At 71.2% G+C, this 56,326-nt stretch carries 51 protein-coding genes and 2 pseudogenes (1 of these 53 cut by a window edge); 22 read left to right on the forward strand and 31 right to left on the reverse strand.

All coding sequences use genetic code 11. The annotated features are described in order from the left end of the window. Positions 1 to 304 precede the first annotated feature (304 nt). Complete coding sequence (locus tag ABZY12_RS12290) at positions 305 to 1,510, reverse strand: MFS transporter (protein ID WP_356889234.1); 1,206 nt, start codon at positions 1,508 to 1,510, stop codon at positions 305 to 307. 103 nt (positions 1,511 to 1,613) lie between these two features. Here ABZY12_RS12290 and ABZY12_RS12295 point away from each other — a divergent pair, with 103 nt between their 5' ends. After that, the gene (locus ABZY12_RS12295; protein WP_356889235.1) at positions 1,614 to 2,507 is read left to right on the forward strand and encodes a LysR family transcriptional regulator; all 894 of its coding nucleotides are present in this window, start codon (positions 1,614 to 1,616) and stop codon (positions 2,505 to 2,507) included. Between the two features lie 490 nt (positions 2,508 to 2,997). Here the strand turns inward: ABZY12_RS12295 and ABZY12_RS12300 are convergent, their stop codons facing one another. After that, on the reverse strand, positions 2,998 to 4,314 hold the full coding sequence (locus tag ABZY12_RS12300) for a phytase (RefSeq protein WP_356889236.1): 1,317 nt from the start codon (positions 4,312 to 4,314) through the stop codon (positions 2,998 to 3,000). Positions 4,315 to 4,995: 681 nt separating this feature from the next. Further along, entirely contained in the window at positions 4,996 to 7,206 is a 2,211-nt protein-coding gene (locus ABZY12_RS12305) for a protein kinase (protein WP_356889237.1), read from the reverse strand. Positions 7,207 to 7,667: 461 nt separating this feature from the next. On the opposite strand from ABZY12_RS12305, the gene ABZY12_RS12310 reads away from it, so the two are divergent. The 10 genes and pseudogenes from ABZY12_RS12310 (at position 7,668) to ABZY12_RS12355 (ending at position 15,646) form a co-directional block, all read left to right on the forward strand. Further along, on the forward strand, positions 7,668 to 7,946 hold the full coding sequence (locus tag ABZY12_RS12310; RefSeq protein WP_356889342.1) for a polyprenyl synthetase: 279 nt from the start codon (positions 7,668 to 7,670) through the stop codon (positions 7,944 to 7,946). After that, positions 7,936 to 8,991 carry a polyprenyl synthetase family protein gene (locus ABZY12_RS12315; protein ID WP_356889238.1) on the forward strand — a complete coding sequence of 352 codons (1,056 nt, stop codon included), beginning with the start codon at positions 7,936 to 7,938 and terminating at the stop codon, positions 8,989 to 8,991. Before ABZY12_RS12310 ends, ABZY12_RS12315 begins: the two co-directional genes overlap by 11 nt. 188 nt (positions 8,992 to 9,179) lie before the next feature. Then, entirely contained in the window at positions 9,180 to 10,340 is a 1,161-nt protein-coding gene (locus ABZY12_RS12320) for an oxygenase MpaB family protein (RefSeq protein WP_356889239.1), read from the forward strand. A gap of 273 nt (positions 10,341 to 10,613) precedes the next feature. Next, complete coding sequence (locus ABZY12_RS12325; protein WP_356889240.1) at positions 10,614 to 10,946, forward strand: GYD domain-containing protein; 333 nt, start codon at positions 10,614 to 10,616, stop codon at positions 10,944 to 10,946. A gap of 678 nt (positions 10,947 to 11,624) precedes the next feature. Beyond that, positions 11,625 to 12,071: an SRPBCC domain-containing protein gene (locus ABZY12_RS12330; RefSeq protein ID WP_356889241.1), complete on the forward strand. Its 447-nt coding sequence runs from the start codon at positions 11,625 to 11,627 to the stop codon at positions 12,069 to 12,071. Continuing rightward, positions 12,068 to 12,439, forward strand: a complete 372-nt coding sequence (locus ABZY12_RS12335) for a metalloregulator ArsR/SmtB family transcription factor (protein ID WP_356889242.1) — start codon at positions 12,068 to 12,070, stop codon at positions 12,437 to 12,439. Before ABZY12_RS12330 ends, ABZY12_RS12335 begins: the two co-directional genes overlap by 4 nt. Positions 12,440 to 12,451: 12 nt before the next feature. Further along, positions 12,452 to 12,934, forward strand: a complete 483-nt coding sequence (locus ABZY12_RS12340; protein ID WP_356889243.1) for a hypothetical protein — start codon at positions 12,452 to 12,454, stop codon at positions 12,932 to 12,934. Positions 12,935 to 12,983: 49 nt separating this feature from the next. Then, positions 12,984 to 13,073: pseudogene (locus tag ABZY12_RS12345) on the forward strand (diadenosine tetraphosphate hydrolase); the annotation flags it as partial. A 273-nt stretch (positions 13,074 to 13,346) separates the two neighbouring features. Beyond that, positions 13,347 to 14,861: a hypothetical protein gene (locus tag ABZY12_RS12350; RefSeq protein WP_356889244.1), complete on the forward strand. Its 1,515-nt coding sequence runs from the start codon at positions 13,347 to 13,349 to the stop codon at positions 14,859 to 14,861. 362 nt (positions 14,862 to 15,223) lie between these two features. Continuing rightward, entirely contained in the window at positions 15,224 to 15,646 is a 423-nt protein-coding gene (locus ABZY12_RS12355) for an acyl-CoA thioesterase (protein WP_356889245.1), read from the forward strand. 99 nt (positions 15,647 to 15,745) lie between these two features. Here the strand turns inward: ABZY12_RS12355 and ABZY12_RS12360 are convergent, their stop codons facing one another. From ABZY12_RS12360 to ABZY12_RS12385, 6 genes are all read right to left on the reverse strand, one after another. Continuing rightward, positions 15,746 to 16,426 (reverse strand): class F sortase, encoded by a 681-nt coding sequence (locus ABZY12_RS12360; protein ID WP_356889246.1) that lies wholly within the window; start codon positions 16,424 to 16,426, stop codon positions 15,746 to 15,748. Between the two features lie 4 nt (positions 16,427 to 16,430). Next, positions 16,431 to 17,105, reverse strand: a complete 675-nt coding sequence (locus ABZY12_RS12365) for a DUF4142 domain-containing protein (RefSeq protein ID WP_356889247.1) — start codon at positions 17,103 to 17,105, stop codon at positions 16,431 to 16,433. Between the two features lie 483 nt (positions 17,106 to 17,588). Then, positions 17,589 to 17,933, reverse strand: coding sequence for a hypothetical protein (locus tag ABZY12_RS12370; protein ID WP_356889248.1), 345 nt, complete (start codon positions 17,931 to 17,933; stop codon positions 17,589 to 17,591). A 275-nt stretch (positions 17,934 to 18,208) separates the two neighbouring features. Further along, positions 18,209 to 18,901, reverse strand: coding sequence for a DUF3618 domain-containing protein (locus ABZY12_RS12375; RefSeq protein WP_356889249.1), 693 nt, complete (start codon positions 18,899 to 18,901; stop codon positions 18,209 to 18,211). After that, entirely contained in the window at positions 18,877 to 19,416 is a 540-nt protein-coding gene (locus ABZY12_RS12380; RefSeq protein WP_356889250.1) for a phage holin family protein, read from the reverse strand. Before ABZY12_RS12380 ends, ABZY12_RS12375 begins: the two co-directional genes overlap by 25 nt. Positions 19,417 to 19,418: 2 nt before the next feature. Next, the gene (locus ABZY12_RS12385) at positions 19,419 to 20,192 is read right to left on the reverse strand and encodes a hypothetical protein (protein WP_356889251.1); all 774 of its coding nucleotides are present in this window, start codon (positions 20,190 to 20,192) and stop codon (positions 19,419 to 19,421) included. 352 nt (positions 20,193 to 20,544) lie between these two features. Here ABZY12_RS12385 and ABZY12_RS12390 point away from each other — a divergent pair, with 352 nt between their 5' ends. The 5 genes from ABZY12_RS12390 to thpR all read left to right on the forward strand — a co-directional run bounded on the left by ABZY12_RS12390 (position 20,545) and on the right by thpR (position 25,448). After that, complete coding sequence (locus ABZY12_RS12390; protein WP_356889252.1) at positions 20,545 to 20,853, forward strand: hypothetical protein; 309 nt, start codon at positions 20,545 to 20,547, stop codon at positions 20,851 to 20,853. A gap of 160 nt (positions 20,854 to 21,013) precedes the next feature. After that, complete coding sequence (locus ABZY12_RS12395; protein ID WP_356889253.1) at positions 21,014 to 22,465, forward strand: APC family permease; 1,452 nt, start codon at positions 21,014 to 21,016, stop codon at positions 22,463 to 22,465. A gap of 130 nt (positions 22,466 to 22,595) precedes the next feature. Continuing rightward, a complete protein-coding gene (gene ctaD / locus ABZY12_RS12400; RefSeq protein WP_356889254.1) occupies positions 22,596 to 24,335 on the forward strand; it encodes a cytochrome c oxidase subunit I in 1,740 nt (579 codons plus the stop codon). 65 nt (positions 24,336 to 24,400) lie between these two features. Beyond that, positions 24,401 to 24,685 (forward strand): hypothetical protein, encoded by a 285-nt coding sequence (locus tag ABZY12_RS12405; protein ID WP_356889255.1) that lies wholly within the window; start codon positions 24,401 to 24,403, stop codon positions 24,683 to 24,685. A 136-nt stretch (positions 24,686 to 24,821) separates the two neighbouring features. Then, positions 24,822 to 25,448, forward strand: a complete 627-nt coding sequence (thpR, locus tag ABZY12_RS12410; protein WP_356889256.1) for an RNA 2',3'-cyclic phosphodiesterase — start codon at positions 24,822 to 24,824, stop codon at positions 25,446 to 25,448. 284 nt (positions 25,449 to 25,732) lie between these two features. Here the strand turns inward: thpR and ABZY12_RS12415 are convergent, their stop codons facing one another. The 11 genes from ABZY12_RS12415 to ABZY12_RS12465 form a co-directional block, all read right to left on the reverse strand. Beyond that, positions 25,733 to 26,503, reverse strand: coding sequence for a hypothetical protein (locus ABZY12_RS12415; RefSeq protein ID WP_356889257.1), 771 nt, complete (start codon positions 26,501 to 26,503; stop codon positions 25,733 to 25,735). Next, entirely contained in the window at positions 26,503 to 27,129 is a 627-nt protein-coding gene (locus ABZY12_RS12420) for a hypothetical protein (protein WP_356889258.1), read from the reverse strand. The genes ABZY12_RS12415 and ABZY12_RS12420 overlap by 1 nt, the downstream gene beginning before the upstream one ends. Positions 27,130 to 27,189: 60 nt before the next feature. Continuing rightward, the gene (locus ABZY12_RS12425) at positions 27,190 to 27,471 is read right to left on the reverse strand and encodes a hypothetical protein (RefSeq protein WP_356889259.1); all 282 of its coding nucleotides are present in this window, start codon (positions 27,469 to 27,471) and stop codon (positions 27,190 to 27,192) included. A gap of 126 nt (positions 27,472 to 27,597) precedes the next feature. After that, positions 27,598 to 28,101 (reverse strand): hypothetical protein, encoded by a 504-nt coding sequence (locus ABZY12_RS12430; RefSeq protein ID WP_356889260.1) that lies wholly within the window; start codon positions 28,099 to 28,101, stop codon positions 27,598 to 27,600. 196 nt (positions 28,102 to 28,297) lie between these two features. Then, a complete protein-coding gene (locus ABZY12_RS12435) occupies positions 28,298 to 28,975 on the reverse strand; it encodes a DUF6215 domain-containing protein (RefSeq protein ID WP_356889261.1) in 678 nt (225 codons plus the stop codon). Between the two features lie 312 nt (positions 28,976 to 29,287). Beyond that, complete coding sequence (ligA, locus tag ABZY12_RS12440) at positions 29,288 to 31,381, reverse strand: NAD-dependent DNA ligase LigA (RefSeq protein WP_356889262.1); 2,094 nt, start codon at positions 31,379 to 31,381, stop codon at positions 29,288 to 29,290. 123 nt (positions 31,382 to 31,504) lie between these two features. Continuing rightward, a complete protein-coding gene (locus ABZY12_RS12445; RefSeq protein WP_356889263.1) occupies positions 31,505 to 32,038 on the reverse strand; it encodes a cytochrome b/b6 domain-containing protein in 534 nt (177 codons plus the stop codon). A 111-nt stretch (positions 32,039 to 32,149) separates the two neighbouring features. Then, positions 32,150 to 33,889, reverse strand: coding sequence for a SpoIIE family protein phosphatase (locus ABZY12_RS12450; protein ID WP_356889264.1), 1,740 nt, complete (start codon positions 33,887 to 33,889; stop codon positions 32,150 to 32,152). Between the two features lie 401 nt (positions 33,890 to 34,290). Continuing rightward, positions 34,291 to 34,509 carry a DUF2716 domain-containing protein gene (locus tag ABZY12_RS12455; protein ID WP_356889265.1) on the reverse strand — a complete coding sequence of 73 codons (219 nt, stop codon included), beginning with the start codon at positions 34,507 to 34,509 and terminating at the stop codon, positions 34,291 to 34,293. Positions 34,510 to 34,898: 389 nt separating this feature from the next. Beyond that, positions 34,899 to 36,152 (reverse strand): alginate lyase family protein, encoded by a 1,254-nt coding sequence (locus ABZY12_RS12460; protein WP_356889266.1) that lies wholly within the window; start codon positions 36,150 to 36,152, stop codon positions 34,899 to 34,901. 195 nt (positions 36,153 to 36,347) lie between these two features. Next, positions 36,348 to 38,981: a SpoIIE family protein phosphatase gene (locus ABZY12_RS12465; protein ID WP_356889267.1), complete on the reverse strand. Its 2,634-nt coding sequence runs from the start codon at positions 38,979 to 38,981 to the stop codon at positions 36,348 to 36,350. Between the two features lie 266 nt (positions 38,982 to 39,247). Here ABZY12_RS12465 and ABZY12_RS12470 point away from each other — a divergent pair, with 266 nt between their 5' ends. Then, complete coding sequence (locus tag ABZY12_RS12470; RefSeq protein WP_356889268.1) at positions 39,248 to 40,228, forward strand: TIGR03557 family F420-dependent LLM class oxidoreductase; 981 nt, start codon at positions 39,248 to 39,250, stop codon at positions 40,226 to 40,228. A 110-nt stretch (positions 40,229 to 40,338) separates the two neighbouring features. Beyond that, complete coding sequence (locus ABZY12_RS12475) at positions 40,339 to 40,491, forward strand: hypothetical protein (protein WP_356889269.1); 153 nt, start codon at positions 40,339 to 40,341, stop codon at positions 40,489 to 40,491. Positions 40,492 to 40,649: 158 nt separating this feature from the next. On the opposite strand, the gene ABZY12_RS12480 is transcribed toward ABZY12_RS12475, so the two are convergent. The 3 genes from ABZY12_RS12480 to ABZY12_RS12490 form a co-directional block, all read right to left on the reverse strand. Further along, positions 40,650 to 42,188: a hypothetical protein gene (locus ABZY12_RS12480; RefSeq protein WP_356889270.1), complete on the reverse strand. Its 1,539-nt coding sequence runs from the start codon at positions 42,186 to 42,188 to the stop codon at positions 40,650 to 40,652. Positions 42,189 to 42,293: 105 nt separating this feature from the next. Then, positions 42,294 to 43,460: an FAD-dependent monooxygenase gene (locus tag ABZY12_RS12485; RefSeq protein WP_356889271.1), complete on the reverse strand. Its 1,167-nt coding sequence runs from the start codon at positions 43,458 to 43,460 to the stop codon at positions 42,294 to 42,296. A 345-nt stretch (positions 43,461 to 43,805) separates the two neighbouring features. Continuing rightward, the gene (locus tag ABZY12_RS12490) at positions 43,806 to 44,573 is read right to left on the reverse strand and encodes a restriction endonuclease (RefSeq protein WP_356889272.1); all 768 of its coding nucleotides are present in this window, start codon (positions 44,571 to 44,573) and stop codon (positions 43,806 to 43,808) included. 347 nt (positions 44,574 to 44,920) lie between these two features. On the opposite strand from ABZY12_RS12490, the gene ABZY12_RS12495 reads away from it, so the two are divergent. Further along, on the forward strand, positions 44,921 to 46,702 hold the full coding sequence (locus ABZY12_RS12495; RefSeq protein ID WP_356889273.1) for an NlpC/P60 family protein: 1,782 nt from the start codon (positions 44,921 to 44,923) through the stop codon (positions 46,700 to 46,702). Between the two features lie 70 nt (positions 46,703 to 46,772). Here ABZY12_RS12495 and ABZY12_RS12500 read toward each other — a convergent pair whose 3' ends face one another. The 4 genes and pseudogenes from ABZY12_RS12500 to ABZY12_RS12515 all read right to left on the reverse strand — a co-directional run bounded on the left by ABZY12_RS12500 (position 46,773) and on the right by ABZY12_RS12515 (position 49,502). Then, the gene (locus tag ABZY12_RS12500) at positions 46,773 to 47,237 is read right to left on the reverse strand and encodes a hypothetical protein (RefSeq protein WP_356889345.1); all 465 of its coding nucleotides are present in this window, start codon (positions 47,235 to 47,237) and stop codon (positions 46,773 to 46,775) included. A 97-nt stretch (positions 47,238 to 47,334) separates the two neighbouring features. Continuing rightward, positions 47,335 to 47,727: pseudogene (locus ABZY12_RS12505) on the reverse strand (hypothetical protein); the annotation flags it as partial. Between the two features lie 160 nt (positions 47,728 to 47,887). Beyond that, positions 47,888 to 48,613, reverse strand: a complete 726-nt coding sequence (locus ABZY12_RS12510) for an SDR family NAD(P)-dependent oxidoreductase (RefSeq protein WP_356889274.1) — start codon at positions 48,611 to 48,613, stop codon at positions 47,888 to 47,890. A 271-nt stretch (positions 48,614 to 48,884) separates the two neighbouring features. Beyond that, positions 48,885 to 49,502: a LysE family translocator gene (locus ABZY12_RS12515; RefSeq protein WP_356889275.1), complete on the reverse strand. Its 618-nt coding sequence runs from the start codon at positions 49,500 to 49,502 to the stop codon at positions 48,885 to 48,887. Positions 49,503 to 49,612: 110 nt separating this feature from the next. On the opposite strand from ABZY12_RS12515, the gene ABZY12_RS12520 reads away from it, so the two are divergent. Then, positions 49,613 to 50,065 (forward strand): Lrp/AsnC family transcriptional regulator, encoded by a 453-nt coding sequence (locus tag ABZY12_RS12520; protein ID WP_356889276.1) that lies wholly within the window; start codon positions 49,613 to 49,615, stop codon positions 50,063 to 50,065. Between the two features lie 204 nt (positions 50,066 to 50,269). Here the strand turns inward: ABZY12_RS12520 and ABZY12_RS12525 are convergent, their stop codons facing one another. The 3 genes from ABZY12_RS12525 to ABZY12_RS12535 form a co-directional block, all read right to left on the reverse strand. Then, positions 50,270 to 50,842: a GNAT family N-acetyltransferase gene (locus ABZY12_RS12525; RefSeq protein WP_356889277.1), complete on the reverse strand. Its 573-nt coding sequence runs from the start codon at positions 50,840 to 50,842 to the stop codon at positions 50,270 to 50,272. A 1,226-nt stretch (positions 50,843 to 52,068) separates the two neighbouring features. Next, entirely contained in the window at positions 52,069 to 52,491 is a 423-nt protein-coding gene (locus tag ABZY12_RS12530; RefSeq protein WP_356889278.1) for an ATP-binding protein, read from the reverse strand. Between the two features lie 172 nt (positions 52,492 to 52,663). Continuing rightward, on the reverse strand, positions 52,664 to 53,782 hold the full coding sequence (locus ABZY12_RS12535; RefSeq protein ID WP_356889279.1) for an AI-2E family transporter: 1,119 nt from the start codon (positions 53,780 to 53,782) through the stop codon (positions 52,664 to 52,666). Positions 53,783 to 54,049: 267 nt separating this feature from the next. Here ABZY12_RS12535 and ABZY12_RS12540 point away from each other — a divergent pair, with 267 nt between their 5' ends. Further along, complete coding sequence (locus ABZY12_RS12540) at positions 54,050 to 54,742, forward strand: SUMF1/EgtB/PvdO family nonheme iron enzyme (RefSeq protein ID WP_356889280.1); 693 nt, start codon at positions 54,050 to 54,052, stop codon at positions 54,740 to 54,742. Positions 54,743 to 54,895: 153 nt separating this feature from the next. On the opposite strand, the gene ABZY12_RS12545 is transcribed toward ABZY12_RS12540, so the two are convergent. After that, on the reverse strand, positions 54,896 to 55,249 hold the full coding sequence (locus ABZY12_RS12545) for a PRC-barrel domain-containing protein (protein WP_356889281.1): 354 nt from the start codon (positions 55,247 to 55,249) through the stop codon (positions 54,896 to 54,898). 172 nt (positions 55,250 to 55,421) lie between these two features. On the opposite strand from ABZY12_RS12545, the gene ABZY12_RS12550 reads away from it, so the two are divergent. Beyond that, on the forward strand, positions 55,422 to 56,326 hold the 5' portion of the coding sequence (locus ABZY12_RS12550) for an MFS transporter (protein WP_356889282.1). Its footprint extends 613 nt past the window's final position; only the first 905 of its 1,518 coding nucleotides appear in the window; its start codon is at positions 55,422 to 55,424; the stop codon falls past the right edge of the window.

Below are 56,326 nucleotides of genomic sequence, written 5' to 3' on the forward strand. Positions count from 1 at the left end.
CACGGGAGCGGGGTCGGCACACCGGCTGGGTACGGCGGATCGGGCATCGACGATCCGGAGTGCGGGTGCGGGACGTGATGGATGGGATCGGCAGCCCGGCTCCGGGCCGGGCAAGCGAGAGTTGAGTGGCGCCAGCGGTATCCAGGTCGAACGCGCGCAGCGCCGTCGCGGCCGCGTCGGCGCGGCCGCGTCGGCGCGGTTCAGGGCTGTTCCGCCAGGGTGACCGTGGCGTCTGCACTCAGCAGCGCCACCTCGGTGGCGTAGGCGGCGTGGCCGGTGAAGGCAGTTCGGCGCAGCGGGACTGCTAGAGGCGTCCACTCTCCGGCGCGCGTCCCAGGGCTGTCACTGCCAGTGCACCGGCAGCGAGCGCGCCCCCCGTCCACATCACCGGCTCGAGCCCGGCGCCGTCCGCCACCAGGCCGCCGACCAGTGCTCCCAGGGCGATCGCTCCGTTGAAGACGCCGACGAACAGGGAGGACGCCGCCTCCCGGGCGCGCGGGGCCGCGGTGAGGAGCCAAGTCTGGGTGCTGACGGAGACACCACCGTACGACAGGCCCCACACGGCCAGCAGAGCCGCGGCCGTCATGACCGAACCGCCCAGCAGCGGCAGCAGTCCGATCGTCGCCGCCAGCACCAGGCTGATCGCCACGAGCGTACGGCGCGGTGACCGTCCAGCGCTGGATCCTGCGGCGAAGTTGCCGAGGACGCCGGCCACTCCGTACACGAGCAGCAGTGTGCCGATCGCCGCGGCGCTCGCTCCGGAGATCTCCTCCAGGGCGGGGCGCACATACGTGTAGGCGGCGAAGTGTCCGGTGACCAGCAGGGCCACCACGGCGAGGCCGGTGGCCACGCGGGGGTTGCCGGCCAGCCGCATCACACCGGCGACTCGGATGTCCTGTTCCGCGGGCAGCGCGGGCAGCAGCACCGCGAGGGCCACCAGGACCACCAGTGCCAATCCGGCGAGGGTCAGGAACGCCGTGCGCCAGTCGGCGAGTTCGCCGATGTACGTGCCCGCCGGGACACCGAGGACGGACGCCACCGCGATTCCGCTGAAGACGAGGGAGGTGGCAGGCGCCACGGACTTCCCCGGGACCAACCGCACGGCGAGTCCGGCCGCGATGGACCAGACGCCGCCCATGCCGACGCCGACAAGCACGCGGGCGGCGATCATCACGCCGAAGCCGGGCGCCCACGCCGCCAGCAGGTTGCCGAACGTCAGGACCGCCATCAGGACACACAGCACGAGCCGCCGGTCGAACCGCCCGAACGCCGGTGTCAGCAGCGGCGCGGAGACCGCGCCGACCAGGCCGGTGACGGTCAGCGTCAGCCCGGCCGTTCCCTCCGTCACGTTCAGCGCGTCACCGATGGGCGTGAGCAGGCCCACCGGCAGCATCTCGGATGTGACCACGGTGAATGTCGCACCGGCGACGGCAGCCACGGCGAGCCACCCCCGCGCCCCTGGGCGCCCCGTCTCCGCCACGACGCCCGCGATTTTCTCTGTCTGTGCCATGTGGCCAGCCAACCCGGCGGTGACCTGCGGGAACAACGGCCAATCCCTCATCCTTCCATGAGCGGGGCTACTCGATCGGTCGCTCCCTGGGGGAAGGAGACGCGTGAGCGGTCTGGAGATGCGCGAGCTGGAGGCGTTCCTCGTCCTCGCCGAGGAACTGCACTTCGGCCGGGCGGGCAAGCGGCTGTACGTCTCCCAAAGCCGGGTCAGCCAGTTGCTGCGGGCCCTGGAGGGGCGTATCGGCGCCCCCTTGTTCGAGCGCACCAGCCGCCGGGTGCGCCTCACCCCTCTGGGCGAGAGCCTTCTCGCCGACCTGCGTCCCGCGTACGAGGCGCTGCGCGCGACGGTCGACGACGCCCGCGCGGCGGCCCGCGGGATCGGCGGGGTGCTGCGCATCGGTTTCCAGGGTGCGGTCGACGACCATCTGGGGCAGGCCATCGCCCTGTTCGGCAGTCGGTACCCGGAGTGTGCGTGGGAACTCGTGGAGGTTCCGCTGTCGGATCCCTTCGGCCCGGTACACCGCCAGGAGGTGGACTGCGCAGTGGTCCTCCTTCCGGTGGAAGAGGATGACCTGGTCCTCGGCCCCGTCTTCTCCCAGCAGCCACAGACCCTCGCCGTCTCGGTCCGTCACCCCTTCGCGGCACGGGAGTCGGTGTCGGCGGAGGATCTGGCGGAGTGCGACCTGATCGGTGTCGGCGCCCCGGCCCCTGCCTATTGGCAACTGGCCCAGGCACCGTCCCGAACGCCGGGCGGCCGCAAGGTACCGGCCGGGCCCGTCGTGAACACGCTCCAGGAGGGCCTGAGCTTCGCGGCGGCGAACCGCGGGGCGATGCTCCTCTGCCGCTCGACCGCCGACTATCACAGCCGGCGCGGCTCCCTCGCGTTCATCCCGGTCGAGGGCCTCCCGGACTCCCTCCTGGGCCTGATCCGCCTCCGCGCTCACGCTTCGGCCCAGGCGCAGGCCTTCGCGCAGGCGCTTTCGGAGGCGGTGGGGTGAGATCCGGCCACCCGGGGCCACTGACGGTTCGACGGCCTGAACGACGCACGCGCATGAGCCGTACACCACCGGCCCCGCCCTCTGACCACAACCCATCGGCCCGGTTCCGCGTCCTTCTCTCAAAGTCATCTCCGGCCGGCCGGCCGGTGCGGAGCGACGCCGACCCTGGGGAACATCATCAGTACGTTCACCCCTGACCGACCCGCCCGGACCGGCCGCACGACCGGAATCGGCAGGGCACTGCTGGGCGGCGTGGCGGGTGTCCTGCTGACCGCCGCGGAGCGACCGAGAAGTACCCGGGGTTGATAGGCACTGGCGAGATTGCGGGCCGGGTGTGGGCGCCCGCGCGGTCGGCGGAGGGGTGGCCCGCGGCTACGGCGCGGTACTGGGTGGGGTGGCCCGGAAAGCCGGTGCCGAGAAGCCCGGTGCCGGAGCCATGGCGGCTCGCCGGCCGCAGGTGCCGTGGGCGGCGAGCCGCTGTGGGGTGGGGTCAGTCCGTGTCGCGGGGGTCGAAGGAGTCGGTGTCGATCGTCAGGGGCTCGGGGAACGCGGTGGCGACGGCGTCCCATCGGGTCAGCTTGAAGTTCGTGCCTTCCCGGCCCCCGTCCGCGGGAGTGGCCTCACCGTCGTGCGTGACCAGCAGCCCCTTGGGGAACGGCCTGCCCAAGGGGACGTTGACCACGGTGGCACCGTCGGAGTGCTGCACGCCGTCGGTGGCGGTGCTGTCGGTGATGGAGAAGGTGCCGACGTAGCGGTTGTCGCCCTCACGCTCGTACACGGCGAAGGTGTTGTCGCCCTGGCTGGAGGAGAGTACGTATCCGGTGCCGTCCTCGGCGTGGTAGACGGTGACGCCTTCCGCGTCGGCGGAGAGGTGCTCACCGCCGAATCCCGGGTCATTGTCCGTGTCGAGGACGCACTCCTCCTCCGTGGTGTCGTACGTCCACGGGGTGCCGTACTCGCGAACGCGGTCCATGAGTTCCGCCCCGTCGAACTCCTCGTCGTCGAGTTCGATGCGCCAGAGACCCACCGTCTCCTGCGCGGCGTAGAGAACGCGCTCCTCCTGGTCCACGGCCATGCCTTCGACCTGCGGGCGCTCGCCGGGGTCGGCGCACGGTGACCAGGTGGCGCCGTCGGGCAGGGTGAAGGTGTCGGGGAGGTCGAGGGTGTCCTCGGTCCGGTAGCCGATTCGCCCGCCGCGGTCCTCAAGACGCAGCAGGCGCAGTCGGGTCTCCTCGCGCTGCGACGCCACCACATAGGCGTTGTCGTCGTCGCTGAAGGCGGTCAGGCCGTAGGCCGTGCGCTGATCGTCCACCTCTGCCTCGTCGGCCGCGAAGACCGGCGCGACATCGGGCGCGGTGACGTCCCTGAGCGGCGGCCTGCCCGCCGCGACGGCGCCGGGATCGATGGCGAAGGCCCGGATCCGGTCGCGACCGCGGTCGCTGACGAGGGCCAGATCGGTCTTCCTGCCGGCCAGGTCGAACCCGTAGACGATGTCGACATTGTTGAAGCGGCCGGGCGCGGCCTCCTCGTGCGGGGCCCCGGGCGCCGGTATGTGCTGCAGGCGGCGGCCGTCGAGCCCGTAGACGTCGAGGCCCGCCTCTTTCAAGGTCCCGATGACGATGCTGCGACCGGAGTCGCGGGGGTCGACCCAGACGGCGGGGTCGTCGGCGTCGGCGTTGCCGCCCGCCTCGTCGTCGTAGACCGCGGGGGTCTCGGCGCGAGCGGTGATGGACAGCGGGGGATGAGGGGCGGTTCCGGTCGCCATGAGGAAGGCGGCGGCCAGCGCGCACAGAGCGGAAGCGCTCACGATACTCCTCGGTAGGGGGTGGGCGCGGAAACGCTATGGGTGACGGGCAAAGTCCGGCACACACGCTGATGAACAGCGAACGACCTCTCAGATCGCTTCGGCCGCACGGCGGACGCGCGGCCTAGACGCCTGATCGAGGACGATGGCGGCTGTCCGACGTTCCGGCAGTGCACGACCGGGAGGGCTCGGCGACTCGGGACTTCTCGGTGGGCCGGCGTGCTGCCTGCCGGACAAAGGCCGGCTGGTCGGACCGGCGGTACGCGTTCAACTTGCCGCGCGTGGCGACGCGATGAGCGGACCGACGCACGGGTCATGCTCAGGCTGGTCTGAGAATCTGCGAATCCGCGTCGCTTCCGCCTCCGACGTCTCCAGGCGAGCGGGCGCCGAACTGCTCACCGATCCGTACGAGCGACGCCGCGCCGTACTGGACGACGACCTGTTTCCGCGAGCACGAGCCGACGCCGGATCCTCGTCCTCGGCCGCTACGACGAAGACGGACGGATACGCCCCGTTCGGCCTGCTCCGTGCCTCCGGCTGACAGCTCGGCCAGGGCGGAATCCCCTGCCCCCGGCACGCCGGTCGTGTGCGAGGGACGGCGTTCCCGGGTGCGCCCCAACCCGAGGCCTCGACCGCGCCGGCCCCCTTCCCGGCAGCACCCTGCGGCCGCCACCGACGTATGAGTCAGCGCCAGCTCGGGTGGCCCTCGGCGGTGATGCCCGGGGTCAGTGAGCGGGGTTCGGTGCCGTCTCGGCGGACGGCCCAGATCCAGGGCTTCTCGTAGGGGCCGCGGACGAAGGCCAGCCAAGCGCCGTCCGGGGACCAGGTGGGGTCCATCTCATGGACTCCGGTCGCCACCACCGCGCGGTCGTTCTCACCGTCGGTGCCGACCACGTGGATGTCGCCCTGGGTGCCCTGGCCGTACCGGCCCGCCGTGTAGGCGAACGCGCGCCCGTCGGGCGACCACACCGGGTCCAACGCCGGGTGCGGCAGCCGGGTCACCTGCCGTGGGGCGGTTCCCGGCGCGTCCGGATCCACCAGGTGGATCTGCCAGTTGCCCTCCCCCGCCTCCTGGCAGACTGCGATGTGCCTGCCGTCCGGCGACCAGGCGGGGTCCTCCACCCGGCCCGAGCCGGTGGTCAGTTGCCGCGCGGTCCCGTCGGCCACATCCACCGTGAACAGCTGCTGAACACCGCTCTTCTTGCGGAGCACCGCGAGCCGGGTGCCGTCGGGAGACCACGACACCCGGCCGCCGGCGATGGACGCCAGCCGCCGTGGATTGGTGCCGTCGGCATTCGCCGTCCAGACGGCCGCGCCCTCGACGGTGACCCGCGTGAAAGCGATCGAGCGCCGGTCCGGGGACCACTGCGGGAGTACGGAGCAGGTGTCGTCGGCGATCAGGCGAACGGGCGCACCCCCTCCCGGGTTACGGAGAGCGATCACCCCGTGGCACTTGCCCGGCCAGCCCGGTGCGGTGTCCTGCCGGATCAGCAACGGCTCGTTGGGGAAGGGAGCCGGGGTGGAGGAGGCGGACGGACCGCCGGTGCCGCCGCCCTTGCCGCTCTGCCCGGACTCGCCGGACCACGGCTGCCATACCACCAAACCGGCCGCGGCCAACGCCACCACGGCACCCACCACGACCGGCACGACACGGCGCCCACCCGGCCGCCGTGGAGCAGAGTCGTCAACAGTCCGCACCGGCTCGATCCGCTCAGGCCCAGGTTGCTGGGGCCCAGACCGCTCGGACCCAGACCGCTCGGACCCAGACCACTCGGACTCAGGGTGCTGCGGCTCCGTCCGGTCAGACTCAGACCGCTCGGACCCAAGGCGCCCGGGCTCCGTCCGATCAGACTCAGACCGCTCGGACCCAGGGTGCTGCGGCTCCGTCCGATCAGACTCAGACCGCTGCGGCTCCGTCCGCTCAAGCTCAGACCGCTCAGGCTCGATCCGCTCGGGCTGGGGCTGCACGGGCTCCGTCTGCTCCGGCTCGGTCCGCTCCGCCGCGCTGTCCGTTCGCGGATCCACGGGCGCGGGATCCCGGCGGGGCAGCAGAGCCGTCGCCGCGTCCGGCAGCCAGGCGCCGTCGTCCCGGTGGCGGACCGTCAGGCGGCGGAGGCAGTCCGCCGGGGTGGGCCGTGTCGCCGGGTCCTTCGAGAGGCAGTCGGCGACCAGCCCCCGCAGGGGGTCGGGGACCGCGCTCAGGTCCGGGTCCTCGTGGACGACCTGGTACAGGCGGGCCGCGGACGGTCCGTCCCCGAACGGCGAGCCGCCCGCCGCCTGGGTCAGCACCACGCCCAGGGCGAAGACGTCCACCGCCGGCGTGACCGTGCCTCCCGTGAGCTGTTCGGGGGAGAGGAACCCCGGAGTCCCCACCTGGTAGCCGGTCCGCGTCAGCGTCGTCCCGTCCAGGGCGCGAGCGATGCCGAAGTCGATGACCCGGGGCCCGTCCTCCGCGACGATGATGTTCGCCGGCTTGAGGTCGCGGTGGATGACACCGGCCCGGTGGATCGCCTCCAGCGCCTCGGCGAGCCCGGCGGCCAGCACCGTGAGGGTGTCCGCCGGCAGCGAGCCGACACGCGCGAGGACGGCGGCCAGCGTCGGCCCCGGCACGAACGCCGTCACCAGCCAGGCCGGATCACCCTCCGGATCGGCGTCCACCACCGGAGCCGTGTGGAAGCCGCCCACCCGCCGCGCGGCCGCCACCTCGTCGGCGAACCGGCGCCGGAAGCCGGGTTCGGTGCTCAGCTCGGGTCGTACGACCTTCACGGCCACCGCCCGGCCGGACGGAGAGCGGCCGAGGTACACCACGCCCATGCCGCCCTGACCGAGCCGGTGCGTCAGCTGGTAGCGGCCGTCACCGACCGAGTCGGGATCCCCCGGTGCCAACGGCTTCATGCGTGCGTCCCCCCGTTTCCGTCCCCTGAGCAGGGGCAGGCCACTGCCTACCCGTCGAGGCGTACGCCAGTCAAGCAGGGGACTCCGGCATGTCCCTGAGGGCGATCGGCTCCCGGGTCGGCGCGGCCCCGGCAACCGCTCGTCAGTTTTGCGGGTGATGCCGCCGTGCTCCGCTTCCTCGGCCGGGCGGTCCAGCTGGCACGCCGGTCGGCAGGAGTCCCGCCAAGCGGCCGTCGAGGCCGTTCTGACCCCTGCCTTCGACCTCATGACCAGCAGGTTCGTGCCATCGGAGCGAGCCGTACGAAGCGTGGGTGCGGGAGGCGGCAGCTGCGATCCGTACGGTCGAGCGGAGTGATCACTCGATCGTGAGTTGCTCCGCTTTCGCGCCCCGTGTGACGCGATGCTCGGAAGGACGGCGTGTGACCGACGCCGTCTGGACATGCGGTGAATGGGGAGAGGGCATGACGCAGGAAGCGGAACGGTGCGGGGGGATGGACGGCCAGGCGGTGCTGCTGGTGGCCGGGCTGGCCGACCTGGCGGTGAGTACGCTCGGTTCGGCCCTGGGGACGGTGCGGGGGCTGCTGCGCCGCTCGGACACCGCGGAGTTGGCAGCGGAGGCCGAGCACGACCTCATCGCGCGCGGACGCCTGGTGCTGGACCGATACGCGACCGTACCCCCGGCTCACCTGGAGGTTCTGGCCCGGCACTCTCTGGCTCGACGGACCGTCGATGGCGACTGACCGTTGGGAGCCGACCGCGTTCAAGTGCCGCGTCGACGAGGTACTGCACCGGTTCGTCGCCCAGGAGGCAGACCGGTTCGCGGCGATCGATCCACTCCTGGGCCCGGTGGCCGAGCAGCTGGAGGTGGCGGTCGCGGACGGCAAGCGGCTGCGGGCGGCATTCTGTTACTGGGGTTGGTGTGCGGTGGGACAGCCGGACAGCGACGCGCTGGTGCGGGCGGCGGCCTCCATGGAGCTGGTGCACGCCGCCGCGGTGGCGCACGACGACCTCATCGACGACAGCCCGCTGCGGCACGGGCGGCCCACCGCACACGTCGCCCTGCGCGGTGCCGTACGCGGTCGACCGCATGCCGCCGGCGCTGCGAGGTCGCTGGCGATGCTGGTGGGAGATCTGCTGATGGCGCTGGCCGGGCAGCTGTTCGCGACCAGCGGTCTGCCCGCCGCGTACCTCGCCCGGGCGCGCCCGTTGTGGTGGGTGATGGCCCGCGAGCTGGTGGCGGGCGAGTGCCTGGAGATCCTGCGTACCGGAGCCGGTCCCGACACGACCGCGTCGCTGAAGGTGATTCGCTACAAGACCGCCAAGTACACCGTCGAGCAGCCCCTGCTGATCGGCGGCGCCCTGGCAGGGGCCGGGGCCCGGCTGCGCGAGGGTTACTCCGCGTACGGGCTGTCGCTGGGCGAAGCGTTCCAGCTGCGGGACGATCTGCTCGGCCTGTTCGGAAACCCCGAGCACACCGGCAAGGCCAGCGCCGATGACGTGCGCGGGCACCGGCCCACGGCGCTGCTGGCGGAGACCTGGCGCCTCGCCGGCCACGACGAACGGAAGCTGCTGCGTGCCCTCCTCGGCCGACCTGACCCGGGCGGTGAGGATCTGGAAACGGTCCGCGAGGTGATGCGCGGGCTCGGAGCGCCCGACCGCATCGAGGGCATGATCAGCGCACGGGTCGAGGCAGCGCTCGATGCCCTCTCCGAGCTGGACGTACCGACGCACGCCGCCGCTGCCCTGACCGCGCTGGCGCATTCGGCGGCGGTCCGCCTGTCCTGACCCTCGCATCGGGGCTGCGCGAACCGATGCCTCCCCCCAACCCGTGCCTCACCCTCCGCCGGCCTCCCCCCAACGAGTGCCTCACCCTCCGCCGACCTCCCCCCAACCCGTGCCTCATCCTCCGCCGGCCTCCCGCCGGTCGTGGACGGTCCCCATGAAAGACCCCATGAAAGACAAGGAGCGCTGCCATGACGTACCCCGAGGCATCGATGGACGCCCTGCGGGCGGCCGGTGACGAACTCGCCGACGCCACTGTCGCCGCCCTCTTCGAACGCGGGGAGGTGGGTACGTTCAACACCCTCATGCGCTACGTCTCCACCGCCGGCGCTCCCCTGCCGGACGGGCTGCCCGACGTCGCCCGGGAATACCTCGAGGCCACCCGTGTCCCGCCGGCCTGGGTGGACTGGGGGGAGATGGAGAAGGCCCGGCTGTTCTTCATCGACAACAACGTGCACATCTCCACCGCGCTGTCCTTCGCCTCCATGCCCGCCTGTTACGTCGTCCCGCGCGTGGCGAAGCTGCTGTCGACCACCCATGGGCTGAAGTACCCCTCCAAACGGATGGCGGAGACCGGGCAGTTCACCGTCTACCTCATGCAGCCCGACGCCTTCGAGGCCGGCAGCCGCTTCATCCCCGCCGCCCAGAAGGTGCGCCTCCTGCACGCCTCCATCCGCCACCACCTCACACGCGAGAACCGGTGGGACACCGACGCGTTCGGAACGCCGATCTGTCAGGAGGACATGATCGGGGGGCAGATGTTCTTCTCCCTGCTGGTGCTGGACAGCCTGCACCGTCTCGGCATCCACATGTCCACGGAAGGAGCGGAGGCCTACTACTACGCCTGGCGCGTCGTGGGCGCCATGCTCGGCGTCGACCAGGACGCCGTTCCCAAGACCCTCGACGAGGCCCGCCGGTTCCTCGACCTGTACATGATCCGGTACATGGGGCCCTCCGAGGAAGGCACACACCTGACCCGGCAGCTCATCGACCTCTACGAGGAGGTGGTGCCCGGCACCTTCTTCGACCCGATCGTCTCCGCCCTCATCCGCTACCTCATCGGCGACACCTGCGCCGACTGGCTCCACGTGCCCCGCACACCGTGGGACACCCTCATCAAGGCCGCACCCCACCTCCTCGGCGTCCTGGAGACCATCGAGGACCGCTCCCCGCTCAGCGCCTGGGCCCTGGACCGCCTCGGCCACCTCACCGCCATCTTCGAGTTGTCCTCCCTCACGCGCGGACGCGTGATGCACTACGCCATTCCCGAACAGCTGAAGAAGGACTACGGCGTTTCCAGCACCGTGCCCCGCACCCACCGCTGGACCCCACCCCGCCCCACGGTCTCGTGAACCCACGCGCTCAGGATTCGAAGCGCCCGCTCACCGTTCAGTGACACACGTCCGGGGCGTGCCGGGTGAGGGCGGTGAGGGGTACGAGTTCCCGATCTCCGGCCCCGGTGCGGTTCCCGTCCCCTTCCCCTTTGCGTCGCGCGGGCTGTCCGGCCACCGCTGACCGTGGGCCGTGCCGGGCGTCGTCACCGGCTGTTCGGGGGACCCCTGGCCGCCTCCGGCGCTCCTTTCACCCAGCGCGGGCATCCCTTGATGAAACGAAGGAGAGACACGATGCCGCTCTATCTGTCGAGGTTCAGCTACACACCAGAAACGTGGGCGAGGCTGATCGTCCACCCCGAGGACCGCACGAAGGCCGCTGAGTCGTACATCAAGTCCGTCGGTGGGAAGCTCCACGGCTTCTGGTACGCCTTCGGCACGCACGACGGCTATAGCCTGTGGGAGGCTCCGGACAACGTCTCCATGGCCGCGGTCGCGCTGGCGATCAGTGGAGGCGGCGCGCTCAGTTCGTTCGAGACGACCGTTCTGCTGACCGTCGATGAAACGCTGGACGCTCTGCGCAGAGCCGAGAGAGTCCAGTACCGACCCCCTGGCGTGGAGCGGTGAGCACTGCTCCACTCCCCTCGGTCCGCCACCGTGCCCGGCCCATGCCGCGGATGACGCAGCTCGCATCAGGCTGGTAGGGAGGCGCATCCCGCACGACCGTGCTGGACATCCGGTCGGTGCGGGCGCATGCCGGTCGTGGCCGGCCTGTGGGCTGACGCGTAGTGCGCTGATCTTGCGCAACGGTACGAGATGGCGCCGGCTGTCCCTGTGCCGCGGCGTCGAGCACGGGCGGATGCGCCGAGCGCACATGGTCACCCGCCCGGTCCGTGCCGAACCGACGTACGACAGTCGTCACCGGAGGCGTCCAACAAGCAGGAGGCGTGGGCGCATAGGCGCGACGTGCGCATACGCGCCGAGTCCGATCGGGCGCGCCGAGTAGATGCCTCCAGGGCGGCAATTGCGTCGAGGAGCCGCATCGGCCGGCTCTCCTCTCGCGCGGCCCGGCCGTTGACACGCCCGTCGCAATCACGCGTAAAGGCAGCCCCTCGGCACGGCAGAGCGCCGCCGGCTCGGATTCAGGAAGCCCGCGAGGAGCGCGCCACCCCCTCGATGCGAGCACGGCCCAGACCGCCCTCGACTGAAGAGTCACCCGACGAGACGCAACCGTTGGGTTGCACCTATGAGGGCGATGTGCAACCGTGGAGTTGCAGGCCGACGAAGAAGGAGAAGGAGCCCCTCATGAGCACTGACCGCATCGAACGCGAAACCCTGATCGCGGCACCCCTGGAGCGGGTCTGGTCGCTGGTGGCCCAGCCCGGGTTCTGGGTCGCCGACAAAGCGAGCCTGCCCGGCACCGTGGCCAAGGAGGGGGAGTCCATGGTGGCGAAGAACGCCGAGCACGGCGACTTCCCGGTACGCGTGGAGAAGGTCGAGCCGCCGACCTACCTGGCATACCGCTGGACCAGCGCGTTCCCCGGAGAGGAACTGCGCGAGAACAACAGCACCCTCGTGGAGTTCACGTTGACCCAGGAAGGCGACAAGACGCGGCTCCGCGTCGTCGAGAGCGGGTTCGCGGCGCTGGCGGGGTCGGAGGATCTGCGCAGTCAGAACCTGAAGGACCACAGCCAGGGCTGGCCCCTGGAGCTCGACGCGCTCAAGGCACGCGCGGAACAGCCCTCCACGTGACGGAAGAAGAACGTCCCGCCGCCGCCGAGGTCGTCGACAGCGTCCTCGGTGCGCTGGCCGACCCGACACGACGTCAACTCCTCGATCTGCTTGCCGCGCAGGGCGAGGCCACCGCCACGACACTCGCCGAACGACTTCCCGTCTCACGGCAGGCGGTGGTCAAGCACCTCGCCGTCCTTGACGCCGCGGGGCTGGTCTCCGGCGGCCGCGTCGGACGGGAGGTGCGGTACGCGGTGCGGCCGGCGGCGCTGGACGCGACGGCGCGGTGGATGGCCTCGCTCGCGGCCGACTGGGACCGACGGTTGGCGCACATCAAACGCGTCGCCGAGGCAGCGGAGCGGGATTCCGATTCGGCACGCTCCGACTGAAGGAAGCACCTCATGGACACGACAGCACTTCGTAGCGCCTATGACACGTTGCTCGATGCGGCGGCCGTCCCCGACCTCGGCGACGCCGACGACGGCGGATGGAGCGCCGACCAGGTCCTGGCTCATCTCCTCGGCGTCGACGCCTCGATCGCAGCGGTCGCTCTGGGCGTCGTCGCCGGTTCGCGGCCCGTCTTCGACAACCGGATCTCCCTCGACACCTGGAATCTCGACCGGATCATCGCCGAACACTCAGGTCGGACAGCCCTGATCGACCATGTCCGGGACCAGGCCGCGGTCCTGTGCGACATCGCCGACCAGCTCAACGAGAAGGCCGCCTCGGTTCTGGTGCCCACGCTCCTCATGTCCAACGACGCGCTCGTGCTGGATCAGCCGATTCCGCTGGCAAGCCTCATCGACGGCCTGGCCGAAGACCACGTTCCCGTGCATACGCGGCAGCTCCTCGATCTTCGCGTCGCCGTCTCGGGAGACGCATGAGAGGTAGGTTCTGGCCGTGACTGGTGACTGGCGGACTGGTGACTGGCGGATGGACCGGATCGGGGCCGCGCCGAGGGGTGAGAACCCCACTGTGGTGCGGCGGTTGACGTCGGGGTTCGCGGTGATCGGGGAGACTCGGTCCGCGGCATGACGTGCTGCGGGACGCGATCGGCGGCGAGCTGGACCGGCTGAAATCGTCGACGTGACCGGCGGGGCCGTCGAGCGGCCGGCCCTGGCAGGCCTTGCCGGGGAAGCCCGGGCGCGTCCGTCTACGCCGGGAACGCATGCCTCTTCTGCCGGCTCCGCGGCTCCGTCTCGCAGGGCAGCTCGACCAGCATCGGCGCGCGACTCCCGGCGGCAGCCGGATACTCTCGGCGAGCATGATCCGAACGGGTGGGTGAGAGGGACAGCGGTGGACGACGAGGCCAAGGCGATGGCTCGGGCGGACGACGCCCTGGCGGCTCTGCGGGCGAGTAGGACGGTGCGTCCGGCCGACCCCTTCACCGCGGAGGAACTCGGTGCGTGGCCGATGACTCTCCCGACCGCGGTCCGCCGAGTGCTGCTGGAGGTCGGCGGCATCGTCACAGGCGGGCCGGACGGGCACCAGGGCGACTCGTACCGCTTCGGACCGGCCGCCGAGTACGCCTCGCGTGCCTTCCGTGACGGCTACTGGGAGCTGGGTGAACGCCGTCGCGACTGCCTGCGGGTGCTCGTCGGCGTCGACGGTGTGGACCGCACCGATTGGGGGCCGGTGCTCGCCGCGTCGTTCGGTGAGGACGGCGAAGTGTGGGTCCTCGCACCGACGTTCACCGACTGGCTGACCGGACTCGCCGACCCCCCGTCCGCCGAGACGGGCGAAGCGGGCGCGACCGTGACGCCGTCCGTGTCCGCCGTGCCCAGCGTGGCGGTGGCCGAGGGCCCCGACTCCGAACTCGCCGCGCTCGTCGGGCGCGGCGACCAGTTGACGGACGTGGTGGACCTGGCGGCACTGCCCGGCTACCCGTGCCGGGTGAACTGGGAACCGTACTACTCACTGGAGTTCAACACCGCCGACACCGGCAGCAGCGAGGTCGAGGCGGCCGTCTCCGGCGGTGGTCGGCTCCTGCTGCTCCGCAGCATTGTCAGCGGCGACTTTCTGGGCCGGCCTGTCCGCAGACACACCGTGCCGGCGGACGCGGGGGCGCGGGCGGTCGCCGAACTACGGGCTCTGGCCGACGAGTTCCCCACGCGGGTGGAGCTGGCCCCGGGCTGCCCGGACGGAGAGATGGACCGCTGGCCGGTTCCGATCCCGGCCGACATACGAGAGGTGCTCCGGGAGCTCGGCGCCGTCCGGATCAGTGGGCTGCCCGACCTTCTCCTGCTGCCCGGCGCGACGGAGCACGAGGTGGCCCCGGAGACCCACGCCATGCTCGGCGGCGACGGTACGTACTGGCCGCTCGCCCGGGTCAGCTACGGGCGTTACACGGCGCTCGCGCAGATTCGGCTCGACCCGGCCACGGGCGCGTGGGGGTGCGCGGTGTCGGTGATGTCCACACCCGACACCCTGCGGGAGTTCCCCGACCTCACGCTGATCGCCGAGTCCCTCCCCGACCTGCTGCTGACATACGTGCGGCTGGCCCGGCAGGCGGCGGCCCGTGAGCGGTCGGGAGCCGGGTGGCGGCCGGAGGCCGACTGGCTGTTCCCGAACACCGGCGAGGCGTGGCCCCGCCCGGTGCCGGTCGAGGAGTGGGCCGGTTCCGCCGATCCGCTACTGGCGGCCGCCGCCGAACTCCCGCCCGGCACCCACGGGGTCGACCTGCGCGACGTCCCGGTGCCCGCGGACATCTCCTTCCACCGCGCGGAGGACTGGCCGTACCGACACCCGCTGAAGCGGCTCACGTTCCCGGGCGCGGGCACCCTGGTGCTGGCGGAACTGGAAGAGGGCTGAGAGCTGTTCCGCGGCGACTGCCCGGCCAGCGCGCCCTGGGCCGGGGCGAGCCATGAGTCTGGCCGGCGAGGGTCACGGGGCGCTGATCAAAGGATACGTCGACGGTCGTGACCGGTCTCCGTCGCCGACAACCTCAAGTCGGACACCCGGCGGGTCGACGGCCATGCCGCCGTGGTAGGGGTGACGACTCCATGGTGGGGCGCATGGGCGAGGTGCACCCACCGCTGCGGCCCTGCGGCGTCTCCCGCACCCTGCCGGCCTGGTCCGGGCGCCGTTTGTGGAATGCCGTGCGTCGACGAGCGGTTGGCTGGGACGAGCGAGTACTCCTTGTCTCCTTGTGTGCCGTCGTCGAGAGGAACGCCGTGGCCGAGCCATTCTCCGTAGCCGTTGCCGTCCGTGGATACGAGACCGATACCCAGGGTCATCTGAACCAGGCCGTCTATCTCCAGTACGCGGAACACGCCCGCTGGTCGCTGTTGCAGAAGGGCGGCATCCGGCAGGCGGATCTGCTGGAACAGGGCGTGGGGCCGGTGGCCCTGGAAGTGACGGTGCGCTATCTGCGGGAGTTGCGGGCGGGTGACGAGGTGGAGGTGACGTGCGCCTTCCTCTGGGGTGAGGGCAAGACCTTCCGTATCGAGCAGACGATCCGCAAGGCGGACGGCACCGTGGCCGCCGAGGTGACAGGCGTCGGCGGCCTGATGGATCTGAAGGCGCGCAGGCTCGTGGAGGATCCACGCGAGTACTTCCGTGCGCTGGCCGACTCACCGGAGGTCTTCGGCCTCTGACCCGGGAGGCAGAGGGTCGGCGGCGACGACGGCGCAGGGTGCGGGTCCGCGGCGTGGGTGGACCCGCACCGCGGCGGTCAGGCACCGATCAGCGATATCTCACCGGGACGCTTCTCGTGGTCGGCGCTCTCCGCCCGCCGTCCCGGACGACGGTGAAGGCGCATGCGCGGGGCCCGCCCCCGTCCACTCGCCGTACAGGACGAGGTTGTCGGCGTACTGGCCGGTGGCCGGGTCGTAATCGCCGGCGCAGGTGAGCAGCGCGAGGCGAGGGGGGCCGGCGGAGGAGAAGAGGTCGGCCGGCAGTTGGGTGTGGGGGTACGTGCGACGGGCGGTGATGCGGTAGCGGTGGGTGCGTCCGTCGGCTCCGGTCACCTCCACCTGTGTGCCGAGGTCCAGCTCGTGGAGCTCCGCGAAGGCGCCCAGTCCTTCCTTGGTGTCCACGTGCCCCGCGATCAGCACGGTGCCCCGTGAGTCTCCCGGGGCGGCACCCAGGGCCCACCAGCCGGCGCGGTCGCGGCGCGCCGGCACGGTGAGGTCTCCGTCGCGCGTGGCGGCGACGGGGTCGACCTCGGTGTGAAAGCCGCTCGCTCCACGGACGGCGACGGCGACTGGTGGCGCATGCGTCTCGACAGCCGGGTCGGCGGCGGGTGAGGCGGCAGGCAGGGCCCCCGAGTCCACGCCGGGGTGGACCCGGTCGAGGAGGCTCCAGCCGGCCGCCGCCATGAGTACGCCACCGGCCATGGCCGCCGTCGCGAGGCCGACGCGATGGCGCCGCCTCATCCCGTCAGCTCTCGGCGTCGCGGCGACGTCCCCGCAGGGCCAACAACCCGGCACCCGCCACGATGAGCCATCCGCCGGCCAGCGCCGCCGTGCCCAGTACGGCGCGGTCGTTCATGGCGGCCGCCAGATGGCCGCCGCTGCCGGCACGGACGGTCTTCGGGTCCTTGGCCGCGTGGCAAGTGCCGCCACGGACCATGTCCAGGTGCGTGGCGACGATCGGGCGCGCGGCGCGGGCGGCGGCTACGATCTCGGCATGGTCGCCCTTGGCGATCTCCTCGTCGATCCGGGCGAGCGACTTGGTGTGTGCGGCGTCCTGGTCGGCCAGCCACGCCTTGTCGTACGCGGCGGTCCCGGCCTTGGCCCGTACGGCCATCAGCTTCTGCTTGTCCTCGGGAGCGGGTGAGCTCGGCAACGCGATGCCGTGCTTCTTCGCCAGTGCGGTCAGGCCCGCGTCCAGCCGGCTGTGATCGCGTACCACCGTGTCTGCGACGGTCTTGACACAGGCGGTCGTCGCGTTCTTCTGGCCGTCCCGCCCGGCGGCGATCTCGGCGAGATTGGCTTGGTGTGCCGCTTTCGTGAACGCGGTGTCCTGGTCGCCGCCAGGCGCGGCGTACGCCTGCGATGCGCACATGGCACCGGCGGCGGCTATGAGGGCGACGGTCACGAACTGCTTCCGCATGGGAGTACTTCCTTTCGCCACCTGGATCGGTGGCACGGCGAGCGGGCGCCCTTTAGCACCCACGCCTCATGTGTCCCGTCGCGACACGCCCGCCTCTGCGCCAGAAGTCGAGATTCACTACAAAGGGTGACGAATGATGACATACCTTCAACGCTGTGTGATCAGTGCTGCGACCGGTCCGTGCGCCCTCTGCGAAGCCTCCCGCGGCGGCCGGGGACGGCACACGCCCCCTGCGGCGCTGGGAAGCCGCCGCCGAGAGTCCAGCACCCAGAGCGGTGTCGCCCTGGCGTCACGGGAACCCGCCGGGTACCGCGCACCGATGCCCTCGACGGGCCCCATTCCACACTGAGCAGCTACCGCTTTCCCGACCGGGACCGCGTCGTCGCGGCCGACAGGGGGTGGACCGGCCCGCCAAGGGGCCGCCACGACGTAGAGGCGTTCCGCGCGACGTCCGGCCGCTGCTCGACACTCGGTGCTCGATGCTCACGATGGGAACGAGCGGCGCCAGGCGGTCAGCCAGAGGACCTGGAAGACCGCATCGAGGAAATACACTCGCCGGATTCTCCCCCGGGATGCGTAGATCACGTCGATGGCGAGCAACGTGCAGGCCGCACCTTCGCCGATCCTCCGCGCGCTGCGCGGGTCGGCGCCGGCTGCCCGGATCTGGCCCCAGCCGGTGACGACCAGCAACCCGGACACCGTCTGCAAGAGCCACACATCCACCTTCGGCCCGGTGATCGCCTCGAAACTACGTCGATGGACGAGGGGCCAAGCACCGGTCACCACGTGGAAGCAGCCATGTGCTCGGGCGACAGTCGCGCTGTTCACAGCGATGCTCCTTCACTCCCGGCCCCGCTCATCGGGTGGGTGGCCTCAGGTCGCTTCCCAGCAGAGTCCGCTCGGGCTCGGGCCGTCATTCGCTCATCCGCGCCGGAGCCGACGGGGCAGCGTTCGCACGCCGCGAACCGTCCACGCCCGGCCAATGCCCCGACTCCCACCCCGTATGCGTCACCGGTTCACCGGCGCGGCAACCCGCCGACGACCGGGGCGCCCGTGCCTTCGCACGGGCGCCCCTGCTGCGTACGGGATGAGGGTCTCGCTCCTCAGCTGGTCGGCGGCCCAGGCCGGCCGCTCTGGCCCCGGACCTCGTCGGCGGCGTTCTTGCCCATCTCGCGCAGGCCGCCGGCCGTCTCCTGTCCGGCCGTCCGGGTCTCTTCCATGGTGGTCTGAGCCGCGCCCTGGGCCGTGGACTTCACCGCTTCCACCGCTTCAGCGGCCGGCTCGCGCAGCTCTTCCTTGACGTCCTGCGCCGCCTGGACCGCCTGTTGCTTCACGGGCTCCAGAAGTTCCTCGGAGTGCTCCCGCAGCTGCTGCCCGGCACGCTGCTCCGCCTCGGTCGTCGGCAGCAACGCGGCCGTCAGCATGCCGGCGCCGAAGGCGATCAGACCGGCGGCGAGAGGGCTGCCCTGGGTCTGCTGCCTGACCTGGGCGGGCGCCTGGGACAGGGCGTCGCCGACCCGGTCGGATGTCTCCTTCGCCGTCTCGGCGATGCTCGCCGACGCCTGCCCGGCGGAGTCCGCCACACCCTGCGTGGTCTCGGCCATCCTTCCGGTGGTCTCACGGGCGGTGCCCATCACACGCTCCTTCACTCCGCTCAGCCGGCCCCGGGCCGCGCCGACCTTGCGGCGCGCCACCTTGCGGGGGGTGACCTTGTCCGTCAACAGGTCGACGTTGCGGGCCAGATGGGCTCGCCGGTACTCCACGTCGGTCCTCAGCTCGTCGGGTGTCGGGCCCATCGGGCATCCTCCTTCAGTGTCTCCATGGCCTGTTCCGGCTTGAGGTTGACGTCACGCAGACGTTTGCGTCCGGTGGTGTACAGCACCGCGCCGACGATTCCCCAGACGGCGGTGACGATCAGCGCGGCCCAGGCGGGGTCCATGACGTTGGCGAGGGCGAAGACCGCTGCCAGGCTGCCGAACAGAAGGACCAGGTGGCCGGCGTAGCCGGCTCCGCCGAGCATGCCGACGGCCTTGCCCGCCTTGGTCGACTCCTGCTTGATCTCCGCTTTCGCGAGTTCGATCTCGTCACGTACCAGCTGCGACAGGTCCGAGCTGATCTCCCCGATCAGGTCGCCGATCGACTGCTCCTCGTCCCGTCCTTCCGGGGAGACGCCGGGGGGCGTTCGCGGCGGGGTGCCGTACGGGCTCCCGGGCGGCGTGCCCGGGAAGGATCCGGGATGCGCTCCGGCCGGGGCCGGGCTCGGCGGACGGCCTGTCGGTGCTGTGGTGCGCTGCTTGTACGGGGTAACCACGCTCAGCTCCCTTGCGTCGGTCGCTGCGGTCCCGCCGGCGGCGGAGTGGGAGGCGCCGCCGCGGCAGGCCGGGTCTGGGTCGTGGGGGCCTGCCCGTAGGACGGCGTCACGTGGGGCGGCTGGGACTGCCCGTAGGTGTCCAGCGGATCCTCATAGCCCGTCTGCGGGACGCCCGGGCCGCTGCTGGATGCCTGGTGACGGGGCGGGCTCGTCGGGCGCGGTGGCACGCCACCTTGCCCCGCACCGCCTTGCCCCGCACCGGCGCTTGACGAGGCAGACCCGCTGACGCCCTTGCCGACCCGCGCGACAGCGAATCCCGCGAGGGCCGCTCCGGCCAGGAACACGCCCGGCTTGCGCCTCGCGAAGTCCTGCAGGTCGCTGACGAGGCCGTCAGGTCCTCGCTGTTCGAGCCGGGAGGCCACCTGATGTCCGCCTTCGGCCAGTTGCCGCACGACACCCGCCGCGCTGGACTCCGGTTTGCCGCTCTCGCTCATCTCCCGAAGCTCGTCCGCCAACCGACGTACATTCCGCGCGAGGTTCTGCGTCTGGGAGTGTGCCTGGCCCTGAAGCTGATCACGCAGCTCCCCCACCAGGTCACGGGCCTGACTCGTCGCTTCGCCGACGACATCGGCGGCCTGCTCCTTGACGGTGCCGGTGACGTCGGCAGCCTTGTCGGCCACCAGCCCGGCACCCTCGCTCGCCTTGTCCTGAGCCGTTTTCGCCACCGCCTCCGACCTGCTCCGGTCCGGACGGCCGCTGTCCTGGAAGTCGCTCAAGGCTCCTCCTGGTCAATCGAAACGATCAGCTTTCCGGTTGCTCACGCACGCCACGCGTACCCCTTTTCCGCTCATCTACGTCTATGTTCTGAAAATGCTGCGATGGGCCGGCATCGCCGTCGCGGCAATCGGCGCCCTACCCGCAGTCGGCCAGGGCATGACGGCCGTAGGAAACGCGCCCCTGTCGGAGCCGGCGCGACCTGCGAGGTATGGGAATCGGCCGCCGGGGCACTCAGCCCTGTCGGAGACCTCGAGCCGAGGAACATCGCGGCATCCGTGTACCCAAGCCGCGACCGAATGACCGAACTGATCGACTGACCGACTGACCGAGCACCACGGGATCTGGTACGACATGCCACGCTCGAAGCAGTACGCCGTCGCCGCCTCCGGACAGTGGACGGACGAGGAGGAAGGCCGGCGGCGGCTGCCCGCCGGAGAGGTCCACGCCTGGGAGCCCGGTATGAACCAGACCGTGTGCGGCCTGTCCCTCAGCCGCTCCGAGCTGGCACGCTTCCCTCACATCACCTGGGCGGACACTTTTCCGGAGTCGGGCGGCGCGGCGGACCGCGTCCGGCTCCAATGTCCGCGCTGCGCCTCCGTCGCCGGCCGCCGCGGCGGCGACGCCCGCCCTCGGTGGCACCGCACCAACCCCAGGCCGTGAGCCTCGCCCCCGGTGGCGGGCTCCCAGGATGAGACGGGCCGAGGGGGCTACGTCGGGCCCGACCGAGGCGCGCCCGTCGCCGTGCTCTGTCTCCCGCCATAGGTGGAGAAGTGCTGGTAGGGGTGGTGTGCTTCGGGCTTTTCCGGGGACATGGGTCGACATGTCGACAGGTAACGAAGGACTCCCCACGGCTGCGGCCGAGCCTCCCCTCCAGCGGGCCCTCACCACGCCCCTGCTCTTCTTCTTCATTCTCGGAGATGTACTCGGCGCCGGTGTTTACGTCCTGGTCGGGCAGATCGCCGCCGACTCGGGCGGCGCCGTGTGGGTGCCCCTCATCGTGGCCCTCCTCCTGGCTCTGCTGACCGCCGCTTCCTATGCCGAGCTGGCGACGAAGTACCCCAGGGCCGGCGGGGCTTCTCACTACGCGACGCGGGCGTTCGGCCCGGCCGTCGGCTTCGTTGCCGGATTCTGCATGCTCGCCGCCGGAGTCGTCTCCGTCGCGGCACTCGCCCGAGGCTTCGGCGGCGAATACCTGTCGGCATTCGTGACGCTCCCCGTCGCATCGGTCGCCGTGGTCTTCCTCGCCGCACTCGCGCTGCTCAACGCGCGAGGCATCAAGGAATCCACTCGCGCGAACGTCGTCGCCACCGTCATCGAGGTCGGCGGCCTCGTCGTCATCGTCGTCCTGGGCGCGTGGCTGCTGTTGCGCGGCGAAGGCGATCCGGGGCGACTCACCCAGCTCGGCACACCGGAGAAGGGTGTTGTGCCCGCTGTCCTGAGCGGTTCCGTGCTGGCGTACTACTCCTTCGTGGGATTCGAGACGTCGGTGAACGTCGCGGAAGAGACGCGAAATCCACGACGCTCCTATCCGCGAGCGCTGTTCAGCGCGCTCGCCGCCGCGGGCGTCGTCTACGTGCTCGTGGGGATCGCGGCCTCCGCCGCGGTGCCGACCGACAAGCTCGCCGAGTCGAGCGGCCCACTGCTCGAAGTCGTCAAGGCGGCGGGAGGCGTTCCGACATGGCTGTTCAGTGCCGTGGCCCTGATCGCCGTCGCCAACGGCGCGCTGCTCACCGGCATCATGTCGTCCCGTCTCGCTTACGGCATGGCGCGTGACGGGCTACTGCCCGCCGGGCTGACCAAGGTGCTGCCCGGCCGCCGTACCCCCTGGGTCGCGATCGCGGCCACGACCGCACTGGCGATGCTGCTCGCGCTGACCGGCAGTGTCGCCGAACTGGCCTCCACACTCGTCCTGCTGCTCCTCGTGGTGTTCCTCATCGTCAACACCGCGGTCATCGTCCTGCGCCGGGATCCGGGCGAGAGCGACCACTTTCGGGCCCCGACCGCCCTTCCCGTCCTGGGCCTGATCTCTTGCGTCGTGCTCGCCACAAGGATCGAGGCCGAGGTGTGGCTTCGTGGACTCGCGGTGCTCGGCGGCGGCGTGGTGCTCGCGGCGATCGCCGCCACGAGGCGGGGCAAGGCCGTCGGCAGGAGGCAGGGTGAGGCCGCCGGCACGAAGCGGGGCAAGGCCGCCGGCGCGAACGGTTCCGACGAGGCGCCCGGCGCGGGCGTGGCTGACCGAAGCAGGCCGTCGGTGTCCGAAGAGGGCAGTTGACGGCAGATCACGGTCTCTTGCCGGATGTCACTCGTACGCGCTCGCGTCGTGCGGCGCTCGGCGGAGCGAGCGGGCGTAGAAGTGGAACGTCACGGCCGTTTGACGGCCGCTCTTTCTGCGGAAGGTTTTCATGACGACGTCGACTGAGCCGGTCGCCCCCGTCCCCGTCGCGGGCCGGAGTGTAGGGGCCGTGGTCGTCTCCTGGCTGACGACGACCGATCACAAGAAGATCGGGCATCTCTACCTGATCACGTCGTTCGTCTTCTTTCTGCTGGGGGGGCTGCTCGCGTTGATGATCCGGGCCGAGCTGGCGCGGCCCGGAATTCAGATCATGTCCCCGGAGCAGTACAACCAGGCGTTCACCCTGCACGGCACGGTGATGCTGCTGCTGTTCGCCACGCCGACCTTCGCGGGTTTCGCAAACGCGATCATGCCCTTGCAGATCGGCTCTCCGGACGTCGCTTTCCCCCGCCTGAACATGTTCTCCTACTGGCTGTTCCTCTTCGGTGGCCTCATCGCGTTCGGTGGTGTGTTCACCACACAGGGAACGGCGGACTTCGGATGGACCGCGTACACGCCGCTCAGTGGCGGTGAACGCACTCCCTATGTGGGAGGCGACATGTGGGTCATGGGGCTGGCGCTCGGCGGTTTCGGCACCATCCTCGGCGCCGTCAACTTCATCACCACCATCATCTGCATGCGGGCCCCGGGCATGACGATGTTCCGGATGCCGATCTTCACCTGGAACGTCCTGCTCACCTCGGTCCTGGTACTGCTGGCGTTCCCGGTCCTGGCCGCGGCGCTGCTGGTGCTGGAGTCCGATCGGCGGTTCGGCTCGCACGTCTTCGACCCGGCCAACGGCGGGACGCTGCTGTGGCAGCACCTGTTCTGGTTCTTCGGGCACCCCGAGGTGTACATCATCGCGCTGCCGTTCTTCGGAATCATTTCCGAGATTCTGCCGGTGTTCTCCCGTAAACCGATCTTCGGCTACATCGGGCTGATCGCCGCGACGATCGCCATCGCCGGTTTGTCGGCAACGGTGTGGGCGCACCACATGTTCGCCACCGGGGCCGTTCTGCTGCCGTTCTTCTCCTTCATGACCTTCCTCATCGCGGTGCCGACCGGCGTGAAGTTCTTCAACTGGATCGGCACCATGTGGAAGGGTTCGCTGTCCTTCGAGACACCGATGCTGTGGTCGATCGGCTTCCTGGTGACGTTCCTGTTCGGCGGCCTGACAGGCATCATCCTGGCCTCGCCGCCGATGGACTTCCATGTCACCGACACCTATTTCGTCGTGGCCCATTTCCACTACGTCGTCTTCGGCACCGTCGTCTTCGCGATGTTCGCGGGCTTCTACTTCTGGTGGCCGAAGATGACGGGAACCATGCTCGACGAACGCCTCGGGAAGATCCACTTCTGGACCCTGTTCATCGGCTTCCACGGCACCTTCCTCGTCCAGCACTGGCTCGGCGCGGAGGGAATGCCCCGGCGCTACGCCGACTATCTGCAAGCCGACGGCTTCACCGCGCTGAACACCCTGTCCAGCATCGGCGCGTTCCTGCTCGGTATGTCGACCCTGCCGTTCTTCTACAACGTCTGGAAAACCGCGAAATTCGCCCAGCGGGTCAAACTTGAGGACCCCTGGGGCTACGGTCGCTCGCTGGAATGGGCCACCTCCTGCCCGCCCCCGCGGCACAATTTCGTCACCCTGCCCAGGGTCCGCTCCGAGTCCCCGGCCTTCGACCTCCACTACCCGGAGGTCGCCGCCCTGGACGAAGGCAAGCACGATAAGCGCGACATCCTGGATGATTCCTCGGCCGCGACGCACCCGGGACGCGACACCGGCCCGCACGGCTCGGCGCCTCGGTGAGGCCGCGCTCCGCCAAAGGGGGCGACGGCGCCGCAGAGGGCCTGGCACGCCTCGAGGGCTACCTCATGAGCCAGGCCATCGAGCAGGAGGTGAGGCAGACGAGTGAGGACCTGGCCCGGAGTCTGTCCTGGCTCGGCCCCCTGGAGCAGGACGAGATCGCCCGCCGCTTCGCCGACCAGCACCTCGCCCTCCGCCTGCGGATGCTCCGATCGACCCTCGATCGCGCCGCCGAGCTCCGCGCGGAGTACAGCCATCGGTACGACATGCTCCGACGCCGCACCGTCGCCCTCGCGCTGGGCACCGTGGCCCTGGCCGTCGCGGCCACTGCATGGATCGCGATGCGCGGCTGAGTCCGTGTACGGTCGGCCGGCTCGGCGGGGCAGGCGGCCGGGAAAACGAACCGCTCGCGGGTCCGCCCCGTTCTCGGCCTCCCACGCCCCGACGCCCCCCGGCCGGAGCCGGGAGGCCGTGGTGTACGAAGTCTTTGTGAACGAACAGATTCAGACCTCGACCGTCCGCGTCTTCATAGCTCTCGCCCCGCCCGACGAAGCGAAGGACGAACTGGCCCGCGAGCTGCGGCCCGCCTACGACGCGTACCCGAACATGCGGTGGAACCGCATCGAGGACTGGCACATCACCCTCGCGTTTCTCGGCGAGCTGCCCGTCACAACCGTTCCGCTCCTGCGAGCACCGCTCGCACGCCTCGCGGCAACGCGTCCGCCCTTGCAGCTGGCACTACGCGGCGCCGGGTGTTTCGACGAGCGGGTGTTGTGGAGCGGGATCGACGGAGACCTCGAAGGACTGCACCTGCTCGCCACCGAGGTCCGCGCCGTCGTCAAGGCTTGCGGGGTCGCCCTCGAGGACCGCCCCCTGCGTCCCCATCTGACACTGGCCCGATCCCGCCGCGACGACACCGGCAGCGCGGTGAAGGCCGCCGCCGGACTCACCACATTCACCGGCCGGCCCTGGCGCGCCGAACGCCTGCACCTGGTCGGCAGCAACTTCGGCCGCGGCCCCGGGCCGATCCGCTACCGCGACATCGACGCGTGGAGCTTCGGCGAACACGGGGCCGGGGCCGGGGGTGACGAACGGTCGTCCCGCTCCGAGGTCTGACCGGGCCGATCCTTCCCACGGACATGTAGCCCACGGTCCACCGCGAGGCACGCCGCCGGCGTCGGCGGCGAACGTCTGAGCGGCGTGCCGCGGACGACGTGGTGCGCCGCACGTCCTCGGGCCGGTGCCCTCCCCACGCAAGGCCCTTCCGACCGGGGGGTGATGGCGGCCTTCTTCGCGCTGCAACGGGCGAAGGGGGTGCCGTTGCCGGGCGCCAGGCATGGCCGTGGCCTCCATGGATCACCATGGAGGCCACGGCCATGCCGGCGGAGGGGGCGCCGCGATCATGCGCCGAGCAGGTGTTCCGTCACCTCGCGGTAGGTTCGCAGGGTGAGCCGGAGCTGTTCGGTCTCGACGCCCCGGTCGCTCGAGTCGCCGTTTCCCTGCCAGCCCGCCCGCAGCGCGGCGCGGCGGTCCCGAAGGGATGCGATGAGCTGTTCCTCCACCTCGTCGAGCACCTCGGCCGCCTCGGCGACCGAGCTGCGCGGCGAGTCGACGAACCCGGCGAGCGCGTGGTGCAGGCGCTGTCCCAAACGGTCGCGGTCGGCGTCACCGAGCAACAGCCCGAGCGGACGGTTTCCGTCCGGACCGGGAGCGTGGCGCGCTCCGTTCGCGTAGGGGTCGCCACTGCCGTCGTCGCCCGACTCGCGGCCGGACCCGGGGGTGTGGCCGTCGTGAGTGAGCGGGTCCGTCATCTGCCGTCCGCGCGGCGCGGCGGGGGTCGCGGCGGGAGCCTCCGTATGGCTCCTGCCGTTCCGGCCCGTGGCGCCGGGGTCGCCGGACGGTTCAGCGGACAAGGGTGACGCGGACAGCGGTGTCGCCGGGGTGCCGGCGACCGGCGGCGCGGGCGACGACGAGGTCGCGGGCGCCGACGGTCCGGGGCGGTCGGTGGTCTGGGCCGGTGCCGCTTCGAAGGGGACTCCCCCACTCGCGGTGCGGTCCGGTCCGTTGTCACCGTCGCCCGTCGAGCCCCGGTACGCGGGGGCCGGGGGTTCGTGCCGCAGGTCGTCTCCGGTACGGCCCTCTGCCCACTGGTCCCGGTTCTCGCGTGTCATCAGACACCACTTCCCTTCGGCTTGAGCAGGTGCCCGCGGCCATGCGCGGAGGCCTCGTGCGGACGCGCCTTGCCGCCCCTCACCGACTCGGCCGCTGTCAGGCGCTCGAACAGTGCGCGTGCGTGGAGCAATGCCTCGCGCAGTTCCTCGGTGGACGCGGTCCCGGAGTGCGCGGTCCGGCGGACCGTACGCAGCCCCTCCACCTGGCGCGGATGGTGCACCGAGAGGGCGGCGAGCTGCTCGTCGTGCCGGTCGGCCGCCGGGAAGCCCCGGGTCGCGGCGATCCGCGCGAGGAGCTGTTCGGCATCGGCGACGGCCTGCCGAGGGGCGTCTACGAAGCGCTCCTGAAGGGTGGTCCACTGAGCGTCGTACTGCTCGCGGACGGCGGGTTCCAGCGGCAGCGGCCGGATGTGTCCGTGCCGCTCGACCCGCTCACGGAGGTCATGGTGGGCGGCCTCGGTGTCTCCGCCGTGGCGCGCGAGGGTGCGGTCGTACTCGGGGCCGAAGCGCCGCTTGAGAGAGCGCGTGCCGCTGCCCGTGCCCGTGCGGGCCCGGAACACGACACCGGCCACCACCAGCACCGCGACCACCGCCGCGATGATGAGAACTGTGGTCAGGGTCGACATGGCTGCCTTCCTGGATTGTGTCTCCTGGCTGGCTGTTCGTCATTGCTTGCAGAGCGCTCGTCAGTTCGGCTTGCCGCTTCTCCGGAGGCCAAACCCGAAACGGCCGGCCCCGCTCTCCCGACAGAGATCGAACGAGCGTTCCGCAGTGCCGAAGATGTCGGCGTACGGGAGGGTCAGCAGCGTTTCGAGGCCGGGGCCGCTGGAGTCTCCGGCCGCTTCGACGGGGACGCCCGGCCCCGTCGTCGGGACACGCACGCCGTCATCGGGCGTGAGGGCGACGTCCACGGAGCCGGCGCGGCCGGCCAGAGCCTCGTTCACCGCCCGGCCGACGACCTCGAACACCAGCTGGGACCAAGGGCGCGGAGAGGCGGGTGAGCGCCGTCCCGGAAACGGTCGGCCCGCGAGTCGCGGACATGGGCCTGAGAGCGGCTCGGCCGTCGGACAGGCTGGGCCACTGCACCACGGTCCTCAGGGCTCCACGCCGCAGCGTCGCGCAATGGTCTTGAGGCGTTCGAGTTCGTGTCGCGCCGCTCTCGGGTGGGCGAGGTCGAGGGCCATCCCGGCGCGGGCTGTGATGTAGCGGATGTCCTGGCGCGTGGTGGCGTCGAGTCCTGGGGCGTTCTTAAGGCGGCGGCCCGTGACGCTCAGGTAGACGGCGAGGCTGTCGAGATGCTCGCGCAGGTCGACGGGAAGCACCTGCCGCAGTTCGTCCTTGGCGTAGTCGCGCGCCTGTGCGTCGGCCTGGCAGGGGCGAGGCAGCAAGGGGGCCCAGAGGAGGCCGGCTTCCCGGGCGTCGTCGTACATGCCCGCCAGCAGAGCGCGTGCAGACGCTGGATCACCTTCGGCGGCGGCCGCGCGGGCCGACTCCAACGTCGAGCGCAGTCGGGCCCGGGCCTCGGGGTCCTCACCTGTGCGGGCGTCCAGATAGCCGGACCACACGTCGAACGCCTTGCTCAGTTCAGCGTCCAGCATGATCTTGTATGTGTCCGGCACTCCGCCGCCTCTCCCGTCGGGCCGTCCCTGTGTGGAGGCCAGCGGTACACGATAGGACGGGTGATGAGCGCACTGCCCGCGATTTACAGCACGCGGACTGTGGCCCATTCCGCATACGGCTTTCCCCAGCTCGGCCCCGTCGGGCGCGCCGGATGCCGGGGGCCGGCCGGGGCCGTCACTCGGTGGCAGTCCACCCCGGGACCGTCGGCAGTACCTTCTCGGCGATGCGGTGGAGCACCACGTCGTTCGGTATCCCACCGCCGGAGCGCCACAGGGTCACCTCGAAGGAGCCGCCGCTGTCCTTCGCGTCCTGCGCCACGGCGAGGGCGCGGGCCGGGACGCCGGGACCGCTGTCGGCGTCACTGCCGTCGAGGCGGAAGCTGATGCGGAGCGTGTGGCCCGAGTAGATGACCGCCGGGCGGCCCAGAACCGTGCGCTGCCGCGCGTCGCCGCCCAGGAGGGCGGCGGAGCCGGCCACCGGAAGGCGATCGTAGGTGGCGGACAGCGTCACGGTGTACGTGTCGAACTCGACGCGGGCCGAAGGAGTGGCGATCGCCTCGCCACCGGCGAGCTCGAGAGAGCCGCCGTCGCCGCTGGCGGTCTTCGCGATCTCCTCTGGTGTGCCCAGCAGTTCAGCGAGGTCGGGACGGTTCAGCGCCTGACACAGTTGCGCCCCGGAGACGTGCCGGGGCGCCTTCCCGCCCTCCCCCGGCGCCTTCTCCGGCTCCCCACCCGAACACGCGGCAGGCGCCAGGGCAGTGTCCGAGCGCGGCGTCTCCCCGATCTCCCCCAACGCCCACAGGCCGACACCGAGTACCGCGACCAGTGTCACGGCCGTTACTGCCTGCCCCAAGGTGCCGGCGCCCCTCGGGAGCGCGTCGATATCGCTGTCCATCTCCCCCACAAGCGGTGATCCCCCCGGATACGTGCCCGGGGACCTTAACCCGTGATCTTCGGGCGGACAAGGAGGGGCGGCGCGCGGTCGAGCGCGGGATCAACCGGCTGAAGCGCCACCGCGGTTGCGACGAGGCACGAGAGGTTCGCCGTCTCCTATCCGCGCGACCTCGGTCTCGCCGGCATCGAGAAGTGGCTGTGGCGGCAGGGAACCCGCTGCGGCCCTTCGCCTGCGGTTGGCGACCTGGTCGGAGGGGTGAGGATCACTCCGTCAGGCGTCCCGAACCAGGAACGCGTCGACCAGCTCGGCGAACTCGTCGGGTGCCGCGATCCGGACGCCGAGATCCTCCGCCTTCGTGCGCTTGGAGCCGGCTTTCTCGCCCGCGACCAGGAGGCTCGTGCGCTTGGAGACGCTGGACGAGGACTTCCCGCCCGCCCGCTCGATCAGCTCGTTCATCTGGTTGCGTGACAGCTTCTCCAGCGGGCCGGTCATGGCTCCCGTGACGACCACCGTCATCCCGGCGAGAGGCTGCTGTTCCGTCCCTTCACCGCTCTCGGCGCCCGCTTCCGTCCCGGGCTCCGGGGGCGGTGTCGCGCCGGGCTCCGTCATGTTGACGCCCGCGTTCACCAGCTTCTCGATCAGCGGGGCGAGCTCCGCCAGTTCCGAGACCACGCCCGCCGCCTTCTCCTTGCCTATCCCGTCGACCAGCTGAAGCGTCTCCGCGTCGGCGGCGACGATCCGGTCCATGGTGGCGAAGTACCGGGCGATACGCCGGGACATGGAGCGCCCCGTGCCGCGTACCCCGAGGGCACAGAACACCCGTGACAGCGGACGGCTGCGGGCCGTCTCGATGGCGGCCAGCAGATTGTCCGTGGAGGTCTCGCCCATCCGGTCCAGGGCGAGCAACTGATCGCGTTCCAGGGTGAAGAGGTCGGCGAAGTCGGCGACCAGGCCGGCGTCGACGAGCTGCACCACCCGGGTGGAGCCGAGGCCCTCGATGTCGAGCTGGTCGCGGCCCGCCGCGTACGAGACGGAGGCGACCAGGCGGCAGTTGCGCCCCCGCGTGCACCGCCAGCGCTGCTCGCTGGTGTCGATCTCGGAGCCGCACTGCGGGCACGTCCGCGGGAACTCGATCGGCTGCTCCTCGCCGGTCCGCAGATGGGCGACGGGCGCCTCGATGCGGGGGATGATGTCGCCCGCCTTGTAGACCATCACCTGGTCGCCCAGGCGTAGATCCCGCCGCCTGATGTCGGCCGGGTTGTGCAGGGTCGCGAAGCTGACGGTCGATCCGTCGATCTCGACCGGATCCAGGACGGCGCGCGGCGCGATGATGCCGGTACGGCCGACGTTCCACTCGACGCCCAGGAGGCGGGTGACCTTCTCGACGGCCGGGAGCTTGTACGCGATGGCCCAGCGCGGCGCCCGCGTGCCGGACCCCGCCTCCCGCTGGTCGGCGGCGAGATCCGCCTTGATCACGATCCCGTCGATCCCGAACGGCAACGAGGCGCGCAGCGCGGCGACTTCCTCGACTCTGGCCTGCACCTCCTCGGCCGTGGTGACAGTGCGCGGCGCCACGTCCGTCTCCGCCGCCGTGTGCACGCCGAGTCCGGCAACGTACGCGACGACCTCGCTGTGCGGGAGCTCGGCCAGCGTGGCGGTCAGTTCCCCGGAGTCGGGCAGCGGGATCGCGCCGTACGCGAAGAACGTCATCTCGACGCGATAGGGCCGGTCCTTGGCACGGAGTGTGCCGGCCGCGCCGTTGCGCGGGTTGGCGAAGGGGGCGCCGCCGTGCTCCGTACGCACCGTGTTGGCCTGTTCGAACTGCTCGTTGGTCATGAGGACCTCGCCGCGCACCTCGATCGTCACCGGTGAGCCGAGCTGTTCGGGCAGACCGACGATGGTGCCGATCGCATGCGACACGTCCTCGCCCGCGGTGCCGTCGCCTCGGGTGATCAGCCGGTCCAGCCGGCCCTCGTGGTAGCGCGCGGCGACGGCCAGCCCGTCGAGTTTCGGCTCCACGCTCCAGGCGGCGACGGGTCTGCCGATGCGCCGCTCCAGCGACGCGGCCCAGGTGACGAACTGCTCGGCGGAGAACACGTTGTCCAGGGAGAGCATGGGGACGGTGTGGGGTATGTCGCCGACGGCGGCGCCGCCCGCGACCTTGCCCGTGGGTGAGGCGTCCAGCACCCCCTGGGGGTGCTCGGCCTCATAGGCGGCGATCCCTCGTACCAGGCGGTCGTACGCGTCGTCGTCGAGCGTGCTCTCGCCCGTGGTGTAGTACGCGGCGGCGGCCTGCGCGGCCTGGTCGACAGCGGCGGCGTACGCGGGCGCGTCGGCGAGCACAACAGCTGAGTTCGTCGTCATGCCCCCATCCTCTCGCCCACCACTGACACTCGGCCTGACGGCGGCGAGGGTCCCGAGCTGCTGCTTGGCCAGGGTCTCGTTCGCTCTCGGGGGTCGCTCGGTGAGGGCGTCGTGCCGCCAGGGTCACAGCATGCGACGCAGCAGCCTGTCACGGTCGATGAACTGATGCTTGAGCACCAGACCGACGTGGAGGGCGAGAGCGGCGAAGAACGCGACATGTGCGGCGATGTGGACCAGGAGGACGTCGTCGCCGGTGGTGAGCAGAGCCAATCCGGTGGCGGGCACGAGGAAGGTGAGCCAGTACAGCGCGCTCTCGGTGCGGTGGGCGAGGCGTCGCTCCCGTGCGGTGAGCGTCGGCGCCCAGGGCGGCAAGGGAGTCAGCCGCCGCCAGGCGAGCCGGACGATGCCGAGCACGATGATCGTGACGCCGAGGAGGACGTGCGCGGTGAGGAGCGGGTCGTCCCCGAAGGCGGCGTACTCGTCACCTCCCCTACCGCGCCCCCGCCCTGGTCCACCGCCCCTCCCTCTGCCACGGCCACGGCCCGACTCATCGGCGTCGAGGAGGTAACCGACGACGAACTGCGCGGCGAACGCGGCCACCACACTCCAGTGCAGGACCTTGGTGAGGGGCCGGTACCCGGTGCCGCTGCTGCCCATGACCCCAGTGTGAGCCACCCCGCCTCGGTCCTTCGCCTCCCGCCCTCCTCCCCCTACGGCGCGACCGCGGCCTCCGGCCGGCGGACATGGGCCGCCCATGTCCGCCGAACGTCATGAAGCGCCGGGCTGCGGTGCCTGGGGCGCGTGCGCGGCCGGGGTGCGCAGGGTCAGGATGGCGATGTCGTCGTCGTTGTTCCGGACCGGGCGGGCGCGCTCCAGCAGCAGGTCGGTGAAGGCGGCGAGGGGGCGGTGCACCAGCGAGGCGGCGTGCTTGCGCAGCCGCTCCAGGCCGTCGTCGATCGAGTGGTCGCGGCTCTCCACGAGCCCGTCGGTGTAGAGAACCAGCGTCGACTGCGGAGGAAGGACGATGCGCGTGTCGGTCCGCTTCGCCGACAGGCCGGTACTCAGCAGCAGCCCGTGCCCTTCCGTGAGGTAGCGGGCCTGCCCGTCGTGCGTGACCAGGAGCGGCGGCGGGTGGCCGGCGTTGGTCCAGGCCAGGTGCCAGGCCCCGTCATCGGTCTGTTCCAGGATGCCGAAGACCAAGGTCGCCATCGAGACCCCTGCGATGTGCATGGCCGACTCGTCCAGCCGGTGCACGATCGCGCTGGGCAGGTCGCGGTGGGTCCACGCGTACGCGCGAAGGATGCTGCGGACCTGGGCCATGCCCGCCGCGGCGTCCAGGTCGTGTCCGACGACGTCACCGATCGCCAGCGCCGTCGTGCCGTCGGCCAGCGTGAAGACGTCGTACCAATCGCCACCGACCTGCGAGGCGTCCGGCGAGGGGACGTAGCGCGCGGTCATCTGCAGCCCCGGGATGGACGGCAGCTGCGGCAGGAGGTGGCGCTGCATCGTCTCCGCGACCTTGCGTTGCCGCTGGTACAGACGTGCGTTGTCCAGAGCCAGCCCTGTACGGCGGGTGATGTCCTCCACCAGGGACAGGTCCGCCGGGGTCATCGCGTCCGGGCGCTTGGACCGCCCCAGAGTCAGCGCACCGAGCACGTCCCGTACTCCCCGTATCGGCGCGATCGCCGCCGAATGCATGCCCGTCGCCTCGAACAGCCGCCGCTGCTCCATGGCGATGCCGGAGTCCGGAGGCCCCTGGTACGTCGCCGGCGTCACCAGCGTGGAAGCCGCGCCCCGCAGGGCCCGCGACAGCGGCATCGGCGACTCGGCCGGGACCGGTGGCATCGGCCCCTGGAGGTCCTCACGGAAGATCAGCGCGTCGTCCTCATAGTGGACCACGATGACCCGCTCCACCTCGTCGGCCTCGGTGATCAGGTCCACCACGACCCAGTCCGCGAGCCGGGGCACCACCAGTTGCACCAGACGGCGCAGCGCCTCGTCGCTGTCGAGTGTCGAGGTCAGCTGCGTGGTCGTCTCGGCCAGCAGTGCCAGGCGCTCGAGCTCCGAAAGGGTCGCGCCGGCGCCTGCGGCTCCCTCGGGGGTGGCCAGGCCGGTGCCCTGGTCGTGGAAGATCATCAGCGTGTCCGCGCCGGAGTCCGTCGATCCGGCGCAGGGGATGATCGACCAGGACAGCTCGGCCAGGCTCCCGCCTCCCTGCTCGAACCAGCCGCGGCCGGTCTGCGTGCGCCGGGCCAGGACCGCTTCCTCGACCCGGCACCGAGCCCTGGCCAGCGGCTGGCCGTGGCCGTCGCGGTGCAGAAGGTCGTGGGCGTCGCGCCCTATGACGTCGGCGGCCGTGATCCTCAGCAGCCGCTCCGCGTGGGCGTTCACCGCAATGATGACGCCGCAGTCGTCCACGACGCATGCCGCCGCCGCAAGCCCACCGGGCAGCTCGGGAGGCGAAGCCGCACCGCGCACGGATTCGCTCTCGACATCCTCGTCCTCCATGATCGCCCGTGCCTCCTTGGCCTGGCCTTGGCCGTCGTTGTCGTCAGCCTTGCAGATCGCCCCGGGACCTCACTTGCAAACACTATGGCCGTCTGCGCTGATCGGGTGCCAGGGCGGGCGGGCACCGCAGCGGGGGTCGAACGCCTTCGCCGACGCCGGCGAGGCGACACATGCCCGGCGTCGGATACGGAATGGGATCAGGAGTCGGCCCTCCTGGGCGCGGGGTCCCGTCCCGGCCGCGGACGACCGCCTGAGCGATCAGGTCGTGCCCTGGCAGGGCAGTGGGGGATCACTCGAACGGGGACACCGCGTATGAGTCGCCGGCCGTCCCCACTCGCCGGGCGAAGCGACACGACGACCCCGCGAGCAGGGCGACGCGGGTCCGGTCGGTGAGCCTGGTTCTATGGGGCGAACCGGTACGACGTGTGCTGCCAATCGAGAGCGATCAGCGTGTCGTGCGGGCCGACGGTGGAGGCCGGCCCTCGCTGGACGGCCCCGACCAGGCGGTCCAGACGCACGCCATCCGGATCGTCGTCGAGAGCGACGAGGCTCCAAGTCCGTACCGCGCCTCCGGACGTCACCTGTCCGTCCCCCGGCGGCGAGGCCTTCGAGGCAGCCATGAGTCAAGGCAAGCGGCCAGGTGGGCCGATAGAGTGCTGGGTGTGGGGGGACTTGACTTCGGGATCGGCATGAAGCCGTGCAAGTGGTGCAAGCGGCAGCTCGAGCAGCGTGCGCGGTGGCGCTCGAGGCGCTTTTGCAACAACTGGTGCCGGGTGAGGTACCGCGTGGCCAGGACGGTCGAGGCTGTGCTCGACAACGTCTGAGCTGCCGACGCCGGCGGTGTCGCCGCCGCGCCACGACCTCGGCCGGGCTCAACAAGGAGCCGTTGGGGTCGCGGTCGGAACCGTGGACCGTGGACTCGGGGCCTGGCGAACGAGGCGCGCAGGCACCGGCGGACCGTTCACGTCCGGGTGTTCAGTGAACGGTCCGCACGGCTGCCGATCGGTCGTCAGTGCGGGTTGCCCGCGTGGGTGAGCGTCTCCCACGCCACGAACAGGTTGTTGGTGCCGGCCGGGCGCTGCTGCTCGGTCAGGCGCTGGGTGTTGGTCATGGTGTAACCCATGCGGTTGGCCAGGGCGTTGAAACCGACCTCGGTGGTGGGACCGAGCTTGTCCTTCAGGACTCCGCCGCAGAGGTTGCCCGGCACCGGCTCGGCGCCGAGTTGGTACTTGGAGTGCAGTCCGAGCGTGTGCCGCAGCCGGTCGGCGACCTCGGGATAGAGGTCCTGCCCCTGGATGCGGCTGGTCTCCGCTATGTGGGAGATGGCCGAGAAGCCGTAGCCCGCGTGGGTCAGGTCGCGGCAGGTCTCTTGACCGAGTCCGTTCCAGGCGAAGGTCGACTGGCCCTGCCAGTAGCGGACTATCTCGTCGCGTGTGTCCAGGCCCGAGCCGGGGGCCACCTTCGGCAGACTGCCGTCGCTGGTCAGATAGATGTACGCGGGGACGCGTCCGCGGAACTTCGCGACGGCCCTGTCGTAGGCGGTGCGGTCTTCGAGGAAGACCGCGATGCCGATCGCGGCCTCGGTCATGCTGAGTTCCCAGTTGCCGTTGGAGTGGGAGCCGTTCGCGACTTCCGGGAGGTAGACGTCGCGCAGCATGGTGCCGAAGCGGCCGGAGTTCGGCCACCCGCCGGAGTAGGTGTACTTGATGATCTCGGCGGCCCTGGGCCAGGTGGAGCCGGCCCAGCCGGACTGCAGGGGCGCGTTGCTGTTGGTGTGGTCCCTGATGACTGCCGACCAGGCGTCCATCAGCTCGATCGACTTCTTGGCGTACCGGCTGTCGCCCGTGATGTACCAGGCCAGCGCCGTGGTGTAGGCCGCGATCGCGTCCTCACGTTCGTCGGTACAGCCGAGGTTGGGGTTCGAGTACGACCCGCACTCGACGACCGCGCGCGGCTTGGGGACACGGGAGAGGGAGGCGTACCTGCCGGCCATCATCTGGTCGTAGGCGGCCTTCCACGGCTGAGCACCGGACGCCACCTTCGCCTTGGTGAAGTCGAGTTGGGGCCGGCTGACGAGGACGCCGGGATGTGTGAAGGACGCGGGCGCGGCGACGGTCGCCGGTCTCGGCGCCGCCGTGCGTTCTCCTGCCGAGGCGGGAGGCATGAGGGACGCCGCGAGAAGCCCGGCGACGACAGTGGAGAGGGACAGTACGAAGACTCCGGGCCGGCGCCGGTCGTGTCTGGCCGTGGTTCCGGTGCGCATGGGCTGCCTTCCGGTTGTGGGGGGGCACGCAAGCGTTCATGTCCATGAACAAGGGGCTTTGTTGTGAACGCGTTGGGTGTGGAAGGTAGGGGGCCAGCCATGGGCACGTCAAGAGAGTGCGTTCGGCGCATGAGCGTCGTGAATCGAGCGGCGGCGGCGGCCGTCAGCCCGGGGGATGGTCCGGACGGCGGGGGCTCACGGGGGAATCGGCTGTTCGGCCCAGATCGTCTTGCCCGTCGAGGTGTACCGGGTGCCCCACTGCTGGGTCATCTGGGCGACGAGGAACAGGCCGCGGCCGCCCTCGTCCTCGTTGCCGGCGCGCCGTAGATGGGGGGAGGTGTGGCCGGTGTCGGAGACCTCGCAGATCAGAGAGCGGTCGCGGATGAGCCGGAGCTGGATGGGGCCGGAGGCGTAGCGGATGGCGTTGGTGACGAGCTCGCTGACGACCAGTTCGGTGGTGAAGGAGAGGTCGCCGTCCAGTCCCCACGCACCGACCTGCCGGGTGGCCAGCGCGCGGGCCCGGCCCACCACTTCGAGGTCGTCGGCCAGGTCCCAGGCGGCCACCTCGTGACTGTCGAGAATCCGGGTGCGTACGAGGAGGAGTGCGGCGTCGTCGTCGACAGGGCCGGGCAGCAGCGTGGCGACGACACGGTCGCAGAGGTCCTCCAAAGGGCGCCGGTGGTCGGCGAGGACGCCGTGCAGCGCGTCGAGTTCGGCGTCGCGGTCCCTGCCCCGGCCCTGGACGAGCCCGTCGGTGAACAGGGCGATGACGCTGCCTTCGGGGAGGGTGAACTCGCCGCTCTCGAACGGCAGGCCGCCGAGGCCCAGCGGCGGTCCCGCCGGAAGGTCCGGGTGGGCGACCGCCCCCGTGGCGGGGTCGACGACGGAGGGCGGCGGATGGCCCGCGCGGGCCATGCTGCATCGCCCGGTCACCGGGTCGTACACGGCGTACAGGCAGGTCACGCCGAGTGCCGCGTCGTCGGTCTCGGTCTGAACCGTGGCCTGCTCGTGGGCGTCCTGGGTGATGAGTTCATCGAGGCGGGCGAGAAGTTCGTCGGGCGGCAGGTCGAGCCGGGCGAGCGCGCGGACGCTCGTCCGCAGGCGGCCCATGGTGGCGGCGGCGCGCACGCCGTGGCCGACGACGTCGCCGACGACCAGGCCGACGCGAGTACCGGACAGGGCGATCACGTCGTACCAGTCACCGCCGACTCCGGCGCTGCTGTCCGCCGGCAGATAGCGGTGGGCGACGTCCACACCGGTCAGCCGCGGAAGGTTCCGGGGCAGCAGGCTGCGCTGCAGGGTGAGGGCGGCGGCGTGTTCACGGGTGAAGCGGCGGGCGTTGTCGATGCTGACGGCGGCTCGGGCCACCAGCTCCTCGGCCACGAGCAGGTCACCGGAGTCGAACGGGTCGGGGTGGTCGTCTCGGCAGAGGGTGACGACGCCGAGCGGGGCGGCTCCGGCGTGGAGCGGCACGGCGAGCCGGGAGTGCGCGCCGCCCGCGTCGCGTGTCCGGCGTTCCCCCACGGAGCGGCCACCGGCCAGGCAGCGGGCCTGGAGCGAGTCCGGCGCGTGGTCGACCAGCCGGGGGCGGTGCTCGCTCCGTACGGGCGGGTCGGTGGGCGCGAGCTGGTCGGTACGGGCAGCCGCGTCGGTGGGCGCGAGCTGGTCGGTGCGGACGGCTGAATCGGTACGGCCGGGCGTGTCCGTAAGGCCGGTCGAATCCGTATCGCCGGGCGTGTCCGTAAGGCCGGTCGAATCTGTAAGGCCGGGCGTGTCCGTATGGCCGGGCGTGTCCGTAGCGTCGCCCGGGTCCGTTCGGGCGAGGCGGTCCGGGTCGACGTCTGGCGCCGCCACGGCGGACGGTCGTTCCCAGACCCGTACGAAACGCCTGGCGGTGGCCGTTCCGGGGGGCGGCTGCTCGCCCTCCAGGACGACGTCGATGAGGTCGACCGTGATGCCGTCGGCGAACCGCGGGACCACCACGGCCGAGAGTTCCTGCGCCGTACGTGTCATGTCGAGGGACGTGCCCACTCGGCCGCCGGCCCGTACGAGAAGGTCCAGCCGCTGCTGGGCGAGGTAGCGGTCGGTGATGTCGACCGTCTCCTCGCAGACGCCCACGGCACTGCCGTTCGCGTCCTGAAGCCGGTAGTAGGAACAGGACCAGACGTGGTCATGCTCGGGGTCGGCGGGCGGGCGGCCGCTGTAGTGGAGCTCGATGACGGGCTCGCCGGTGGTGAGCACCCGGCGCATGGTCTCTTCCAGCGTGGCCGGGTATCCGTCGGAGAGGATCTCACCGTCGGTGACCATCTCGTCGGGGCCGAGTCCTGCGTACTGCGTGGGCCCCATCTCGTCGCAGAGGGCGCGATTGGTCCAGACGACCCGCAGGTCGGTGTCGTAGATGGCGAGGCCGACGGGCGACTGGGTGGCCAGGCCCCGGAGCATCGACTGGAGGGCCTCCCACCGCTCCGTCTCGTCGGCGTCCGCCAGGAAGAGCAGCCGGGCGGGCCCGGCCCCGGTGTGGGACAGCGGGAGGGACGCGGTAGCCACGCGGATGACGTGGCCGTCCCGGTGCCCCATGTGGAGCACCTGGTGCCGGGCCTCGGCCGCGCCCGGCATGGGCTTGGCCGCCCGGTGCCGACCGGGGTGGTCCACGACGAACGTGCCGATCGGGCGGCCCACCGCCTCGTGCGGGGGGTATCCGAGCAGCGCGTAGGCAGCCGGCCCCCAGCCGACGACCGTGCCGTCGGCGTCCAGGACGGCAGTCGCCGCTTTCGTCACGTCGAGAGGACCGCGGAAGTCGGCGTCCTCGGCCGCGTACACCGCGCTCATGGCACCTGCCTTCTTACGTAACCTCATGGTCGGTCGGGGGTACGTGCGGCACAACCGCGCTCGGCCCGGACGGGTCGTCCCCGGCCCCTCGCCACCTCCGTCGCCTCGATCGCCTCGATCGCGTCGATCGCGTCGATCGCGTCGAGTCCAGGCCGTACGAACAGGTCTCCCGTCGCACGCCCGGGCGCCCCGTTACAGGCGGCGGGGGCCGGGGTACCTCTGCGCGGACACAAGCGGTGTCTTCGTATCGAGGAGAGGTACGACTCGTGCAGATCGGATACAAGCTCGCCGCCGAGGCCTTCGGTCCGGCGGAACTGGTACGCCAAGCGGTTCTCGCGGAACAGGCGGGGTTCGACTTCGTCGAGATCAGCGACCATTACCATCCCTGGCTGGACAACCAGGGGCATTCGCCGTTCGCCTGGACGGTCCTGGGCAGCATCGCGGCCAAGACCTCACGGATCGGGCTGGCCACGGGCGTCACCTGCCCGACCGTGCGCTATCACCCCGCGATCATCGCGCAGGCCGCCGCCACCCTCGCCCTCCTCTCGGACGGGCGCTTCGTCCTCGGTGTCGGCTCCGGCGAGCGGCTCAACGAGCACGTCGTCGGCCGCGGCTTCCCGGACACGGTTCGCACCCGGCACGAGATGCTCAGGGAGGCCCTGCAGATCATTCGGTTGCTGTGGCGTGGCGGGTACCAGTCGTACGAGGGCAGGCATCTGCGGTTGGAGGACGCCCGGGTCTTCGACCTCCCGGAGAAGCTGCCCCTGATCGCGGTGGCCGCGAGCGGCGGGCCGTCATCGCGTATCGCCGCCGAGCTGGGCGACGGCCTGTTCGCCACCGAGGACAAGCCGGAGATCGTCCGGCACTACCGTGAGGCCGGCGGGACCGGGCCGGGCTACGTCGAGGTCCCCATGGCGTGGGCGCCCGACGAGCGGACGGCGGCGAAGGCGGTACTGGAGACGTCCCGCTGGGCGGTCACGGGGTGGAAGGTCATGAGTGAGCTGCCCAACCCGGTCAATTTCGAGGCGGCGACCACGACCGTGCGCGAGGAGGACGTTCTCGAGAAGTTCGCCTGCGGCAACGACCCCGCGCGGTACACCGAGGTGGCGCAGAGCTTCGTCGACGCGGGCTTCGACCGGCTGGTCATGCAGAACGCCGGCCCCGACCCGGACGGCTTCATCGACTTCTTCCAGCGCGAGCTGAACGAGCCCATGAGACGACTGAGGCCGAACGTCAACGAGGCCTGAACCCGCCCCGGCGCGCTGGTACCTGACACCCTTACGCCCTTTCGCCCTCACGGCCGCAGGGCGCGTCGGTCACCCTCAACGGCGGGACCAACAACTGGTGGGCGAGCACCATGGCCGACAACGGCCAGTGGGGCTGGGTCCCCGAGGTCTACTGCACGGGAGGCGCCGACAACGAGGACGACGCCGGCCTGCTGATGCCGGGCCCGATCAGCTGCGTCTACCCCTGCAGCAACCTCTACCCGATGCCGCCGTGGCGGGTCTGACGCGGTAGGTGGCCGCCCGTCCCACGTCGAGTGGCCGCGCCGAGGCCCGTGACTCCTCCTGGGACGGACACCTCGGGACCCGCCCTCCATGGGCGGGGCCCTCGTTCTCGCCGTCCGTGCGGGGTGCGCCGAGGACGCGCGCCGGGAAAGGCAGGCCGTCAGTTCATCGGCTTCGCCGACGTCCTGGCGCAGAGGTACGGACGCGCGAGCAACAGGCCGGTGGCGGTCGTGGCGATGCCGAAGTAGACCGGCGCGAGGTGGATGAAGTCGGTGTAATGGATCGCGCCGTGCACCACGACGGCCGGCAGGAAGCCGGCGGCCGCCGCCACGGCCAGGCTCCAGAACACCCAGGTCTCACCCCGCCGCCAGCCCCACGCGCTCAGCAGAGTGATCGCCACCGCGGCGGCCATCAGGGCGCCGCCGAACCCCGCTCGGTCGTGGGCGACGAACGGCACGAGCCGGGGGTTCACGGCTTCCAGCGTCTGCGTACTGGTGCCCAGGAACACCAGGTCGGTGGGTACGAAGACACCGGTCAGACCGACCACCGAGATCACCGCTCCGCCGACGAAGAGCCCCGCTCCCGTGACGATCAGGAGCAGCTGGCCGACCAGCGCCCGTCGGCGCTCCGGCTCCGGTCCCTCGGGGGCCGGGTGCCACCGCGGTGCGTGCGGGGTCCGGCGGACCGCGGCCACGAACATCGGGAACAGCACGAGGGCGGTGGCCGTGTGCAGGGGTTCCACGAAGCCGGTGGCCAGGAAGTAGAACAAGGTGGGGAAGCCGATCGCCCCCGAGAGCAGGTACACCTCGCGGGCCCAGGGCCAGCCGCGTCTGATCCCGCCCACGGCGAGGCCGGTGTAGAGGGCTCCGATCGCCACCATGGTGCCGGCCATGGTGATCCGGTCGTGCTGGAGGAAGTGCACGAGGTGGTGGTTGGCGGCATGCAGCTCGTCCAGCGTCATGCCGAGGTAGTCGCGGTCGTACCAGAGCAGCACCGGCCCGAGCGTGATCGCCGCGGCGCCGAGTCCGGCGCCCGTCATGCCGAGCCCGACGAGCAGCGCCCACCACCAGGACGGCCAGCGGCGGGGATCGGGGCCGACGTCCCGTAGCACCGGAGCGGGCGCGGTGGGTGTGGCCGCCTCGATGACCCGTGCGAACCAGCCGGGGCCGGCCTCGACGAGGACCTCGGGCCGGGCGAGCACGACGGCGCCCGGCTCCTCGAGCGCGGCGGCCGCGGCGGTGACCGACGGGTCTGACACACGGAGCATGTGCGGGTCGTCGCCGCTGGTGAAGCCGTCGACGTGGGGCGCGAGAGCGGCCTCCGTCTCCGGGTCGCAGGCGCGGACGACCATCGGGATCGAGCGGCTGGCGGCGGCCTCGCGGACGGTCTCCACGTCGGCCGCCGAGACGGGCGACACCTCGACGACACCGGCGCCGAGCGGGGGCATGGCGCGTATCGCCTCGCGGGCGAGCGAGGGCGGGACGGATATGCCGAGGCGGACGGAGACGGGTACGCCGGCGACCTCGCCGGCGAGTGGCTTCGGCGGATGCCGGTGGCCGAACCCCCGGGCGATCAGCCGCGCGCCGGCCGGACGGGAGCCGATCGAGGCCAGCAGCCGCAGTGCGGTGCGCTGCGAACGGCGCAGGCCGAAGACGCGGGCGGCCGGGCCGCGCAGCGGGTGATACGTCCAGTCCGGCATCAGTGGCTCTCGTTCTCCGTCGCGGTCACTCGGTCACCCGGGGCTTCTCCGTCGCTGTCACTCGGTCACCCGGTCGCCCGGGGCTTCTCCGTCGCTGTCACTCGGTCACCCGGTCGCCCGGTCACCGGGCGCGGTCCACCCGAGCACCGGCGTCATGGAACGCAGCGTCACCCACGCCGGCGTCAGCCGGGCCGCCGTGTCGCGCACCAGCACCGCGGGCGGCCACGACAGCTGGCCGACCGCGCCGAGCCGGGCGGAGCGTCGGGTGACGGCCTGGGTTCGCGGGCGGCGCACCAGGTCGTACGAGCGGAGCGCGGCGGCCACGTCCGGGGTGCCGTCGAGGCAGTGGGCGAGGGTGACCGCGTCCTCCAGGGCCTGGCAGGCGCCCTGGCCCAGATTGGGGGTCATGGCGTGGGCCGCGTCGCCCAGCAGGGCGACCCGGCCGCGGACGAAGGAGGGCAGCGGCGGCAGGTCGTACAGGTCGTGTCGGAGCACCGCGTCCGGGGGGACGGCGGCCAGCAGGGCGGGGATGGGCTCCGGCCAGGAGGCGAACCGGCGCAGCAGTTCGGCGTGCTCGGAGGGGCCGGAGGCTGCTTCCGCAGGCGGCCGCGACGCGGTCGCGAAGCAGTACATCCGGCCGCCCGGCAGCGCGGTGTAGCCGAATCTCGCCCCGCGGCCCCAGGTCGCCGCGCCCTCGGAGGGCGGCTCGGCGAGGGGCTCGGTGACCATGCGCCAGGCGGTGTAGCCGGCGTACCGGGGGCCGACCGCGTCGGGCCGCACGGCGCGGCGGACCGCACTGCGCAGCCCGTCGGCGCCGACCACCAGGTCGGGCCGGGACTCGCCGCCGCGGTGCTCGACGACCAGGTGTTGCCCGTCGTCGCGGACCGCGGTCACCTCGCTGCCCGACCGCAGGCTGTCGGCGGGCAGCGCCTCGGCGAGCGCCCGCAGCAGGTCCGCGCGGTGCAGGACCACCAGGGGGTGGCCGAAGCGGCGGGTCAGCTCCGCGTTGTCCGTGCGGGACAGCCATCGGCCCCGCCGGTCGCGTACGCCGCCGCCGGTCTCGACGGCGCCGAGTGCGCGAACGGTGTCGGCGAGGCCGAGCACCTCGAGCGCGCGCAGCGCGTTCGGCCAGAGGGAGATGCCGGCGCCGACCTCGGTGAACTCCGGGGCCCGTTCCAGCACCTCGACGCGCCAGCCGCGGCGGTGCAGGGCGATGGCCGTGGCGAGGCCGCCGATCCCGCCGCCGACGATGGTCGCGGCGCGCTGCGGCATGGGTCCTCGCTCTGGTCTCGGGGGTGCCGCCCCGGTCGAGTGGCAGCCGATCCGGTGCCCGAGCGGCATGCGTTGCGGCGCAGGTCAGGCTGAGCAGCGCCTTATAGCAACATGTCGACAGACGCCTGTCAACGTACCGAGGGGCGGACGGATCGGACCAGGCAGGGGCGTGGTCAGGTGGGTGTCGCCACGGTGCGTGGCGATGGCCGGTGGGGGCGGGCGCGCCGGTCCGGTCGGCGAGGGGCGACTCCGGTCACTTGCGCGGAAGCACCGCTGCCGCTCGGGGGTGACCGGCGCGTGGGAGGGCGCCGGCCCGCCCGGCGGACGCCCTGGGTGCGTGGTGCTCTATGCCGTTCCTCCGGGAACCGCGGCGGGTGCGGCCTCCCAGGGGGCCGGGCCGGTTCCCTCCGTCCAGGCGACGAGGGCTTCGTGGTCGAAGCACTGGATTCCGCACTGTTCCGCGTACTCCGTCGCCGGCTGAGTGAACTCCCCCGTGGTGACGACGGCAGCGACGGACGCGTCGTGCACCGCGAAGCAGGTGCCGCCGAACCTCTGCACGTCCTGGGAACCGACCTTGTTGACCGGCCCGTAGCGTTTGCACTGTATGACCAGATGTCGTCCGTCGGGCGTGGTGGCTGTCACGTCGGCCCCGAGATCACCGGCGCCGCCGACGACTTGGACGTCGAGACAGCCGTCGCGGGCGCACAGCGCGGCGACAGCCTGCTCGAAGGTGTCAGGGTCCATGGCCACGTATTCGTCCGCCTCGAAGCGGGGCAGGACGGTTTCGACCTCCGTGGTCGACTCGCTCGCGAGCACGTCCTCATGGACTGTCGTCCCCTCGCCTTGATCGGGGAAGACCGCCCGCGCCCTCGCCCTGCGGCGTGCCGTGCGGCGGTTGCGGACGCTTCGCAGCGACACCGCCACAAGGACGACCACCACCACGATGGTCGCCACCTGACCAGGATGCCGATCGGCCGTCCTGACCATCACCTTCAGCAGAAGTCCTGCGGCACACAGGGCGATCGCCATCAGTCCGAAGAAGAGGAGAAGCTGCCGGATGCTGAATGCCGGCCTCTGGTGTGCGCGGCCGACGCGCTTGCGGGGAGTGGTCATGGGCGGAGCCCTCCGGCGGCGGCAAAGATGTCAAGATCATTCATAGGACCCCTCTGCCCGGGCGACCCGAGTTCAACAGCTCTGCGAGGCGCGCGCGTACGGCAGTTCTCGTACCGAACCGTGGCGGCCGGCGGCTGAGGCTCAGGCCGCGGGGAGAGGGACCGCCGCTCCTGCGAGGGCGTCCGGCGAGCGGGCTGATGTCCTCGGAGCCACGACGGGACGGCCGTGTGGGCCGGTCGTCGCCCGGGCGATGCGCGCCGGTAAGGTCCCCCTGACGTCACAGCAGTTACCGCAGTTGCCGCATCACCGCCCTGGGGGGTACCCGTATGTCCACGCCGAAGTCTTCCTTGAGCCGCAGATCGGCGCTCGTCGCGCTGACCGGTGCGGCGGTCGGCGGCTCGCTGCCGCTCGCGCCGTCCGCCTTCGCCGCCACGCCGGCGACGGCCGCGGAGACCACGGCGGCGACCGCCTCCGTACCCACGGCACCAAGTGGCCGGCTTCCCATGGCGGCCGACCCGTGCGACCCGTGGCACTTCGCCGCTCACCCGGCCGGGGCGCTCACCACCCGTACGATTTCCGGCACTCCCGCGCTGCTGGAGGTGTCGGACGCCCAGGGGGTGCTCGCCACCCTCACCCACGGCGCCACGACGGTCACGCTGCGCGGACCGAAGCGCTGGTTCACCGAGCAGAAGAAACCGTTCGCCGACGCCTTCACCCGGACCTTGCCCGCCGGCCAGAACGGCTGGGGCTCCTCCCCCGGCGGCGGCAAGTGGTCCACGTACAACGGCCCCGACACGAACTACTTCCTGGAAGGCGGCCGCGCCGTCATCCGGCTCGACCTCAACGAGGCGGGTACGAGCCGCCACGCCCTGCTCCCCGACAAGGCCGTCGGAGATGTCAGCGCCGCCGCCCGCTTCTCGTTCGACAAGGTTCCGACCGGCGCGGCCGCCTCGCTCGCCCTCACCTTCGCGGTCACGGACGTGAGCAACCACTACCGGGCGCGGCTGATCGTCACCCCCGCCGGAGAGGTCCAGCTCCTCCTCGAGAAGGCGCTGGCCAACAACGTGACCGTCCTCGGTGCGGCCGTCACGGTCGGCACCGGCTTCGCGGCGTACGACCACTGGTGGGTGCGGGTCGAGAAGACCGGAACCCTCCTGCGCGCCCGCGCCTGGCGGCACGGCACCGACGAGCCCCGGGAGACGTGGCACCACAGCCTGGCCGATCCCGAGAAGGACCCGGCCAAGGTCTTCGACACGGGCACCTTCGGAGTCCGCGCGTACGCCTCCCCCGGCAGCACCACGACTCTGGAGGCCCGCGTCTACGACTTCGACGTGGAGTCGGCGCTGTGGGCCGACCCGCCGGTGGTCTGCCACGACACCTGGGTACGGGTGCTGCCGACGCCCTTCGACGGCACCTGGACGCCCGCGCTGGAGCAGCGGATCCGCGCATGGGCGGGCGACACCTCTCCCGACGCGCTCGCGTACGCCTCCATGTACCGGCCCTTCGCTCCCGCGGTGACCGATCCCGCGCTCCAGGGTGCGACCGTGGTCGGCGAGTCCGAGTACAGCAAGCCGGACGCGGCCGGGCTGCGGTACATCGGCGCCGACTTCCACGAGTACATGGGGCTCGACTGGACCTTCACCGCGAGCGGCGAGAGCAAGGTCGCCGATCCCGCCTTCAAGGGTTGTCTGGACTGCTCCGGCTTCGTCCGGATGGTCTACGGGCACCACCTGGGCATCCCGATGGTCGCCTACAAGAACTTCGACGGCCGCAACCTGCCCCGCACCTCGCGGCACCAGTCCGCCAGCGGTCCCGGCGTGGTGGTGGCCAAGGGCACGAGCGCGGCGCCGTCGCTCACCGGGCTGCGGATCGGCGACGTCGTCTACTTCGACGCCACCGTCTCCGACCCCGCGGATCCCGAGACCGACGAGGGCGTCATCGACCACACCGGGATCTATGTCGGGCAGGACCAGCACGGCGGTCTGCGTTTCGTCTCCAGCCGCAAGACGCCGAACGGGCCGACCCTTGCCGACCTCGGAGGTAAGTCGATCCTCAACGGCAGGAAGTCGACCGCGGAGCAGAAGGGCGACCTGTACACGGACTCGCTGCGGGTGATCCGCAGGTTCTGAACCGAAGCCGCCCGCTGCCGCGCCCCGGTCGGCTGCGGAGTCGGCGGCCCTCCGTCCGGGAGGCGATCGGTCACTCCGTACCCGCCGCGAGTGTGTCCTTGGCGACCAGCCTGGGGCCGGAGTAGCACAAGCGGTACAGATCGACCTCATCCAGGAGGCTGCCGCTCGAACGGTAGAAGTCGCAGGTGGCGCCGGGCGGTCGGGGCGCGGCCTTGGCCTCGTCAGGGGGGTACGGGAAAGGCCGTGGCGGGAGGAGGTGCGCGACGTCGGTGCGTGACTGGCCGACGCGCATCTCCTCGTAGCGGGAGGGCGGCAGGACACTCGTGGTGAGCTGATGGGCCAGATAGGCGGCAGCGGGCAGGAAGAACACCGCGGCCACGGCCGGGACGGCGAAGACGGCCGCGAACCGTCGCCGGGCGCTGCGCCGTACGTGCTTCAGCCGGCGTGCCGATTCGGGTGCCGCGCCACCGGTGGCGTCCTCCGAGAGAGCGTCCGTCGTGCCGCGTGGGGGCAACGGGTGGGGGGGTTTCCTCATCGGGCCGTTCCCCTGGTGCCGCCTGGGCGGTCGCGTGGTGCGGCAGGGTGGCGCTGACGAGGAAGCCACCCTCATGGGTGCCGGTTCGCAAGGTGCCGCCGGGGACCGTCACGCGTTCGCGCAGTGCTGCCAGACCGCTCTTGCTGCCCTCCGCGTCGGGCAAACTCCGCTCGGGCGAGACGGAGTCGACGACGCGGACGCGGGTGTGGTCGGTGTCGTGCGTGATGGCGACCCGTACCGTGCTGCCCGGGGCGTGTTCGGTGGCGTTGGTGAGGGCTTCTCTCACCAGCCGGTACACGGCGCGTTCGAGCAGGGCGACAGCCGCGATGCCGATGAGCACCGCGAGGGCGACAAGAACCAGCGTGACGATCAGGCACGTCCTGGACCTCCTCGGCGGTCGGGGCGGCGGGGCCCAGCCACCGCCCGCGCTGCCGGGAGGCGGCTGGCGGTCTCCCCACCACGGAGGCTGTTGTCCTGACGCGTTACCCATGGCGCTCACCTCTGTCAGGGCAACTCCTTCCAGCGTGCCGCCGCGTTCGCGTTCGAGCACGCCGACGGTGTCGATCACGACGACCGGCCCGGAGGCTCTGAGGCATACGCCTGGTAGCCGCGCACACCGTACGAAGGCGGCACCACAGGGCCGCGATCAGTCAGAGCGCGGTGCCCGTCTCGTCGGCCAGCGTTCGCAGGAGGCGGTCCTGGAACGACTCGTCGTGGACGGCGCGGTGTGGCCGCATCAGCTGGCGGTGGTACCAATACCCGCCGGTGGTCAGCGCCTGCGGCTCGTCGCTGGAAGCGAGCCACTCCTGCGTCCGATGCCCGAGCTCGAGATCGTCCGGTGCGTTCGGTCCGCCCATCTTCGTCGGCACCCAGCCCGGATCCACGGCGTTGCTCAACACCCCTGGGCGCAGGCGAGCCACCGCGGCCGCGAGTGTGGTGACGAACAGCTTGCTGTCGGAGTACGAACCCGCGGTCTCGCCCCGCCAGTCGACCCCGGCGAGCGAAGGGCGCCCACTGAAGTGAGAACCGCTGCTCAGATACACCAGCCGGCGCGGTCCGCGCAGCAGGGCCGTGAGCAGATACGGCGCGATGATGTTGACCGGCATGACCGCCGGTCCCCTCCAGACGCCGGCGTTGTGGACCACCGCGTCGAGCGGTTTCGCGTCGTTCAGCTCGGCGGCGACGCGCCGTACGGCGTCCCGCTCCGTGAAGTCGCCCACGACGATGTCCGCCCCGCGGTCGACCAGCGCGTGAAGGCTCGCCGCACGCTCCTCGTTCCTGGCGTGCACCACGACCTCGTGTCCCGCGGACAACAGGGAATCCGCCGCGGCACGCCCAAGGCCGTCCGCGGAACCGGTCACCAGGATCCGGCTCACAAGCGCACCGCCTCTCGGACGCCGGCCTCGTGCATGACAGCTCCTCGCATGGGAGTCCTGGACCGGACCACGAACCTCACATCGCCTCCCCGCCTACCGTAAGACGGCGATGCCACCAGAGGTCAGCACGCCACTGCCGTCGATCGGCGAAGGGATCCGGCAGAGTGCGGTCGAGGTGTACGGCGTCCAGGTGGGCCACTCGGTGCTTCAGCTCGGCTCGGGACCGGCCGCGCGCTCTCCTTCGTAGACGTACGCCTACGCGGTGGGTACGTCAGCCGGCCAGGCGTTCCACCAGCAGGAAACCGCCGATGACGATCATCATGGCACCGGAGACCCGGCTGACGGCCCGGGCGGCTGAGGGCCGGGACTTCAGCACGGTGCCGGCGAGGACGCCGACGGTGAGGTAGACGACGGCGCACGCGGTCAGGTGCACAGTGCTGAGCAACCCGGTCTGCGCGGCGACCGGCCAGCCTGTGGCGGGGTCGAGAAACTGCGGGAACAGCGAGAAGAACAGCAGGAGCGCCTTCGGGTTCAGGCCGCTGGTCCCGGCCCCCTTGAGCATGATCTGTGTGCGGGAGAAGCCCACGGCCCCCTCTGCGGAGGCCAGGGCGGCCGGCTGCCTCAGTACGCCCCAGCCGAGCCACAGCAGGTAGCCGGCGCCGGCGATGGTGAGCGCCGTGAGCACGGCCGGGGAGCTCGCCACGATCACCGCCAGGCCCGCGACGGCCATGAGCGCGTACGCGGCATGTCCGGCGATCAGCCCGGCGACCGCGGGGACGACCGAACGGTCCCGCAGGCCCGCCGAGATCGCATAGGCCCAGTCCGCGCCAGGCGTGAAAACCAGCAGGAGATCCACTGCCAGGAAGGCCGCCAGCGTGGTCGTGTCCATCGATCGTTCCCTCTCACATGTTGCTCCGAGAGGGAAGGCTAGGCGTGATTTGCCCGAAAGTGTTTGCGCATTTACCCCGTGATCTCGTCTTTGCGGGGAGAATCTTCCCCATGGATGCCCTGGACCGAAAAATTCTTACGGAACTGCAGCTCGACGGCCGTCTGACCGTCACCGAGCTCGCCGCCCGCGTGCAGCTCAGCGTCTCCCCCTGCCACCGCCGCCTGCGGGACCTGGAACGCGAGGGCGCGATCCGCCGCTACCGCGCCGTCGTCGACCCGGCCGCCGTGGGCCTGAATTTCGAAGCCCTCGTCTTCGCCACCCTGCGCTGGGAGGACCCGGACACCGTCACCGCGTTCGAAGAAGCGGTCACCGCCATCACCCACGTCATCCAGGCGCAGCGCCTCTTCGGCGAACCCGACTACCTCCTGCGCGTCGCCACCACCGACCTCGCCGCCTTCCAACAGCTCTACGACCAGCAGCTCGCCCGGCTGCCCGGCGTCCAGCGCCTGACCTCCACCCTCGTCATGAAGAACGTCATCGACGATCGCCCGCTACCCGAGTAGTCACCCGCCACGGCAGGACTACGCGGCGTACTCCTGCTGCCCCGGCGATCGGCCGAACCGGAGTCCTACGGCGGGGGAAGGGAACGCCCAGTCCGGTTCACCGCGGAGCACCTGGCCGAGCCCGGCGCCCCGCCTCGCGGTCCTGATCGGTGGTGTCGGCCTGGGCTCCGAAGACGGGCGCGCCGGCGGCCGAGGGCCGGGCTGTCAGCGCAGGTCGAGCCGCATCAGCACGCGGGGGTGGCCGGCCAGCACCGAGGTGGTGTCGGCGGCGTAGGTGAACCCGGCGCGTTCGAAGTTCTTCCGGATTCCGGCGTACGCCATCGTCAGGTCGACCTTGGCGTCACCGTTGTCGAGGGGGTACGCCTCGATCGCCGGTGCGCCGTGGGTGCGGGCGAACTCGACCGCGCCGGCGATGAGGGCGTGGGAGATGCCCCTCTTGCGGTGACCGGGGCGTACACGGATGCACCACAGCGACCAGACCGGTAGGTCGTCGACGTGTGGGATCTTGCGGTTGCGCGCGAACGAGGTGTCCGCGCGGGGGGCCACAGCGGCCCAGCCGACCGGCTCGTCGCCGTCGTAGGCGATGACTCCCGGAGGTGGGCCCGTACGGCACAGATCGGCGACGTACGCACCGCGGGCCTGCCCGCGCAGGTCGTTGTTGACCTTGGACGGGATCCGGTAGCTCAGGCACCAACAGACGTTGGCCTCGGGGGACTTCGGGCCGAGCAGGGTACGGACGTCCTCGAAGACCGTGGCCGGGCGAACGTCGATGGTCATGACACCACGATGTCACGGCGTACGGGACAACGCCGCACGGCGCCGAGGCGCGCCCCACGGCGAGGCCCGCGCGTCCGGAGGAGCCCCAGCTCGGCCGACGTGCGGAGCTGGGGCTCTCCTCGTGTGCCCCGGACTTTCCGAAGTAATCCGAAGTAATCCGAAGGAACGAGGCGACGGCACGGGAGGACGGGCAGAGTCGCTCGCCCCGTACATACGTCCGCCCAAGTGGGCGGGGTGGGTGAAGGATTGGGCCGTTGGTTTCAGGGGGGTCGCGGCGTCAGCGACCGTAGGTGTCGCGGCACAGCCCCGTAATGCCGGGATGGACGACGCCGTCGGACTGTCGGCAGAGATTCCTCATGTCGTACGTCGAGCGAGGCGCGGCGGGGGCGTGCGCGGGGCGCCGCTTCCGCTTCTTGGCCTGCTTGCTCCCCGCAGGCTTCCCCGTCGCCTTCTCTCGCGGCGCGGGGTGGTGGCCCGGGGCCGGTTTCCGTCGGCCCGGCCCGGCGGTGCCCTTCGGGGTCTGCGGTGGAGTGGATCGCTCGCCGTTCGCCGGCGCGGGTTCGGCGGAAGCGAGTTCCTCCCGGAAGGGTCCCGGTGTCGGCGACGACGGAGTCTCGACGACCGGCTGGGGGGCGGGCACGCCCGCGGGCCGAGGTTCCGGAGCCTGGGGGTGCGGCGGCCGGGGAGCGGGGCCGTCGACGGACGTACACGCCGTGAGTGTGCCTGCCAGGAGGAGCGGGACCAGGAGAAGGCGGAGGCGCACGTCAGACCTCCGGTCGGGGACGAGCGAGAGCGCCGGCGAACGTCTCCGCCGGGAGGCGGCAAGCTCCCTGATCCGGATTCGCTGAAGACCTCTTCATGTGTGGCTCGAGGCGGGTGTTCTCGTTCTTTCTCATGACCTGACGAACGAGCCGGGCGCACGCCGGGGTACTGCCTCCCGGCGATGACGGCAAGCAACGGCGGCAACGGCGGCGATACGCGGCGGCCGACGGCCGGTACGGCACCCACAGCGGCCCGGGCGGCCTCACGCTCGTGGCCTCGTGGTGCCTGGCGGTGCCTCGCGTGGACTCGCAGCGCCTCGCGTCCTCGCGGGCCTCGCTGTTCCGACCCGCCGACGTGGCCGTCGGCCGCACCGCCCCTCGCCGACAACGAAACGCGACGGCCATCGACCGCCCTCATCACAGGGCGTACGAGAAGGGCTCGGTGCCGGGGCACCCCGTTCCCCGTCAGGCCGAGGGGTCGTCGTCCCCCTGGGGCACCGCCGGGCGGAAGCACGCGGTCACCACCTTGCCGTGCCGCTGGCACCTCATCCCCCACTCGTCGGCGAGGGCCTGCACGATGCCCACGCCCCGGCCGGAGACCTCACCGGCATCCGGGTCGCGAGGGCGGGGCAGGGTCGGATCGTCGTCGTGGACGCTCACGTGGAGACAGTCGCCGTCCCACGTGAGCACCAGGTGCGCGTCGCTGTGGGCGTGCACATGGGCGTTGGTGAGCAGCTCCGACACCGTCAGGACGACAGCGTCCACGGTCTCGGGCTCCTCGGCCGCCCATGGCAGCGTCGCCAGGTGTCCCCGCGTCCAGTGCCGTCCTGCCCGCACGCCCCCGGACACGGGGAACGAGTGCGCCCAACCCATCGCCTTGACCACCACTGTCCACACTCCCCTTACGGCCTGTTGCAGCTTTCCTGTCGGTTTCCACCGGGAGTCTCAGGTACCCGGCATTCCTCCGGGCAGGCGTCCGGGGAACAGGTGGCGTCCCGAGAAGGTCGCCGGCGCCGGCCACCGACCAGGCGCCCTCCCGGTCGGCCGGCATGGGCGTCGCCTACGCGGTGGCGCCGGTGGCGCCGGCGTGCGACTCGTCCGTCTCCGGCTCACGCGCCGGCTCACTGAGCTGTTCGCGCAGATAGTTCCAGACCACGGCGATCAGCGCGGCCACCGGTACCGCGAGCAGACTGCCCACGATGCCGGCCAGGCTGCCGCCCAGCGTCACGGCCAGCAGGACCACCGCCGCATGCAGGCCGAGGCCGCGGCTCTGGATCATGGGCTGGAAGACGTTGCCCTCGAGCTGCTGCACCACGACGATGATCGCGAGCACGATCAGCGCGTCCGTCGGACCGTTCGACACCAGCGCGATGAGTACCGCGACCAGGCCGGCGAACAGGGCGCCGACGATCGGTACGAACGCCGACACGAAGGTCAGTACGGCCAGCGGAAGCACCAGCGGTACGCCCAGGATCCAGAGTCCGAGGCCGATGAATACGGCGTCGAGCAGGCCGACGACGGCCTGGGAGCGCACGAACGCGCCCAGGGTGTCCCAACCGCGCGCGGCCACGACCGGGACGTCGGTGGCGAGCCGGCCCGGGAGCTGACGGGTGAGCCACGGCAGGAACCGCGGGCCGTCCTTGAGGAAGAAGAACATCAGGAAGAGCGCGAGGACGGCGGTGACCACGCCGTTGAACACGGTGCCCACTCCCGAGACGACGGCGGTGACCACGCTGCCGACGCTGTCCTGGACGCGGGCGATCGCGGCGTCGAAGGCGCCGCTGATCTGGTCGTCGCCGATGTTCAGCGGCGGCCCGGCGGCCCACTCACGGAGCTTCTGGATACCCTCCACCACGCCGTCGGCCAGCTCCCCCGACTGAGAGGCCGTCGGCACCGCGATCAGCGCCACGATGCCCGTGGCGACCAGCAGGAACAGCACGGTCACCACCGACGCGGCCAGGGCGGGGGGCCATCCGCGGGCGCGCAGGAAGCGTGCCACGGGCCAGGTCAGCGTCGTGAGGAACAGGCCCACTATGAGCGGCCAGACGACCGACCACATACGGCCCAGAAGCCATACGGCGACCGCCGCCATGACCAGGACGACCATCAACTCGATGGAGACACGCGCTGCCGTCCGGAGCGCACCGGCGGCTTTTGTCGAACTCAACATGGCAGACATGGAGGTCACCCTATGGACACTCCCGTCCCCCGGTGGAATCGCCGCTGGTCGCAGGCGGCCTGGGGCTCGCTGAGCGCGACCGTGACCGCCTCGTCCGGCGAAGGCCCTCGACCACACGACGGACGGCGACTGGCGCGGCCGTTTCGAGGGGCGGTGAACTCATCGGCTCGGACCGCCGGTTCGACGGTGTTGTTCCACCTGCCCGCGCGCATCAGGGACTCGGCCCGCCGGCGCGGCCGCGGTCGGGCGGGGGTAGGGTCGCTGCCCATGGGCACGCGCACCGGGAAAGAGATGATCGCCGTCCCGCCGGGGCAGGTCGTGCTGTCGGACCGGCGAACGCGACGCAGTTGGACGGTTGATGTCGCGGCCTGCCAACTCGCGGCGTTCCCTGTCACGCAAGGTCTGTACGGAGAGATCACCGGCCTGCGGCCCGCCGCCGCCCACGGGGACCGGTTGCCCGTCGAAGGCGTCTCCTGGTGGGACGCGGTCCGGTTCTGCAACGCGTTGTCCGAACGAGAAGGGTTCACGCCGGCCTATCGCCTCGACGACGGCGACTCCGACGGTGACGGCGAGACCGTCGAGTGGGACACGTCCGCGGACGGGTACCGGCTGCCGACCGAGGCCGAGTGGGAGCACGCCTGCCGTGCCGGCACCGGCGGGCCGCGCTACGGGCCGCTCGACGAGATCGCCTGGTACCGCGACAACGCTGGGGAACGCGCGCACGAGGTGGGTGGCAAGCGCCCCAACTCCTGGGGCTTCCACGACATGCTCGGCAACGTCTGGGACTGGTGCTGGGACCTCTACGATCCCGAGGTCTACGGCACCTATCGCGTGCTGCGCGGAGGCGGCTGGTTCGACGAGCACTGGAGCTGCCGGGCGTCCGCGCGACGCCGCAGCCATCCGACCTTCCAGGTCGACGACGTGGGATTCCGTCTCGCGCGCTCCTCCGTGCGTCGCTGACAGCGCGGCGCCTAGAACCCGTTCCGACAGACGAGAGGTCCCCTGCCGGGCCGGCTCGCGCCGCTCCCAGCGGGGGACCGTCAACTCCCGAACGCCCGGCGGACGGCTCTCCCGAACGCCCAGCGGAGGCCGCGTCAGGAAGCGCAGGCCCCGTCAGAAGAACCCGCCGGTCCGGTAATACGCCTCGATCTCCTCCCGGCGCTGCACCTCGGCAAGGTGCTTGTCCGAGTGGAACTCCGGCGCGCCCTTGATCTGCTCCTTGGTGAGACCCACGTGGACCGCCTGCTCCTCGAGGTCGACGCGAGTCACCGTGCTCGCCGGGAGCAGCACCTCCTTGCCGAAGATCCACGCCCCGGTGTCGACCACCAGGAAGGCGTTCCCGACCTCGTCCGAGTGCTTGTCGACCTTACCGATCCGGCCGTCCGTCGCCTCCACCTTCCACCCGGTCAGATCCGTGCCGGGAAGGTGTCCGGAAGTGGCCCCGTAGCTCCACACGTGCTCGGTCATGCGCACATCACTCCTTCGTCGCAAGGTGAGAACACACCGCGTTCCAGCGGCGCGCTGTCGACGTCCGGAATCCCGTGCCCGGGAAACTCCGCCGCACACCCCGTGTGGAGAGAGGGCATGGCCTGCCCGTTCCAGGGCATACGGGGTGCGGTCGCTCAACGGAGAGGGAACCATGACAGCGGAATCGTCGGCGGCCTCTGCGCCCGCCTCCACCGGCACCGTCACCACCGCCGTTCCGGCCCGTCTGGACCGGCTGCCGTGGTCACGGTGGCACTGGATGATCGTGATCGGTCTCGGCACCGTCTGGATCCTGGACGGACTGGAAGTCACGATCGTCGGCAACGTCGCCGGTCGCATCGCCGAGGACGGCAGCGGCCTGGACATCACCTCGGCGCAGGTCACCGGCGTCGCCGCCGCCCTGTACGTGGCGGGCGCCTGTTCCGGCGCCCTGTTCTTCGGCAGGCTGACCGACCGGTACGGCCGCAAACGGCTGTTCATGGTCACGCTGGCCGTCTATCTGGCCGCCACCGCGCTGACCGCGCTGTCGTTCGATTCCTGGTGGTTCTTCCTCTTCCGGTTCTTCACCGGCTTCGGTATCGGTGGCGAGTACGCGGCCATCAACTCCGCGATCGACGAGCTGATCCCGTCCCGGTACCGGGGGCGGGTCGACCTCATCATCAACGGGAGTTACTGGCTGGGCGCGATCGGCGGCGCCCTGCTGTCCATCGTGATGCTGGACACCGACATCTTCGCCCAGGACGTCGGCTGGCGACTCAGCTTCGCTCTCGGCGTCGTGCTCGGCCTGGTGATCCTGCTGGTCCGTCGGCACGTTCCGGAGAGTCCGCGCTGGCAGTTCATCCACGGCCACGGCGAGGACGCCGAGAAGCTCGTGTCGTCCGTCGAACGGGAGATCGAGGAGGAGAAGGGCGAGCCGCTGCCGCCGCCTGCCGGCGAGATCACCATCCACCAGCGCAAGAGCATCGGCTTCGGCCTCATCGCCAAGACGGTTTTCGGCCGCTACCCGCGCCGCGCGGTCCTCGGTCTCTCGCTCTTCATCGGCCAGGCGTTCCTCTACAA

This window comes from Streptomyces sp. NPDC006551 (genome assembly GCF_040611675.1).
Lineage (GTDB): Bacteria > Actinomycetota > Actinomycetes > Streptomycetales > Streptomycetaceae > Streptomyces.

Excerpts from the sequence above, each read along its gene's own strand:
- ligA (WP_356889262.1), bottom strand. The coding sequence starts at position 31,381 with ATGACGACGAACTCAGCTGTTGTGCTCGCCGACGCGCCCGCGTACGCC.
- ABZY12_RS12485 (WP_356889271.1), bottom strand. The coding sequence starts at position 43,460 with ATGCCGCAGCGCGCCGCGACCATCGTCGGCGGCGGGATCGGCGGCCTC.
- ABZY12_RS12305 (WP_356889237.1), bottom strand. The coding sequence starts at position 7,206 with ATGAAGCCGTTGGCACCGGGGGATCCCGACTCGGTCGGTGACGGCCGC.
- ABZY12_RS12525 (WP_356889277.1), bottom strand. The coding sequence starts at position 50,842 with ATGACCATCGACGTTCGCCCGGCCACGGTCTTCGAGGACGTCCGTACC.
- ABZY12_RS12365 (WP_356889247.1), bottom strand. The coding sequence starts at position 17,105 with ATGCGGAAGCAGTTCGTGACCGTCGCCCTCATAGCCGCCGCCGGTGCC.
- ABZY12_RS12545 (WP_356889281.1), bottom strand. The coding sequence starts at position 55,249 with ATGACCGAGCACGTGTGGAGCTACGGGGCCACTTCCGGACACCTTCCC.
- ABZY12_RS12540 (WP_356889280.1), top strand. The coding sequence starts at position 54,050 with ATGGGCACGCGCACCGGGAAAGAGATGATCGCCGTCCCGCCGGGGCAG.
- ABZY12_RS12480 (WP_356889270.1), bottom strand. The coding sequence starts at position 42,188 with ATGCCGGACTGGACGTATCACCCGCTGCGCGGCCCGGCCGCCCGCGTC.
- ABZY12_RS12405 (WP_356889255.1), top strand. The coding sequence starts at position 24,401 with ATGAGCCAGGCCATCGAGCAGGAGGTGAGGCAGACGAGTGAGGACCTG.
- ABZY12_RS12445 (WP_356889263.1), bottom strand. The coding sequence starts at position 32,038 with ATGGGCAGCAGCGGCACCGGGTACCGGCCCCTCACCAAGGTCCTGCAC.
- ABZY12_RS12375 (WP_356889249.1), bottom strand. The coding sequence starts at position 18,901 with ATGGGCCCGACACCCGACGAGCTGAGGACCGACGTGGAGTACCGGCGA.
- ABZY12_RS12315 (WP_356889238.1), top strand. The coding sequence starts at position 7,936 with ATGGCGACTGACCGTTGGGAGCCGACCGCGTTCAAGTGCCGCGTCGAC.
- ABZY12_RS12360 (WP_356889246.1), bottom strand. The coding sequence starts at position 16,426 with ATGAGGCGGCGCCATCGCGTCGGCCTCGCGACGGCGGCCATGGCCGGT.
- ABZY12_RS12475 (WP_356889269.1), top strand. The coding sequence starts at position 40,339 with ATGGCCGACAACGGCCAGTGGGGCTGGGTCCCCGAGGTCTACTGCACG.
- ABZY12_RS12500 (WP_356889345.1), bottom strand. The coding sequence starts at position 47,237 with ATGAGGAAACCCCCCCACCCGTTGCCCCCACGCGGCACGACGGACGCT.
- ABZY12_RS12455 (WP_356889265.1), bottom strand. The coding sequence starts at position 34,509 with ATGGCTGCCTCGAAGGCCTCGCCGCCGGGGGACGGACAGGTGACGTCC.
- ABZY12_RS12535 (WP_356889279.1), bottom strand. The coding sequence starts at position 53,782 with ATGTCTGCCATGTTGAGTTCGACAAAAGCCGCCGGTGCGCTCCGGACG.
- ABZY12_RS12520 (WP_356889276.1), top strand. The coding sequence starts at position 49,613 with ATGGATGCCCTGGACCGAAAAATTCTTACGGAACTGCAGCTCGACGGC.
- ABZY12_RS12460 (WP_356889266.1), bottom strand. The coding sequence starts at position 36,152 with ATGCGCACCGGAACCACGGCCAGACACGACCGGCGCCGGCCCGGAGTC.
- ABZY12_RS12390 (WP_356889252.1), top strand. The coding sequence starts at position 20,545 with ATGCCACGCTCGAAGCAGTACGCCGTCGCCGCCTCCGGACAGTGGACG.
- ABZY12_RS12330 (WP_356889241.1), top strand. The coding sequence starts at position 11,625 with ATGAGCACTGACCGCATCGAACGCGAAACCCTGATCGCGGCACCCCTG.
- ABZY12_RS12515 (WP_356889275.1), bottom strand. The coding sequence starts at position 49,502 with ATGGACACGACCACGCTGGCGGCCTTCCTGGCAGTGGATCTCCTGCTG.
- ABZY12_RS12325 (WP_356889240.1), top strand. The coding sequence starts at position 10,614 with ATGCCGCTCTATCTGTCGAGGTTCAGCTACACACCAGAAACGTGGGCG.
- ABZY12_RS12430 (WP_356889260.1), bottom strand. The coding sequence starts at position 28,101 with ATGCTGGACGCTGAACTGAGCAAGGCGTTCGACGTGTGGTCCGGCTAT.
- ABZY12_RS12465 (WP_356889267.1), bottom strand. The coding sequence starts at position 38,981 with ATGAGCGCGGTGTACGCGGCCGAGGACGCCGACTTCCGCGGTCCTCTC.
- ABZY12_RS12310 (WP_356889342.1), top strand. The coding sequence starts at position 7,668 with ATGACGCAGGAAGCGGAACGGTGCGGGGGGATGGACGGCCAGGCGGTG.
- ABZY12_RS12340 (WP_356889243.1), top strand. The coding sequence starts at position 12,452 with ATGGACACGACAGCACTTCGTAGCGCCTATGACACGTTGCTCGATGCG.
- ABZY12_RS12450 (WP_356889264.1), bottom strand. The coding sequence starts at position 33,889 with ATGGAGGACGAGGATGTCGAGAGCGAATCCGTGCGCGGTGCGGCTTCG.
- ABZY12_RS12420 (WP_356889258.1), bottom strand. The coding sequence starts at position 27,129 with ATGTCGACCCTGACCACAGTTCTCATCATCGCGGCGGTGGTCGCGGTG.
- ABZY12_RS12290 (WP_356889234.1), bottom strand. The coding sequence starts at position 1,510 with ATGGCACAGACAGAGAAAATCGCGGGCGTCGTGGCGGAGACGGGGCGC.
- ABZY12_RS12395 (WP_356889253.1), top strand. The coding sequence starts at position 21,014 with ATGTCGACAGGTAACGAAGGACTCCCCACGGCTGCGGCCGAGCCTCCC.
- ABZY12_RS12415 (WP_356889257.1), bottom strand. The coding sequence starts at position 26,503 with ATGACACGCGAGAACCGGGACCAGTGGGCAGAGGGCCGTACCGGAGAC.
- ABZY12_RS12320 (WP_356889239.1), top strand. The coding sequence starts at position 9,180 with ATGACGTACCCCGAGGCATCGATGGACGCCCTGCGGGCGGCCGGTGAC.
- ABZY12_RS12490 (WP_356889272.1), bottom strand. The coding sequence starts at position 44,573 with ATGACCACTCCCCGCAAGCGCGTCGGCCGCGCACACCAGAGGCCGGCA.
- ctaD (WP_356889254.1), top strand. The coding sequence starts at position 22,596 with ATGACGACGTCGACTGAGCCGGTCGCCCCCGTCCCCGTCGCGGGCCGG.